Source organism: Jidongwangia harbinensis (assembly GCF_020216025.1).
Lineage (GTDB): Bacteria > Actinomycetota > Actinomycetes > Mycobacteriales > Micromonosporaceae > Actinoplanes > Actinoplanes harbinensis.
Map to the genome: position 1 here is coordinate 1 of NZ_JAIWNC010000015.1, position 57671 is coordinate 57671.

General features: G+C 72.4%; 53 protein-coding genes (1 of these 53 running past the window's edge). 35 read left to right on the forward strand and 18 right to left on the reverse strand.

From position 1 onward, the window contains the following. Positions 1–71: 71 nt before the first annotated feature. The gene (locus LDL48_RS20290; protein ID WP_225256755.1) at positions 72–653 is read right to left on the reverse strand and encodes a PadR family transcriptional regulator; all 582 of its coding nucleotides are present in this window, start codon (positions 651–653) and stop codon (positions 72–74) included. 123 nt (positions 654–776) lie between these two features. Here LDL48_RS20290 and LDL48_RS20295 point away from each other — a divergent pair, with 123 nt between their 5' ends. Next, entirely contained in the window at positions 777–1616 is an 840-nt protein-coding gene (locus LDL48_RS20295) for a GNAT family N-acetyltransferase (protein WP_225256756.1), read from the forward strand. Between the two features lie 139 nt (positions 1617–1755). Here LDL48_RS20295 and LDL48_RS20300 read toward each other — a convergent pair whose 3' ends face one another. The 8 genes from LDL48_RS20300 to LDL48_RS20335 all read right to left on the reverse strand — a co-directional run bounded on the left by LDL48_RS20300 (position 1756) and on the right by LDL48_RS20335 (position 8784). Beyond that, entirely contained in the window at positions 1756–2721 is a 966-nt protein-coding gene (locus tag LDL48_RS20300) for an LLM class F420-dependent oxidoreductase (protein WP_225256757.1), read from the reverse strand. Between the two features lie 45 nt (positions 2722–2766). Continuing rightward, complete coding sequence (locus LDL48_RS20305) at positions 2767–3282, reverse strand: helix-turn-helix domain-containing protein (protein ID WP_225256758.1); 516 nt, start codon at positions 3280–3282, stop codon at positions 2767–2769. After that, entirely contained in the window at positions 3228–4118 is an 891-nt protein-coding gene (locus LDL48_RS20310; RefSeq protein WP_225256759.1) for a DUF998 domain-containing protein, read from the reverse strand. The genes LDL48_RS20305 and LDL48_RS20310 overlap by 55 nt, the downstream gene beginning before the upstream one ends. A 172-nt stretch (positions 4119–4290) precedes the next feature. Further along, entirely contained in the window at positions 4291–5361 is a 1071-nt protein-coding gene (locus LDL48_RS20315) for an ABC transporter permease (protein WP_225256760.1), read from the reverse strand. Further along, entirely contained in the window at positions 5358–6251 is an 894-nt protein-coding gene (locus LDL48_RS20320) for an ABC transporter ATP-binding protein (protein WP_225256761.1), read from the reverse strand. The genes LDL48_RS20315 and LDL48_RS20320 overlap by 4 nt, the downstream gene beginning before the upstream one ends. A 59-nt stretch (positions 6252–6310) precedes the next feature. Continuing rightward, entirely contained in the window at positions 6311–6973 is a 663-nt protein-coding gene (locus LDL48_RS20325) for a response regulator (RefSeq protein WP_225256762.1), read from the reverse strand. Then, positions 6970–8256, reverse strand: coding sequence for a sensor histidine kinase (locus LDL48_RS20330; protein WP_225256763.1), 1287 nt, complete (start codon positions 8254–8256; stop codon positions 6970–6972). Before LDL48_RS20330 ends, LDL48_RS20325 begins: the two co-directional genes overlap by 4 nt. Positions 8257–8406: 150 nt before the next feature. After that, a complete protein-coding gene (locus LDL48_RS20335) occupies positions 8407–8784 on the reverse strand; it encodes a MerR family transcriptional regulator (RefSeq protein ID WP_225256764.1) in 378 nt (125 codons plus the stop codon). Between the two features lie 921 nt (positions 8785–9705). Between LDL48_RS20335 and LDL48_RS20340 the strand changes: the two genes are divergently transcribed. From LDL48_RS20340 to LDL48_RS20365, 6 genes are all read left to right on the forward strand, one after another. Beyond that, positions 9706–11241 (forward strand): amino acid permease, encoded by a 1536-nt coding sequence (locus LDL48_RS20340; protein WP_225256765.1) that lies wholly within the window; start codon positions 9706–9708, stop codon positions 11239–11241. Between the two features lie 9 nt (positions 11242–11250). After that, positions 11251–12597: a glutamine synthetase family protein gene (locus tag LDL48_RS20345; protein WP_225256766.1), complete on the forward strand. Its 1347-nt coding sequence runs from the start codon at positions 11251–11253 to the stop codon at positions 12595–12597. Between the two features lie 103 nt (positions 12598–12700). Then, positions 12701–14053 (forward strand): aldehyde dehydrogenase family protein, encoded by a 1353-nt coding sequence (locus tag LDL48_RS20350; RefSeq protein ID WP_225256767.1) that lies wholly within the window; start codon positions 12701–12703, stop codon positions 14051–14053. A gap of 7 nt (positions 14054–14060) precedes the next feature. After that, positions 14061–14825 (forward strand): 3-oxoacyl-ACP reductase, encoded by a 765-nt coding sequence (locus tag LDL48_RS20355; RefSeq protein WP_225256768.1) that lies wholly within the window; start codon positions 14061–14063, stop codon positions 14823–14825. A gap of 26 nt (positions 14826–14851) precedes the next feature. Further along, on the forward strand, positions 14852–15538 hold the full coding sequence (locus LDL48_RS20360) for a gamma-glutamyl-gamma-aminobutyrate hydrolase family protein (RefSeq protein ID WP_225256769.1): 687 nt from the start codon (positions 14852–14854) through the stop codon (positions 15536–15538). Between the two features lie 29 nt (positions 15539–15567). Continuing rightward, a complete protein-coding gene (locus tag LDL48_RS20365) occupies positions 15568–16317 on the forward strand; it encodes a gamma-glutamyl-gamma-aminobutyrate hydrolase family protein (RefSeq protein WP_225256770.1) in 750 nt (249 codons plus the stop codon). A gap of 14 nt (positions 16318–16331) precedes the next feature. On the opposite strand, the gene LDL48_RS20370 is transcribed toward LDL48_RS20365, so the two are convergent. Further along, positions 16332–16904 carry an HD domain-containing protein gene (locus LDL48_RS20370; RefSeq protein ID WP_225256771.1) on the reverse strand — a complete coding sequence of 191 codons (573 nt, stop codon included), beginning with the start codon at positions 16902–16904 and terminating at the stop codon, positions 16332–16334. A 112-nt stretch (positions 16905–17016) separates the two neighbouring features. Between LDL48_RS20370 and LDL48_RS20375 the strand changes: the two genes are divergently transcribed. Then, positions 17017–20664, forward strand: a complete 3648-nt coding sequence (locus tag LDL48_RS20375; protein WP_225256772.1) for a SpoIIE family protein phosphatase — start codon at positions 17017–17019, stop codon at positions 20662–20664. Positions 20665–20670: 6 nt separating this feature from the next. Here the strand turns inward: LDL48_RS20375 and LDL48_RS20380 are convergent, their stop codons facing one another. Next, positions 20671–20979: an STAS domain-containing protein gene (locus LDL48_RS20380; protein WP_225256773.1), complete on the reverse strand. Its 309-nt coding sequence runs from the start codon at positions 20977–20979 to the stop codon at positions 20671–20673. A 128-nt stretch (positions 20980–21107) separates the two neighbouring features. Here LDL48_RS20380 and map point away from each other — a divergent pair, with 128 nt between their 5' ends. Together map and LDL48_RS20390 are read left to right on the forward strand one after the other, a co-directional pair. Beyond that, entirely contained in the window at positions 21108–21965 is an 858-nt protein-coding gene (gene map / locus LDL48_RS20385; RefSeq protein ID WP_225256774.1) for a type I methionyl aminopeptidase, read from the forward strand. Continuing rightward, positions 21962–22672 carry a VIT1/CCC1 transporter family protein gene (locus tag LDL48_RS20390; protein WP_225256775.1) on the forward strand — a complete coding sequence of 237 codons (711 nt, stop codon included), beginning with the start codon at positions 21962–21964 and terminating at the stop codon, positions 22670–22672. The genes map and LDL48_RS20390 overlap by 4 nt, the downstream gene beginning before the upstream one ends. A gap of 27 nt (positions 22673–22699) precedes the next feature. Here LDL48_RS20390 and LDL48_RS20395 read toward each other — a convergent pair whose 3' ends face one another. The 3 genes from LDL48_RS20395 to LDL48_RS20405 all read right to left on the reverse strand — a co-directional run bounded on the left by LDL48_RS20395 (position 22700) and on the right by LDL48_RS20405 (position 24389). After that, on the reverse strand, positions 22700–23410 hold the full coding sequence (locus LDL48_RS20395) for a nucleotidyltransferase domain-containing protein (protein WP_225256776.1): 711 nt from the start codon (positions 23408–23410) through the stop codon (positions 22700–22702). A 131-nt stretch (positions 23411–23541) separates the two neighbouring features. Next, entirely contained in the window at positions 23542–23964 is a 423-nt protein-coding gene (locus LDL48_RS20400; protein ID WP_225256777.1) for a ferritin-like domain-containing protein, read from the reverse strand. Then, positions 23961–24389: a hypothetical protein gene (locus tag LDL48_RS20405; RefSeq protein ID WP_225256778.1), complete on the reverse strand. Its 429-nt coding sequence runs from the start codon at positions 24387–24389 to the stop codon at positions 23961–23963. Before LDL48_RS20405 ends, LDL48_RS20400 begins: the two co-directional genes overlap by 4 nt. A 284-nt stretch (positions 24390–24673) precedes the next feature. On the opposite strand from LDL48_RS20405, the gene rimP reads away from it, so the two are divergent. The 11 genes from rimP (at position 24674) to LDL48_RS20460 (ending at position 38592) form a co-directional block, all read left to right on the forward strand. Beyond that, positions 24674–25312 (forward strand): ribosome maturation factor RimP, encoded by a 639-nt coding sequence (gene rimP / locus LDL48_RS20410; RefSeq protein WP_225256779.1) that lies wholly within the window; start codon positions 24674–24676, stop codon positions 25310–25312. Further along, positions 25309–26328 (forward strand): transcription termination factor NusA, encoded by a 1020-nt coding sequence (gene nusA / locus LDL48_RS20415; RefSeq protein WP_225256780.1) that lies wholly within the window; start codon positions 25309–25311, stop codon positions 26326–26328. The genes rimP and nusA overlap by 4 nt, the downstream gene beginning before the upstream one ends. Before the next feature lie 40 nt (positions 26329–26368). After that, positions 26369–26716 carry a YlxR family protein gene (locus tag LDL48_RS20420; RefSeq protein ID WP_308016474.1) on the forward strand — a complete coding sequence of 116 codons (348 nt, stop codon included), beginning with the start codon at positions 26369–26371 and terminating at the stop codon, positions 26714–26716. 93 nt (positions 26717–26809) lie between these two features. Further along, complete coding sequence (gene infB, locus LDL48_RS20425; RefSeq protein ID WP_225256782.1) at positions 26810–29854, forward strand: translation initiation factor IF-2; 3045 nt, start codon at positions 26810–26812, stop codon at positions 29852–29854. Between the two features lie 62 nt (positions 29855–29916). Next, on the forward strand, positions 29917–30942 hold the full coding sequence (locus LDL48_RS20430) for a TRM11 family SAM-dependent methyltransferase (protein WP_225256783.1): 1026 nt from the start codon (positions 29917–29919) through the stop codon (positions 30940–30942). A 33-nt stretch (positions 30943–30975) separates the two neighbouring features. Then, a complete protein-coding gene (locus LDL48_RS20435) occupies positions 30976–31269 on the forward strand; it encodes a DUF503 domain-containing protein (protein ID WP_225256784.1) in 294 nt (97 codons plus the stop codon). Positions 31270–31433: 164 nt separating this feature from the next. Then, positions 31434–31919, forward strand: coding sequence for a 30S ribosome-binding factor RbfA (rbfA, locus tag LDL48_RS20440; RefSeq protein WP_225256785.1), 486 nt, complete (start codon positions 31434–31436; stop codon positions 31917–31919). 128 nt (positions 31920–32047) lie between these two features. Further along, positions 32048–33019, forward strand: coding sequence for a DHH family phosphoesterase (locus LDL48_RS20445; protein WP_225256816.1), 972 nt, complete (start codon positions 32048–32050; stop codon positions 33017–33019). 537 nt (positions 33020–33556) lie between these two features. After that, on the forward strand, positions 33557–34942 hold the full coding sequence (locus LDL48_RS20450; RefSeq protein WP_225256786.1) for an MATE family efflux transporter: 1386 nt from the start codon (positions 33557–33559) through the stop codon (positions 34940–34942). A 76-nt stretch (positions 34943–35018) separates the two neighbouring features. After that, complete coding sequence (gene truB / locus LDL48_RS20455) at positions 35019–35906, forward strand: tRNA pseudouridine(55) synthase TruB (RefSeq protein WP_225256787.1); 888 nt, start codon at positions 35019–35021, stop codon at positions 35904–35906. Between the two features lie 145 nt (positions 35907–36051). Next, on the forward strand, positions 36052–38592 hold the full coding sequence (locus LDL48_RS20460; RefSeq protein WP_225256788.1) for a S8 family serine peptidase: 2541 nt from the start codon (positions 36052–36054) through the stop codon (positions 38590–38592). A gap of 4 nt (positions 38593–38596) precedes the next feature. Here LDL48_RS20460 and LDL48_RS20465 read toward each other — a convergent pair whose 3' ends face one another. Next, positions 38597–38986, reverse strand: a complete 390-nt coding sequence (locus LDL48_RS20465; protein WP_225256789.1) for a response regulator — start codon at positions 38984–38986, stop codon at positions 38597–38599. Then, positions 38983–41655: a response regulator gene (locus tag LDL48_RS20470; RefSeq protein ID WP_225256790.1), complete on the reverse strand. Its 2673-nt coding sequence runs from the start codon at positions 41653–41655 to the stop codon at positions 38983–38985. Before LDL48_RS20470 ends, LDL48_RS20465 begins: the two co-directional genes overlap by 4 nt. Positions 41656–41737: 82 nt before the next feature. On the opposite strand from LDL48_RS20470, the gene LDL48_RS20475 reads away from it, so the two are divergent. From LDL48_RS20475 to dapB, 6 genes are all read left to right on the forward strand, one after another. Then, entirely contained in the window at positions 41738–42670 is a 933-nt protein-coding gene (locus LDL48_RS20475) for a bifunctional riboflavin kinase/FAD synthetase (protein ID WP_225256791.1), read from the forward strand. A gap of 157 nt (positions 42671–42827) precedes the next feature. Beyond that, the gene (rpsO, locus tag LDL48_RS20480; protein WP_023561775.1) at positions 42828–43097 is read left to right on the forward strand and encodes a 30S ribosomal protein S15; all 270 of its coding nucleotides are present in this window, start codon (positions 42828–42830) and stop codon (positions 43095–43097) included. 200 nt (positions 43098–43297) lie between these two features. After that, entirely contained in the window at positions 43298–45631 is a 2334-nt protein-coding gene (locus LDL48_RS20485; protein WP_225256792.1) for a polyribonucleotide nucleotidyltransferase, read from the forward strand. Between the two features lie 85 nt (positions 45632–45716). Continuing rightward, positions 45717–47006, forward strand: coding sequence for a M16 family metallopeptidase (locus LDL48_RS20490; RefSeq protein WP_225256793.1), 1290 nt, complete (start codon positions 45717–45719; stop codon positions 47004–47006). Further along, the gene (locus LDL48_RS20495; protein WP_225256794.1) at positions 47006–47980 is read left to right on the forward strand and encodes a phosphatase PAP2 family protein; all 975 of its coding nucleotides are present in this window, start codon (positions 47006–47008) and stop codon (positions 47978–47980) included. Before LDL48_RS20490 ends, LDL48_RS20495 begins: the two co-directional genes overlap by 1 nt. Before the next feature lie 4 nt (positions 47981–47984). Further along, on the forward strand, positions 47985–48743 hold the full coding sequence (gene dapB / locus LDL48_RS20500; RefSeq protein ID WP_225256795.1) for a 4-hydroxy-tetrahydrodipicolinate reductase: 759 nt from the start codon (positions 47985–47987) through the stop codon (positions 48741–48743). A 29-nt stretch (positions 48744–48772) separates the two neighbouring features. On the opposite strand, the gene LDL48_RS20505 is transcribed toward dapB, so the two are convergent. Together LDL48_RS20505 and LDL48_RS20510 are read right to left on the reverse strand one after the other, a co-directional pair. Then, positions 48773–49342, reverse strand: coding sequence for a GNAT family N-acetyltransferase (locus tag LDL48_RS20505; protein ID WP_225256796.1), 570 nt, complete (start codon positions 49340–49342; stop codon positions 48773–48775). Positions 49343–49352: 10 nt separating this feature from the next. Beyond that, positions 49353–49874, reverse strand: a complete 522-nt coding sequence (locus LDL48_RS20510; protein ID WP_225256797.1) for a GNAT family N-acetyltransferase — start codon at positions 49872–49874, stop codon at positions 49353–49355. Between the two features lie 41 nt (positions 49875–49915). Between LDL48_RS20510 and LDL48_RS20515 the strand changes: the two genes are divergently transcribed. The 8 genes from LDL48_RS20515 to LDL48_RS20550 form a co-directional block, all read left to right on the forward strand. Next, positions 49916–51148 carry a winged helix-turn-helix domain-containing protein gene (locus tag LDL48_RS20515; RefSeq protein ID WP_225256798.1) on the forward strand — a complete coding sequence of 411 codons (1233 nt, stop codon included), beginning with the start codon at positions 49916–49918 and terminating at the stop codon, positions 51146–51148. Between the two features lie 103 nt (positions 51149–51251). Further along, entirely contained in the window at positions 51252–51755 is a 504-nt protein-coding gene (locus tag LDL48_RS20520; RefSeq protein WP_225256799.1) for a DUF2752 domain-containing protein, read from the forward strand. A 62-nt stretch (positions 51756–51817) separates the two neighbouring features. Then, positions 51818–52618 carry a thymidylate synthase gene (locus tag LDL48_RS20525; RefSeq protein ID WP_225256800.1) on the forward strand — a complete coding sequence of 267 codons (801 nt, stop codon included), beginning with the start codon at positions 51818–51820 and terminating at the stop codon, positions 52616–52618. After that, complete coding sequence (locus LDL48_RS20530) at positions 52615–53109, forward strand: dihydrofolate reductase (protein ID WP_225256801.1); 495 nt, start codon at positions 52615–52617, stop codon at positions 53107–53109. Before LDL48_RS20525 ends, LDL48_RS20530 begins: the two co-directional genes overlap by 4 nt. Before the next feature lie 47 nt (positions 53110–53156). Further along, positions 53157–54062 (forward strand): 4-hydroxy-tetrahydrodipicolinate synthase, encoded by a 906-nt coding sequence (gene dapA / locus LDL48_RS20535; protein WP_225256802.1) that lies wholly within the window; start codon positions 53157–53159, stop codon positions 54060–54062. Between the two features lie 10 nt (positions 54063–54072). Further along, the gene (locus LDL48_RS20540) at positions 54073–55761 is read left to right on the forward strand and encodes a ribonuclease J (protein ID WP_225256803.1); all 1689 of its coding nucleotides are present in this window, start codon (positions 54073–54075) and stop codon (positions 55759–55761) included. A 114-nt stretch (positions 55762–55875) separates the two neighbouring features. Next, positions 55876–57417, forward strand: a complete 1542-nt coding sequence (locus LDL48_RS20545; RefSeq protein ID WP_225256804.1) for a S1 family peptidase — start codon at positions 55876–55878, stop codon at positions 57415–57417. Positions 57418–57491: 74 nt separating this feature from the next. Then, on the forward strand, positions 57492–57671 hold the beginning of the coding sequence (locus LDL48_RS20550) for a DUF2784 domain-containing protein (RefSeq protein ID WP_225256805.1). The gene runs 195 nt beyond the window's last position; 180 of the gene's 375 nt are visible here — the first part of the coding sequence; the start codon lies at positions 57492–57494; its stop codon lies off the right edge, out of view.

The following is a 57671-nucleotide window of genomic DNA, read 5'->3' on the forward strand; positions in this document are numbered from 1 at the left end:
TACTGTTGGGGGGCCCGCGGGGGGGTCCCCCGGGGCGCCCCCCGGCCCCCCCCCACGGTCGTTTCCCGGCCTCACTCGCTGTCGGCCAGGATGGCGTACAGCCGGCGCTTGGTGTCGTTGAGCACCTCGAGTGCCCGCTGCCGCTGCTCCGGCGTGCCGTTGAAGCCGACCTGCTTGAGCGCGCCCATGATGCCGACGGCCGCGTCGCGGAAGTCCTGGGCCTGCGACATGGTGTCGTCGGTGAACTGTGCCCACGGCGGATTCTGCGCCGCGGCCTCGGCCTCGGCCCGGCCGGCGTCGGTGAGCCGGTAGCTCTTGCGCCCGGTGCCGGCCTCCGGCTCGATCAGGCCCTCGTCCTCCAGGAGCTGGAGGGTCGGGTAGATCGAGCCCGGGCTGGGCCGCCACATGCCGCCGGTGCGGCTCTCCAGTTCCTGAATCAGCTCGTACCCGTGCATCGGCCGCTCCAGCAGAAGTGCCAGGACCGCGGTGCGCACGTTGGGCCGGCTGCCACGCCCGCCGCGGCGGTGGCCGCGTTCGCCGCGCCCGCCGAAGCCCTCCGGACCGGCGCCGAACGGGAACCCGGGCGGGAAGCCGAAGCCGCGCATCCAGGCGACATACGGATGGCCCTCGTGGTGGTGCTGGTGATTCCTCATGACTATCTCCGATCTATTGCCGATACGTTGACGATATATCGGCAACGTATCGGCAGCAAGGGTTTCTTTGCTGCATGGGGGACGGTCGGCCGGTCCGACCGGACATCTGGCAATCTGATAACCGTGCTGACGGTGCCCGTGCGCCAGCTCGGTGAGTCCGAGCGGGCAACGGTCGAGCGAATCCTCGACCACGACCCCTACGCCGGCGCCCAGATCGCCGAGCGTGTGGCGGCGCACGGCCTGAACTGGTGGCGGGCGGACGGCCGCGTGTACGGCTACGGCTCCGGCCGCAAAGTCGAGTCACTGTGCTGGTCCGGCGCGCACCTGGTGCCGGTCTGCGCCACCGCGCCGGCCGTCGCCGCGTACGCCGAGGTGCTCGGCGCCGAACCGCGCATCTGCTCGTCGATCATCGGCCGAGCCGACGCCGTGCTCGACCTGTGGAGCCGGCTCGGCGGGCACTGGGGGCCGGCCCGCGACGTGCGCCCCGATCAACCGCTGCTGGTCGCGGACTCCGAGCCGCCGATCGCCCCGGACCCGGGCGTCCGGCTGGTGCAGCCGCACGAGGTGGACCAGCTCTTCCCGGCGGCCGTCGCCATGTACTCCGAGGAGGTCGGCGTCTCGCCGCTCATCGACGACGGCGGCCGTGGCTACCGGCGGCGGATCGCGGAACTGGTACGCGCCAGGCGGGCGTACGCCCGGTTCTCCGGCGACCGCGTGATCTTCAAGGCCGAGCTGGCGGTCGTCACCCGCCGCACCACACAGGTCCAGGGCGTGTGGGTCGATCCGGAGTTCCGGGGCAGGGGCCTGGCGACGGCGGCCATGGCGGCGGTGACCGCCGACGCGCTGCGCCGGGTGGCGCCCACGGTCAGCCTGTACGTGAACGACTACAACACCCCGGCCCGCCGGGTGTATGCGCGGTGCGGGTTCGTCCAGTCGGGGACGTTCGCCACGGTGCTCTTCTAGCTGTCACCTCGCCGGCCTGCTGTGGTCTGGGCCGGCCTTTCGCCGGCTGCCCTAGTCGGTCAGGTCGTTGGCCGGGTCTGCGGTCAGGTCGTTTGCCGGGTCTGCGGTCGGGTCGTTTGCCGGGCCTGGTGGCTGCGGGTCAGCGCCCGAGCTGTCGCAGCAGGTCCAGGCTCGGGTCGCCCTCCGGCGTGCCGATCAGCGCCATCACCGGCACGGTGACCCCGGCGTCGGCGTATGCCTGCACCTTGGCCCGGCACTCGTCCGGCGTGCCGTGCACGACCAGCTCATCCACCACCGCGTCCGGGATCGCGGCGAGCGCACCCTTGCGGTCGCCCGCCGCCCACCGGTCCCACATCTGCCCGAGCGCGGGCTCGCGGCCGAGCCAGCGGTGGAACGCGGCATACGCCGGGACGGTCAGGTATGCCGCGATGAGGCGGCGAGCCGCGCGGCGCGCGTGCGCCACGTCGCTGGTGGGACAGACGAAGATCCGCGCGGCCACCTCGAACCCCGGACCGGCGTCCCTGGTCTCCGCCAGCACCGTCGGCACGTCCCGTGCGGCGAGCCAGTTCAGGATCACCCCGTCGGCCTCGGCCGCCGCCAGGCGGAGCATGCCGGGTCGCAACGCCGCCAGCATGATCGGCGGTGGCGTGGCGATCGGACGTTCGAGGCGGAAGCGGCGTACCGCGAAGGTCTCGAACTCGCCGTCCACCAGGTCGCCGGCGAGCGCCGCGCGGAGAAAGCGCAGGACGTCGCGGCTGCGGGCGAACGGTTCGTCGAAGTCGACCGCGTTCCAGTCGCCGACCACGACCGGTGAGGACGCCCCGATGCCCAGTTGGAAGCGACCGGGCGCCGCCTCCGCCAGGGCCGCGGCACTCATCGCCAGCAGCCCCGGCCCGCGCGTGAACACCGGCGCGATCGCGGTGCCGAGCCGGAGACGTGGCTCCCAGGCGGCGGCCAGGGTCAGCGGCGTGAACGCGTCCGAGCCGGCGACCTCCGACGACCAGACATCGGTGAAGCCGGCGTCGGCCAGCGTCGCGTAGACGGTGGCGTGCTCGGCCAGCGGAACCCCACTCAGCGGGACGGTCATGCCCCATCGCGTCGACATCCCCCGATCTTGCCGGGCGCGGCCGGTCCGGTCCACCGTGGGCGCTCACCGGCGCGCCCCCGACAGGATCACCAGGAGCGCCACCACCCGCTCGCCGGGCACCGCATAGCGCCCGCGGCCGGACGTGCGCAGCCAGCCGGCGGCGACCAGCTGACGCAGGTGGTGGTAGAGCTGCCCGGTGGTGCCGAAACCCTCCTCGGCGGCCAGCTCGGCGGCGGTGCGTACCCCGGCCAGCACGCGACGCAGCAGCAGCAGGCGCACCGGATGGCCCAAGGCGCCGAGGGTCTCTGCCGAGTCGGCCCAGTCGGCCTCGAGCAGGTCGTCGACCGCCGTGCCGTGCTGCCAGTCGTAGTGCTCGCCGGTGGGCAGATCGACCGTGCCGGTGAACAGCACCGCGCCGTGCGCGAAGTCGGCGGCGTGGGCACGCAGGCCCTCCAGCGCCCAGAAGGTGTCGGTGGACGGCGGAGCCGGCGGGGCCGGCGGGGCCGGGTGATCGGGGCGGGCGATCAGCTCGGCGAGTTGCTGTTCCAGTGCCGAGACCCGGGTTTCGAGCGATTCCATGGCTCCACTTTTACGGAATTACGTAGTACTGTCAAGAGGGAGGTGCCGATGAGCCAACTCACCGCGATCACCAGGAGCAGGCGTTCCAGTCCCGCGCTCAGCGGGCCCCGGCCGGCCAGGAGCATGGTCAGGCCGAGCGTGCCGCCGGTCGGGACGGTGCCGGCCACGGCGACGGTGGCCAGCCGACGCTGGGCGGTGCGCACGTCGGCGAGGGCGACCCCGGCCATCGCCGCTGCCAGCAGCACCATGCCGACGATGCTGGCCGCCGTGTGGACGACGTCGGCGGGCGTGGTGGGTTCGAAGGGCGGCAGCGGGCACTGGTTACTGCACGGGACGACGGCCGACGTGCCGGCCAGCACCGCGGCGGCGGCGAGCAAGGTGGCCGCCAGGCGGGCCGACCGCACGAACACCGGCTTGTCGGCCCAGGCGCGGATCCGTCGTACGCGCCGGACGAGGGCTGTGGTCCGGTTGGGCGTCTCGCGTGCGTCTTCGGCTGTCGGCCGCCCCGCTCTTTCCGGCAAGGCTGTCGTCCGGTCGGGCGTTTCCGGCGGGAACACAGGCTTCGGCACGCCGACCGCAGCACCCTTCGGGTGCGTGCCCGGCCCGGCGCGCAGGACCAGCGCCGGGCCCAGCAGGGCGACGCCGAGGGCGAGCAGGGACAGCCCCCATCGGTACGCGATCGCGAGCGGCTGGCCGGCGGTGCCCGCCTCGCTCACGTACCCCTGGGTCCACGGTCCGGGCGCGGCGACCACGGCGACCAGCATGATCGTCGCACCGGCCAGCACGAACGCGCCGGCGCCGAGACCGATGGCGGTCCGGGAGCGATCGCTGATCATGAGCGCCATGATGATCCACGCCCGGAGGTCGCGGTCCGGGGACCCGCCGCGCGACACCGGCCGGGAAGCCGGAGCGGACCGGACCCCGGATACGACCGGCGGCCGACCGGGCCGAGCTTCGCAGCCGCCTGCTCAGCCTGTGCGCGGCGTCCCGTCCGGGCGGGTGGCCCCGTCAGTCCACCAGGGCGCGACTGCGCCACGCGATGGACACCGGCGTCCTCCCGTTGGTGCGCAGCAGCGATCCCTCGTAGATGCGTGCACCCACCGCCAGGAAGATCACCGCGGCGACGGTCAGCAGCGCGAGCGACGCGATCGGCTCCCAGCCCGCCGCCTCGTCGTTGAACAGCCGGATCGGCATGGCCACCGGCGACGACAGCGGCAGGTAGGAGAGCACCTTCATGGCGGTGGCGTTGTCGGACAGGAAGACCACCGCGAAGAACGGGATCATCACGGCCATCTGCAGCGGGGTGGACACGCCGCCGACGTCCTCCTGGCGGGCGGCCAGCGCTCCCACCCCGGCCCACAGGGTGGCCAGCATGACGAAGCCCAGGACGAAGAACGGCAGGAACCAGGCGATGGCGGGCCCGATCTGGCCGACCACGCCGGCGTCCACCTCGGCGATCTGCATGCCGACGTAGGACACCACGGCGATCAGCGCGATCTGGCCGAACGCGAGCAGCGTCATGGCGGCGACCTTGCCGGTCAACAGCGCGCGGACCGGCACGCTCGACACCAGGATCTCCACGATCCGGCTCTGCTTCTCCTCGGTGACGCTCTGCGCGATCTGCAGCCCGAAGGCGAACGACGTCATGAAGAACACGAAGGCCAGCGCGAACGGCACGATGAACTCGACGAACGGGTCCAGCGAACTGGGTTCGAGCAACTGTACGGGCGGGGCGGTGCTGAGCGCCTGAACCACGTCCCCCGGCGCATCCTCCAAGGCGAGCACCCGGGGACCGGCGACCACCGCGGCCTCGACGTCACCGTCGCGGACCAGCCGCTCCGCCTCGGCGTCGGACGCCACGGCACGGACCTCCAGGCCGGCGTCGCGGAGCGCTTCCGCGGAGGGCGACGACGACGCGGCCGCGACGGTGGTGGGCCCGCCGTCCAGCAGGGCCGGGAGCACCGTGCTGGCCACCGCGATCAACAGAAAGAACGCGGTGCTGAACAGGAACGTCTTGTCGCGCAGCTTGACCTTGATCTCGCGTTCGGCGACCAACCGCGCCGCGGCGAAGGTGCTCATCGGGTGACCTCCCGGAAGATCTCAGCGAGCGAGGGGGTGACGGCGCCGAACGAGTGCACCGGACCGCGTTCCAGCGCGGCGTGCAGCACCGACTGGTTGTCGGCTTCCGGCGCCAGATCGAAGACGGCGCGGGGGCCGTCCAGTTCCACCAGGGTCACCCCGGCCTGGTCCCGGAGCCATCCGGCATCCGCCGCGACCTGGATCGCGAAGCGAGGCTGCGCGTACGACGCACGCAGCGCCGACCGGCTCCCCGACGCGCGGATTGAGCCGTCCGCGATGATCACCAGGTCGTCGCAGAGTCGCTCCACGAGTTCGAGCTGGTGGCTGGAGAACAGCACCGGCGCCCCGGCCGCGGCCCGCTCCCGCAGCACGCCCAGCACCGTGTCGACCGCGAGCGGATCCAGTCCGGAGAACGGCTCGTCCAGCACCAGCACCTCCGGCTCGTGTACCAGCGCCGCGGCCACCTGGACCCGCTGCTGGTTGCCGAGCGACAGCTTCTCCACCTGGTCGCCGGCGCGCTCGCCCAGCCCCAGCCGGTCCAGCAACGCCGCGGTGTTCCGGCGCGCGTCGGCACGGGTCATGCCATGCAGCTGACCGAGGTAGACGACCTGGTCGGAAACCGTCATCTTCGGGTACAGGCCCCGTTCCTCCGGCATGTACCCGAACCGCTGACGGGTCGGCCGGTCCAGCGGCGTCCCGCGCCAGGTCACCTGGCCGGAGTCGGCGGACAGCACGCCCAGCATGATCCGCATGGTGGTGGTCTTGCCGGCTCCGTTGGCTCCCACGAAACCGGTCATCCGGCCCGCGGTCACCAGGAAGGAGACATCCTTGAGTACCTGTCGATCACCGAAGCTGCGGCTCACGGCGTCGACGTCCAACACGTCGGTCATACCTTGACGCTAGGCAAGCGGCGGCCTCCGCGCGTCCGGCCCGGGAACGATCACCAGGGTCATCCGCGCGGAGGACCCGGCCGCACCACACCCAGCTCGTACGCGAGCACCACCGCCTGGGTCCGGTCCCGCGCGCCCAGCTTCATCAGCACCCTGCTGACGTGGGTCTTCACCGTGGTCTCGCCCAGCTGCAGGTCAGCGGCGATCTCCGCGTTCGTGGCGCCGCCGGCCAGCAGCACCAGCACTTCGTGCTCGCGCGGGGTCAACTCCGCGAGGCGGCGCGGGTCGGAACCGGCGGTGACGCCCGGCCGGGCGAACGCGGCGATGACCCGGCGGGTGATCTGCGGGGCGAGCAGCGCGTCGCCGCGGGCCACGACCCGGACCGCGTCGGTCAGCGCCTCGGGCGTGCCGTTCTTGAGCAGGAAGCCGCTCGCGCCGGCCTGCAGGGCGGAGAACAGGTACTCGTCGTGGTCGAACGTGGTGAGGATCAGCACGGAGGGGCCGTTCGCCGTGGTGATCCGCCGGGTGGCTTCGAGGCCGTCCATCCCCGGCATCTCCACGTCCATCAGGATCACGTCGGGCCGGAGACGCTCCGCGAGATACACCGCCTGCTTGCCGTCGGACGCCTCGCCCACCACCTCGATGTCGTCCTCAATCTCCAGGATGACCCGGAACCCGGTGCGGACCAGTTGGTGGTCGTCCGCGAGCAGCACCCGGATCATGCCTGTGCCGCCAGTTCGCGCTGCACCGGGAGCCGGGCGCGTACCCGGAAGCCGCCCGTGGCGCGGGGGCCGGCCTCCACCGTGCCGTCGTGCACCGACACCCGCTCCCGCATGCCGATCAGGCCCATCCCGTCGCCCGTCCCGTCGCCCGGCGCGGTGCCCCCTCGGCCGTCGTCGGCCACGTCGATCTCCAGTTCCCGTTCGAGGTAGCGGATTCGCACGTCCACAGAGGAGGCACGCGCGTGCTTCAACGTGTTGGTCACGGCTTCCTGCACGATCCGGTACGCCGCCTGCGACACCGACTGGGGCACCGGCAGCGGGTCGCCGTACACGGTCAGGGTTCCGGTGAGGCCGGACTCCCGTACCCGCGTGATGATCTCATCGATCCGCTCCAGGCCGGCGGGCGCGGACGGCTCCGGTCCCGACGACGACGCCCGCAGGGCGCCGAGCATGCGGCGCAGTTCGTCCACCGCGGTGCGGGCGCTCTCCTCCACCGCGCCCAGCGCGGTCCGGGCCTTGCCCACGTCCTTGTCCAGCGCCCGCCGGGCCGCCGAGGCCTGAATGCCCATCACCGACACGTGATGCGCGACGACGTCGTGCAGTTCGCGGGCGATGCGCACCCGTTCGCCGAACACCGCACGCTCCTTCGCCTGGTCCTGCGCGGCGCGCAACTCCTCGGCCTGCTGCTCCAGCTGGTACTGACGGCGCGCCGCCAGCCATGCCGTCTCGCCGAACAGATAGGCGAAGCCGAAGATCAGGATATTGATCAGGACGCCGTTGGCCAGCGCGGCCAGCAACGGCGTGATCGGACCGGCGGCGTCCGTTCGGGTCTGCTCGCGGATCTCGTCGAAGGAGAGCAACCAGGAGATGCCCAGCCACACGAACATCGCGGAGATGGCGACGAGCCGCACCCAGCGCGCCCGATCCCGGTTGCGGCCCCAGGCGCCGAGCGCATAGATGGCGGCGAAGATCGCCCCCGAGGCGATCTGGGTCTCCTGCGAACCGCGCACCTGGCCGGCGATGAACACCGCCGCCACGACGAGCAGCGCGATCTCCGGATGCGTGCGCCGCCAGATCAGCGGCGCCGCCACCGCGAAGGCCAAGGCGTACTGCTCCGCGGCCCCCGGGGTGGTGCCGAAGGGGAACAGGCCCAGGCTCCGGGCCATCGCCACGTTCGCCAGCGCGGCCGCGACGGTGGCGAGTCCGATGTAGAGGTCGATGCGGCGCTGCCGGGCGGTGGGCCCGGGACGGTGCCAGTCGTCGAGGGTCGGCGGCGTGGGCATGCGGCGACCATCGCACATCGCCGGCGGCGACGGCGAGGGGGTATGGGGGGACCGGGCCGGAGACGGGCGGGTGATCAGGGGGGCGGGGGTGCGGGCCGGAGGCGGGCGGGTGGTCAGGGGCGGGGGTGCGGGCCGGGGACGGGCGGGTGGTCAGGGGGCGGGGGTGCGGTAATAGCTTGGCGTGGCGATGTCCGGGTGGGTCTGGGTGGGGACGTTGGCGTCGTCGTCCGGGGTGAGCGTGCCGCCGAGGTCGAGGATGTGGCGGTGCGCGGCGGCGAGCCGGTCCTCCAGGGTGACGATGCGGCACGCCGCGGTGAGGGGCATGCCCTCGTCGAGGAGTTGGCGCACGCGGCCGGCGAGCTGGAGCTGGTGCCTCGAGTAGCGGCGGTGGCCGCCCAGCGAGCGCTGCGGTTCGATCAGACCGGCCGTGCCGAGGCTGCGCAGGAAGGCAGGCGTCACGCCGATCATCTCGGCGGCGCGGCCCATCGTGTATGCCGGGTAGTCGGCGTCGTCAAACGCGGTGTTCATCATGCCTTCCACACAATCCAGGGCCCCGGCGGGTAACCGGGGCCCTGGCTGTTCAATTCTGGTGCCGACTGAGGTCGGCGCATGCGGTCGTTCGCCTGCGTGCCGCTAGCGATCGACCGTAGTGATGGGCATCGGCTGCGATCACCTCTTGTCGGGTCGGGGACGTTGCGATTTCGCTGAGATGCGGTATCTCGTCCTCCTTACGCCAACTCAAAGTTGTGCCAGTTGCTTGCCGGCTGTGCGTGGCCGACTCCTTGGATGTTATGCCCACCACGAGCGGATTTCTAGTGTCGCCGCTGTAGATTTTTGCTCGGGTGCTCGCTCGCGGGGGCGGCTGTCCGTTGCCGGTGGCGCGGTCGGCCTTCGTGGGCCGTCGGCCCGGCTCAGGGTCGGCGGGTTGTGGCGTGCGGTTGAGCCGGGTGCCGCGTGCCTCCGATGGATATGGCCACCCGGGCGGCGCCGCTGGTCGGCGGGTCGTCGCGGAGGAGGGGAGAGCGGTGGTGTGGCGGCGCGGGGACGGGCGCATGGCGCGGCGATGCCGCGTGAGAGAGAGGTGACCGCGTCCCCGCGCCGCCGCGGGAGGGCGGGCCCGTGCCTGCCCGCCCGAGGGGAGCCGGCGTCGGCCCGCCACGTGCGGGGCCGGTGTCGACCCGCCCTGGGTGAGCCGGTGTCGGCCCGCCGCATGGGAGCCGGTGTCGGCCCGCCACGTGCGGAGCCGGGGTAGGCCCGCTGTGTGCGGGGCCGGTGTCGGCTCCACGGTGTCGCGAGGCTTGCCGAGGGCCGCGCTTGCCTAGAAGTGTGCGGCCGTGGGTGATCGGCCGGCAACGCAATTAACCCAGCTCATTGACGCGCGTAACAACTGGGGGAGATCATTCCGACAGGCGTGGCCTGGATCACACCGCCCCTGGCTGAGGGAGAGACATGAGCACTCCACCCGTCCCCAGCACCGACGAGGAACGACTCGCCCAGCTCGGCTACCAACAGGAACTCCACCGTCGGCTGTCCGGCTTCTCGAACTTCGCGGTTTCCTTCTCGATCATCTCCATCCTGGCCGGCGCCATCACGTCGTACGGCATCGCCATGACCGCGGGCGGGCCGATGGCCATCACGCTCGGCTGGGTCTTCGTCGGCGTCATGGTCACGTTCGTGGCGCTGGCCATGGCCGAGGTGTGCTCGGCGTATCCGACCGCGGGCGCGCTCTACTGGTGGGCGGCCGCGCTGGCGAAACGCAACAAGGCCGCCTGGGCGTGGTTCGTGGGGTGGTTCAACTTCCTCGGCGAGGTGGCGGTGACCGCGGCCATTGACTTCGGAGCCGCGATCACCACGTCCGCGTTCCTCAGCCTGACCTTCGACATGGAGGTCACCGCCGGGCGTACCTTCCTGATCTTCCTGGTCATCATCGCCGTGCACGGCCTGCTGAACACGTTCGGCGTGAACCTGGTCCGGCTGCTGTCCGACGTCAGCGCGTGGTGGCACCTGGTCGGCGTGGCGGTCATCGTGGGCGTGCTGGCCATCGTGCCGGACCAGCACAAGCCGATCTCCGAGGTGTTCTTCGAGGTCCGCAACGAGACCGGCTTCACGTTCGCCGGGGCGTCGTTGTACGCGGTGCTGATCGGCCTGTTGATGGCGCAGTACACGTACACCGGCTATGACGCCTCCGCGCACGTCGCGGAGGAGACCCACGACGCGGCCCGCGCGGCGCCCAAGGGCATCGTGATGTCCGTGGTGGTCTCGCTGATCGCCGGATTCTTCCTGTTGTTCGCGATCACCTGGTCGATCCAGGACTACGACGCCCAGCGGACCACAGAACTGGGTCTGCCGCCGGCGCAGATCTTCATCGACGCGGCCGGCGACAACCTGGGCGCGTTCCTGCTGTTCATCTGCATGGTGGCGCAGTGGTTCTGCGGGATGGCGTCGGTGACCGCGAACTCGCGGATGGCGTACGCGTTCGCCCGGGACGGTGCGCTGCCCGGTTCGCGGCTGTGGAAGCAGGTCAACCCCCGCACGGGTACGCCGACGAACTCGATCTGGCTGTGCGTCACGCTGTCCACCCTGCTGGTGCTGCCGTCGTTGTGGAACACCACCGCGTATCTCGCCGCCACGTCGGTCGCGGTGATCGGGCTCTACATCGCGTACGTCGGGCCGGTGCTGTTGCGCCGGCTCAACCCGGACTTCCAGCCGGGGCCGTGGAACCTGGGCCGGTGGAGTGCGCCGGTGGGGTGGATCGCGATCGGCTGGGTAGTGGTGATCTGCGTGCTGTTCGTGCTGCCGCCGGCCAGTCCGATCACGCCGAGCACCTTCAACTACACGATCGTGGCGGTGGTGGTGGTGCTCGGTCTCGCGACGATCTGGTGGTTCGCCAGCGCCCGCAAGTGGTTCACCGGTCCGAAGCAGAATCTGATCGAGAAGGCGGCGCAGGGAGAACAGACCATGCCCACCATGCCGACCGACGGATAAGGAAACTGGATGCAACTCGAGGACCTTGATGTCGCCGTCGACAACGGCAGCATCGACACGGTGCTGCTGGCCCTGACCGACATGCAGGGCCGGCTGCAGGGCAAGCGCCTGCACGGCCGGTACTTCATGGACGAGGTGGCCGGTGGCGGCAGCGAGGGCTGCAACTACCTGCTCGCGGTGGACGTGGACATGAACACCGTCGACGGGTACGCGATGTCGTCGTGGAACTCCGGGTACGGCGACTTCGTGATGCGGCCCGACTTCGCCACGCTGCGCCGGGTGCCGTGGCAGCCGGGCACCGCGATGGTCCTCGCGGACCTGGAGACGACGGCCGGTGAGCCGGTGTACGCGTCGCCGCGCCAGATCCTGCGCCGCCAGCTGGACCGGCTGGCGGCGCACGGACTGACCGCGTACGCGGGCACCGAGCTGGAGTTCGTGCTCTACCGGGACACGTACGAGCAGGCGTTCCGGAAGAACTACCGGGACCTGGAGCCGGCGAACCAGTACAACGTCGACTACTCGATGCTCGGCACCGCGCGGGTGGAGCCCCTGCTGCGCCGGATCCGGAACGACATGTACGGCGCCGGCCTGGTCCCGGAGAGCGCCAAGGGCGAGTGCAACTTCGGCCAGCACGAGATCGCGTTCCGCTACGCCGAGGCGCTGACCTGCGCGGACAACCACGTCATCTACAAGAACGGCGCCAAGGAGATCGCCGCGCAGGAGGGCATGGCGCTGACCTTCATGGCCAAGCCGAACGACCGGGAGGGCAACTCCTGCCACATCCACTTCTCGTTGCGCGGCGACGACGACCGGTCCGCGATGCTCGGCGACGGCCCGGCCCACCTCAGCGTCACCGGGCAGCGGGCGGTGGCCGGGCTGCTCGCCACCATGCGGGAGTTCAGCCTGCTGTTCGCGCCGAACATCAACTCGTACAAGCGGTACCAGCCGGGTTCGTTCGCGCCGACCGCGCTGCGCTGGGGCGTGGACAACCGGACCTGCGCGCTGCGGATGGCGGGGCACGGGCAGGGGATGCGGGTGGAGAACCGGGTGCCGGGCGGGGACGTGAACCCGTACCTGGCGATCGCCGCGCTGGTCGCCGGCGCGGTGCACGGCATCGAGAACGAGTTGGCGCTGGAGGACGAGTTCGTCGGCAACGCCTACGACGACGCGCACGCCCCGCGGGTGCCGTCGACGTTGCGTGACGCCCACGAGTTGTGGGAGCTGAGTCCCACGGCGCGGGAGGCGTTCGGCGCGGAGGTGGTCGCGCACTACGCGAACATGGCGAAGGTGGAGCTGGCCGCGTACGACGCCGCGGTGACGGACTGGGAGCTGCGGCGCGGCTTCGAGCGCCTGTGATCCACTCGGGTGGTACACCACGGTTGTTATGGACGCCGGATAACGACGCTGGTGTTCCACTGGAGCACTCCAGTGGAACACCAGCGTCAGCGGAGGTGCGCGGGTGACTGAGGTGATCAACCCGGCGACGGGGGCGGTGCTGACGGACGTACCCGCGTCGGATCTGGCCCGGACCGACGCGGCGATCGAGCGTGCGCACCGGGCCTTCGCCGACTGGCGCGGGGTCGCCCCGGCGGACCGCGCCCGCCTGCTGCGCCGGTTCGCGGCGGTGGTCGACGCGCACGTCGACGAACTGGCCGACCTGGAGGTGCGCAACTCCGGGCACACCATCGGCAACGCCCGCTGGGAGGCGGGCAACGTGCGCGACGTGCTGGACTACTACGCGGGCGCGCCCGAACGCCTGGCCGGGCGGCAGATCCCGGTGGCCGGCGGGGTGGACGTGACGTTCCACGAGCCGCTCGGCGTGGTCGGGATCATCGTGCCGTGGAACTTCCCGATGCCGATCGCGGGCTGGGGGTTCGGGCCGGCGCTGGCGGCCGGCAACACGGTGGTGCTGAAACCGGCCGAGCTGACCCCGCTGACCGCGATCCGCCTGGGTGAGCTGGCGCTGGAGGCGGGCCTGCCGGAGGACGTGTTCACCGTGCTGCCGGGCAAGGGCGGCGTGGTGGGCCAGCGGTTCGTGACGCATCCGGCGGTCCGCAAGGTGTGTTTCACCGGCTCCACCGGCGTCGGCAAGTCGATCATGGCGGGCTGTGCCGAGCAGGTGAAGCGGGTGACGCTGGAGCTGGGCGGCAAGAGTGCCAACATCGTCTTCGCGGACGCCGACCTGGACCGGGCCGCCGCGTCCGCGCCGGCGAGCGTGTTCGACAACGCCGGGCAGGACTGCTGCGCCCGGTCCCGGCTGCTGGTCCAGGATTCGGTGTACGACCGCTTCCTGGCCCTGCTGGAGCCGGCCGTGAAGGCGTTCCGGGTGGAGGATCCGTCCCGGCCCACCGCGGAGATGGGACCGCTCATCTCGGCGGGGCAGCGGTCCAGCGTGGCGTCCTACGTGACCGGCGCCGACGTGGCGTTCACCGGCGACGCCCCGGACGGCGACGGCTGGTGGTACCCGCCGACGGTGCTGCTCGCGCACTCGACCGGCGACCGGCACTGGCGCGAGGAGGTCTTCGGGCCGGTGCTCTCGGTGCTGCCGTTCCGCGACGAGGAGGAGGCGCTCCGGCTGGCCAACGACACCGAGTACGGCCTGTCCGGCTCGATCTGGACCCGCGACGTGGGCCGGGCGCTGCGGGTGGCCCGCGGTGTCGAGTCCGGCAACCTGAGCGTCAACTCGCACTCGTCGGTGCGGTACTCGACTCCGTTCGGCGGGATGAAGCAGTCCGGTCTGGGTCGGGAGCTGGGTCCGGACGCCCTGCAGTCGTTCACCGACGTCAAGAACGTCTTCATCTCCACGGATTGAGGGTTGCATGGAACGACTGCAGGACCGGGTCGCGGTGATCACCGGGGCGGGGAGCGGGATCGGTCGGGCGACGGCCCACCGCTTCGCCGCCGAGGGCGCCCGGGTGGTTTGCGCTGATGTTTCGGAAAAATCGGGCAAGGCAGTGGCGGCGGAGGTCGGGGGCACGTTCGTGGCCTGCGACGTCGCCGACGAGAACTCGGTCCGCGACCTGTTCGACGGGGTGGCCGCCGACCACGGACGGGTGGACATCGCGTTCAACAACGCCGGCATCTCGCCGCCCGACGACGACTCCATCCTGGTCACCGGGCTGGACGCGTGGGAGCGGGTGCTCAAGGTCAACACCACCAGCGTGTTCCTGTGCTGCAAGTACGCCATCCCGCACATGCAGCGGCAGGGCAAGGGCTCGATCATCAACACCGCGTCGTTCGTGGCGCTGATGGGCGCGGCGACCTCGCAGATCGCGTACACGGCAAGCAAGGGCGGAGTGCTGGCGATGACCCGGGAACTGGGCGTGCAGTTCGCCCGGGAGGGCATCCGGGTGAACGCGCTGTGCCCCGGCCCGGTCGCCACGCCGCTGCTGATGGACCTGTTCGCCAAGGACCCGGAACGCGCCGCGCGGCGGCTGGTGCACGTGCCGATGGGCCGGTTCGCCGAACCCGAGGAGATCGCCGCCGCGGTGGCGTTCCTGGCCAGCGACGACGCCAGCTTCATGACGGGGGCCCAGTTCGTGGTGGACGGGGGCATCACCGGGGCGTACGTCACCCCGCTGTGACGCGACGGTCTGGTTACGGTGGAGAGATGCGCCCGATCATCGGCATCACCACCTACGTGGAACCGGCGTCCTGGGGGGTCTGGCAGGACCTCGACACGACGCTGGTCCCGCACGCGTACACCGAGGCGGTGACCCGGGCCGGTGGCCGGGCGGTGCTGCTGCCGCCGGACGACGCCGACGCCGACGTGCTGCGGCTGCTCGACGGCCTGGTGCTCAGCGGCGGCGCCGATCTGGACCCGGCGCTGTACGGCGCGGCCGCGGAGCCGCTGACCGTCACCCGGCCGGACCGGGACTCCGCGGAGATGCTGCTCACCCGGGCCGCGCTCGCCGCCGACCTGCCGGTGCTCGGCGTCTGCCGGGGCATCCAGATGCTGGCGGTGGCCGCCGGCGGCGCCCTGCACCAGCACCTGCCGGACGTGCTCGGGCACGAGAAGCACCGCCCGGCGCCCGGGGTGTACGGCTCGCACGAGGCCCGGTTCACCCCGGGCAGCCGGATCGCGGCGCTGATGGGCGACGACCGGGAGGTGCACTGCTACCACCACCAGGGGGTGGCCGACCCCGGCACGCTCATCGTCACCGGACGGGCCGAGGACGGCACGGTCGAGGCGGTGGAAGATCCGGCGCACAGGTTTGTCCTGGGCGTGCAGTGGCATCCAGAGTTGTACTCCGACCAGCGCCTGTTCGGTGCCCTGGTGACGGCGGCGACCGCCTGACCTACGACGAGACGAGGAGACCGCACCACATGCGCAGGCCCCTGATCGGACTAACCGCATACGCACAGCACGTCCAGTACAGCGGCAACGAACTGATGGCCGGGATGCTCCCGATGACGTACGTCCGGGCCGTGCACGCCACCGGCGGCCGCGCGGTCCTGATCACCCCGGACGACCCGGGCACCGACGTGCTCGAGTCCCTGGACGGCATCATGTTCTCCGGCGGCGGTGACATCGACCCGGCGTACTGGGGCGCGGAGCCGCACCCGGCCACCGACATCGACCCGGCCCGGGACACCGCCGAGCTGATGCTGATGAAGGCGGCTCTGGAGATGGACCTGCCGGTGCTCGGCGTCTGCCGGGGCCAGCAGGTGATGGCGGTGGCCGGCGGCGGTTCGCTGCACCAGCACCTGCCGGACGTGATCGGCCACGACCGGCACCGGGCCGCGCCGGGCACCGACCCGCTGGCCGCGGACGCCGCCGCGTACGGCCGGCACGACGTGGTCACCAAGACCGGATCCCGGGCGCACGCACTGCTCGGCGGGCACCTCACCGTCAACTCGTTCCACCACCAGGCGGTGGACGACCCGGGCACGTTCACGCCGACCGGCTGGTGCCCGGACGACCAGGTCATCGAGATCATCGAGGACCCGCGCCGGACGTTCGCGCTGGGCGTGCAGTGGCACCCGGAACGCACCGGCGACCTGCGGGTGTTCGCCGCGCTGGCGGAGGCCGCGGCCCGCCGCGCCGGGCTGGCCCGCCCCGCCCTCGCCGCCTGACGCCGGGCCGGCGGTCAGGCCGCGACCGGGAACGCGAACTGGAACGCGAGCCGTTCGTCCGCTCCGGCCGCCAGGTTCTCCAGCACGTCGTCCAGTTCGATCAGCGCCTCCCACGGCGTGCGGCCGCTGTGCTCCACCACCCGCTGCTCCAGCTCCGGCAGCCGGTTGCCCTTCCAGATCTTGTCGGCGAGGGTCACCAGCAGATCGTCCGTCGTGACGTCCGGCGCGGTCCAGGAGCCGTGGGTGCCGGCGAAACGGGCCAGGTGCTGGGGTACGCCGTAGCGCAGCAGCAGCCGCTCGCCGGCCGCCTCGTGCGCGGAGCCCGGGCCGGACAACTCCTCCGGGTGAAGCACCTTGCCGATGTCGTGGCTGGCGGCACCGAACAGCACCGCGGTGGTGTCGAACGGCACCGTGGGCCAGCACCGTCCCAGCGCGTCGGTCAGGGTCCACGCCACGTCGTGCACCAGGCGCAGGTGGGCGCCGAGCCGGGGCGGTGCCTGCAGGTCCAGCAGCAGTTCGGCGGCCGGGGCGGGCAGCGGCCGCAACGCCGAGGCGGTCAACGCGCGTTCCAGCGGGGAGGCGGTCACCCCGGCAAGGGTAGCCACGCGCCCACCGGTCCTCCGGCGCACTCCCGCTGAAGGACCGACCGCGCGGTGTTACGGTGCAGAACTTGCCGGTGGAACAGGGACGGGAGGGTGGATGGGCGCGGGCTCGGACGGCGTCCTGCCGCGGCAACTGCGGACTGCCTTCGAGCGCGGCGGCGAGATGGGCCGCCGGATGCTGGCGATGGACTGGTCCTCCTCACCGCTCGGCCCGCCCGCGCAGTGGCCGGCGGAACTGCGCCAGGCCGTCGCCACCATGCTCGCGTCGCGCGCCCAGATCGTGCTGTTCTACGGGCCGGACTACTGCGCGCTCTACAACGACGCGTACATCGTCACGATGGGCAGCAAGCACCCCGGCTACCTCGGTGCGCCCGGCCGCCAGATGTGGTCCGAGACCTGGTCGGTGCTGCAGGAACTGTTCGATGGCGTGGTGCGGGCCGACGAGTCGTACTGGGCCACCGACCACCCGTTCACGCTGGAACGGTACGGCTTCCTCGAGGAGACGTACTTCGACATCTCGTACGACCCGATCCGGGCCGACGACGGCTCGGTGCGCGGCGTCTTCTGCATCGTCAGCGACACCACCGGACGGGTGCTGGGCGCGCGCCGGGTGCGTGCCCTGAGCGCCCTCGGGTCCCGGCTGGCCGACGCGCCCGACCAGGCCACGCTGGGCGCCCGGGTGGCCGAGTGGTTCGGCGAGAACGGCGCCGACGTGCCGTTCGCCGCGCTCTACCTGAACGACCCCGCCGAGGGCGGCGAGCCGACCCTGGCGAGCGCGGCGGGCGCGCCGGCGGAGGCCTTCGGCAGGCGGTACGACCAGGTCCGCGAGTCCATCGCCGAGGTGCTGCGGTCCAGCCGCCCGGACCGGTTGCCCGCCGCGACGACCTGCGATCCGCCGCCACCGTCGGCCGCCGCCGAGGCCCTGGTGCTGCCGGTCGGCGTGGGCACCGGCAACGTCGGGGTGCTGGTCCTCGGGCTGAGCCGGTACCTGGCACTGGACCGGGGCTACTCCGACTTCCTGGAACTGACCAACGGGCAGATCTCCCGGGCCGTCGCCAACCTCCGCGCGTACGAGCAGGAACGCCGCCGCGCCGCCGACCTGGCCGCGCTGGACGCCGCCAAGACGAACTTCTTCTCCAATGTCAGTCACGAGTTCCGTACCCCGCTGACGTTGATCCTGGGCCCGCTGGAGGACCTGCTCGACATGCCGGCGCTGCCCGCGGCGATGCGCGAGCGGCTGGAACCGATGCAGCGCAACGGCCTGCGCCTGCTGAAGCTGGTCAACACGGTGCTGGACTTCTCCCGGCTGGAGTCCGGGCGGCTGCGCGCCGCGTACCGGCCCACCGACCTGTCCGACTACACCGCGCGGCTGGCCAGCACGTTCCGGTCCGCGATCGAACGGGCCGGGCTGCGGCTCGAGGTGGACACCCCGCCGCTGCCCGCGCCGGTGCTGGTGGACCGCGAGATGTGGGAGAAGATCGTCTTCAACCTGCTCTCCAACGCGGTGAAATTCACCCGGGTGGGGCAGATCACCGTGCGGGTCTCCGTGCAGGACGACGACGCGGTGCTCGAGGTCGCCGACACCGGCGTGGGCGTGCCGCCGGCCGAGCAGAAGCTGCTCTTCGACCGGTTCCACCGGGTCAGCAGCACCTGGTCGCGCAGCCACGAGGGCACCGGTATCGGGCTGGCGCTGGTGCACGAGCTGGCCGAACTGCACGGCGGCACCGCCACCGCGCAGAGCGAACTGGGCCGGGGCAGCACGTTCACGGTGCGGATCCCGTTCGGCACCGCCCACCTGCCGGCCGACCGGATCCTGGCGGACGACGGCGCGGAGACCGAGATGGAGCCGCGCCTCTACGTCGAGGAGGCGCGCTGGTGGGCCGGCGGTCCGGTGCCCGAGACCCCGGAACAGTCGGCCGGTGAGGTCCAGCCCGGGCGGCGGGGCCGGGTCCTGCTCGCCGACGACAACGCCGACCTGCGTGACCACGTCGCCCGGCTGCTGCGCCCGCACTGGGAGGTGACCGCGGTCGCGGACGGCCAGGAGGCGCTGGACCGGGCCGTGGCCCAGCCCTTCGACCTGGTCCTCACGGACGTGATGATGCCGCGGCTGGACGGCTTCGGGCTGATCAAGGCGTTGCGGGCGGACGAACGTACCCGGGATGTGCCGATCGTGGTCCTGTCCGCCCGGGCCGGCGAGGAGTCCTCCGTGGAGGGGCTCACCGCGGGTGCCGACGACTATCTGGTCAAGCCGTTCTCCGCGCGGGACCTCACCGCCCGGGTCCGCGCCAACCTGGAGCTGGGGCAGGTCCGCCGGCAGATCATCAGCCGGCTGCGCGGGCTGGTCGACGCGGCCGCCGCGGTCAACACCGTGCGGACCACGGCCGAGGTGCTGGACATGGCGGCGCGTCACGTCCGGGCGATGACCGCGGCCGGCCGGGTGGTGGTGACCGCGCCCGGCGCCCGGTCCGAGGTGGACGGCGGCGCCGACGCGGGCGCCGGGCCGGACGCCGTGCTGCCGCTGCCGGACACGTCCGGCGCCGCGCTCGGCGAGCTGCGGGTCTGGGCCGGCGAGGACGGCCGGCCCGAGCCGGTGCTGCTCACCCAGCTGGCCCGGCTGATCGGCCTGCGGCTGGAGAACGCCCGCCTCTACGAGGCGGAACACCGGATCGCCAGCACGCTGCAGCACAGCCTGCTGCCGCAGTCGCTGCCGCGGGTGCCCGGGGCCATCGTGGCCAGCCGGTACGTGCCGGGCAGCAGCGAGGCGGAGGTGGGCGGCGACTGGTACGACGTGATCCTGGCCCCCGACGACCAGCTGTTCCTGGTGATCGGCGACGTGGTCGGCAAGGGCGTGCAGGCCGCCGCCGGGATGGGTCAGCTCCGCAACGCGCTCCGGGCGTACATCCTGGAGGGTTTCGACTGCGGCGAGGCCCTGACCCGCCTCAACCGCCTGGTGGACAACCTGGGCCGGCGGCAGTTCGCCACCGTGGTGTGCGTGCGGTTCGACCCGCGCAGCCGGCAGCTGCACTACTCGTCCGCGGGACATCCCTCGCCGGTGCTGGTGACCCCGGGGCGGCTTGGCTCGTTCCTCTACTCGTCGGCGCTGGGTCCACCGGTCGGCGCGCTCAGCGACGTGACGTATCCGACGCGGGAGACCGAACTGGGTGCCGGAGACCGGCTCCTGCTCTACACCGACGGCCTGGTCGAGGACCGCAAGGCCGGCATCGACAGCGGACTGACGGAGCTCACCTCGAACGCCGCCACGCCCGCCGAACACGTGGAGGATCTGCTGGACTCGCTGCTCGAGAAGGTGGTCCGGCAGACCCGGCGCGACGACATCGCCCTGCTCGCCCTGCAGGTGACCGAGCCGCGCGAGTTCGTCCTGCGGCTGCCCGCCGACCCCAACCGGCTCAGCGTGCTGCGCCGGCGCCTGGACGACTTCCTCACCGCGCACGAGGTGCCGGAGAACGACGTCTTCGACCTCACCGTGGCCGTGTCGGAGGCGGTGGCGAACGCCATCGAACACCCGATAGAGCCCCGCGAGCCGGTGGTCACGGTGGAGGCGAGCCTGGCCGACGACGCGGTGGTGATCACGGTACGGGACACCGGGCGCTGGCGGCCGTCGACGTCGGCGGGTTTCCGCGGTCGCGGCCTGGCGCTGATCGGGGCGCTGTCCGAGCTGTCCGTGGTGCGGTCCGACTCGGGCACGTCGGTGACGCTGCGCCGGCCGCTCGGCGCGGCCGGCTGAGTTCGCTCAGCTCTTCAGCCAGGGCTGGCCGCTCAGCCCGGAGATGTCCAGGACGCGGCGCACCTGCGGGGACGGCAGGACCTCCAGCGTCTCCGGGTAGCGCTCGGCGAGCCGGACCAGCGCGTGGATGGCCGCCGAGTCGAAGAACGTGACACCGCGCAGGTCCAGCGTCGCCGCGCGGGCCGAGTCGCGGGTGGCCGCGGAGATCATGTCGCCGGCCGTGGACATGTCGACCTCGCCGGTCACGACCACGGTGACGCGGTCACCGTCGACCGCACCGGTCGCCGAGAAGATGTCGGGGTCGTCTTGATCCACGCTGACACGATTACACAGGGGGTCAGGGGCGGCAAGAACCGGTTCATTATGGGCAACGGACCCGTTACCCGACCGTGGCCGTACCGGACGCCGGCGGCCGTGCCGACGTACGGCGATAGGCTGTGGCTATGACGGTTCGTGCCCCATTGGTCCCGGGTCAGCAGTCGCCGTGGCGGGCGGTGCCGCCGCAGATCCCCCGTCCGGAGTACGTCGGCAAGAAGCGCCCGAAAGAGTGGCGCGGCTCGCACGTCCAGACCCCCGAGACGATCGAGAAGATGCGGATCGCGGGCCGGCTCGCCGCCCAGGCCACCCAGCTGGCCGGCGAGCACTGCAAGCCGGGCGTGACCACCGACGAGATCGACCGGGTGGTGCACGAGTTCCTCTGCGACCACGGCGCGTACCCGTCCACGCTCGGCTACAAGGGTTTTCCCAAGTCGTGCTGCACGTCGCTGAACGAGGTGATCTGCCACGGCATCCCGGACTCGACGGTGCTGGCCGACGGCGACATCATCAACGTCGACGTCACCGCGTTCCTGAACGGCGTGCACGGCGACACCGACGCCACGTTCTGCGTCGGCGAGGTCAGCGACGAGGTCCGGCTGCTGGTCGAACGCACCCACGAGGCGATGATGCGGGGCATCCGCACGGTCGCCCCGGGTCGGCCGATCAACGCCATCGGCCGGGTGATCGAGGCCTACGCACGGCGTTTCGGGTACGGCGTGGTCCGCGACTTCACCGGGCACGGCATCGGCGAGACGTTCCACTCCGGGCTGTACATCCCGCACTACGACAACCCGCGCCTGGACGCCGTCATGGAACCCGGCATGACGTTCACCATCGAACCGATGATCACGCTCGGCACCCACGAGTACCACATGTGGGACGACGGCTGGACCGTCGTCACCAAGGACCTGAAGTGGACCGCCCAGTTCGAGCACACCCTGGTGGTCACGGACGACGGGTACGAGATCCTGACGCTCCCGTGACCACCGGCACGCACCCGCCGCCGGAGCACCACCACGCCGACGTCTCCGGCGGCTGGCTCCGGGCCGCCACGTTCGGCGCGATGGACGGCCTGGTCACCAACATCGCGCTGATCGCCGGCGTGGGCGGTGGCGGGGCGGACCGCCGCACGCTGATCCTCACCGGCGTGGCCGGCCTGATCGCCGGCGCCATCTCGATGGGGATCGGCGAGTACACCAGCGTGCGCACCCAGAACGAGCAGGTCGCCGCGGAACTCGCCAAGGAACTCCGGGAGCTGCGGCTGAACCCGGAGGGCGAGGCCGACGAACTGGTCGACGCGTGGACCGCCCGCGGCCTGCCGGCGGACCTGGCCCGGCAGGTCGCCGACGTGCTGAAGGCGCACCCGGAGCAGGCGCTGCGGGTGCACGCCCAGGAGGAGCTGGGTGTGGTGCCGGACGAACTGCCCGGCCCGTGGACCGCGGCGGCGTCGTCGTTCGTGTGCTTCTCGATCGGTGCGCTGGTGCCGCTGCTGACGTACCTGCTGGGCTTCGACAGCCTGTGGCTGGCGCTCGCGGTGGGCGGGGTCGGGCTGTTCGCGGCCGGGGCGCTGATCGCCCGGTTCACCGGCCGGTCCTGGGTGCTCAGCGGCGGGCGACAGTTCCTGCTGGGCGCGCTGGCGACCGCCGTCACCTACGGCGTGGGCACGCTGATCGGCGTGGGCGTCGCCTGACCGTCTGGCCGAACAGGGCGGCCCGTTCTAGTCGAACAGGGCGGCCAGGGTGCCGTCCACCGGGCGGCCGCGGGCGGTCAGATCGGCCGCCTGGGTCTTCAGCACCGCGGCGAGTTCCTGCATGTCGGCGCCGGCCAGCCCGGTGCGCTTGACCGCGTCCGCCCGGTTCCGGAAGTAGGTCCGGGACAACAGCCCGGTCACCATGGCCGCGTGCAGCCGGGCCTCGGCGATCAGCACCAGGGCCGCGTCGGTGTCGTACCACTCGGCCAGCCGCACCGCCCGGGCGTGCGCCGACGAGGCGATGCACCAGTTGCGCCGGGCCAGGGTGCTGAACTCGGCCGGCCGGGCCTCGGCCAGCCGGCCCAGGTGCGCGTCCCGCTGGGCGGCGAACCAGCCGTGCGGGTCGAACAGCGCCCTGGTGGTGAGGAAGCGGTCCGCGACGAGTGGCCACCGGGGCGTGAGTTCCCGGGCCCGGCGCAGCCCCTCGTCCGCGGTCACCACGGACAGGTCGACCAGGATGCCGTCGACCCGGCGCAGCGACGGGCGCGGACCGGTGCCCGGCCGGTACGTGACCACGACCAGGTTCACGTCACTGCCGTCGGTGTCGTCGCCGTGGGCCAGCGAACCGTGCACGCCGATCGCCTGGACGTCCGCGGACCAGCGTCGCTGCACCACGTCCCGGAGCCGCACGGCCAGGTATCCACGGGGGTTGGCGACGTCCATCTCGTCCTGCGTCACTCCGCCATTCTCGACCCCGAACGGCCATCGTGGCGGACCCGCGTCACCCGATCTCGGAGGCGTCATGCCGGGGTTGTCGCGGTTATCAGCTTTGTCCCGGTGCCGGCCGCCGGCCCGGCGGCGCGGAACGGTCAGGGCCGGCCGGGAAAGGGGACCGTGACCGGGCTGACCCCGGCGAGGCGTCGCCAGCGGGTGGCGCGCACCGCCGCCCCGGCAAGCGCGTCCACGGCGGTGGCCCGGTCGTCGTCGGCGGTGGCCGGCAGGGCGGCACGCCAGGCCGCCGCCACCCCCTGCTCGACCTCGATGGCGAGCTTGAGCGCGCTGCCGTGGTCGGTGACCTCGAACGGCAGCTGGTACCCGGCCGGCGCCGGCGCCGCGCTCGCGCGCAACTCGTCCAGGCGGGCCACCAGCACGTCCCGCCGGTTGCGGTGGCCGGCCTCGGCGGTACGCGCCTCCGCCCGCGCACCGGCACCGTCGAGGTGCACGCCGATCAGGCCGTAGGCATAGATCGCCGCTTCCTCGGCGGCCAGGGCCGCCGCCAGTTCCGCGCTCATCGCAGCGCCTCGGCGTGGCTGCCCCGGCAGGCGGCGATCGACCCGACCAGGGCGGCCCGCTCGGCCGGCACCTGCCGGGCCAGCGCGGCCGCGGTGCGCTGCGCCCGCCGTTCCGCGCTCCGCAGCCCGGACAGCGTCTCCCCGGGATCCGAGCCGGCCGGCGCCGACGACGCCGCGGCGGACGGCACGTTCCGCCCGATCACCCGGACGAGTTCCTCGAGGTGGGCGCGGTGGTCCGCGGCCAGCGGGTCGAGCCGCTTCGCCAGCGACGGCTGGGTGGCCACCGCCCGCTCGTACGCGGCGGACAGCGCCCGGGCCTCGTCCAGCACCGGCTGCAGCGGATCCGGCGCGGGCGGTTCCGGGTCGTCGCCGAACAGCCCGCATCCGGCCGGCGCGGCGACGCCGATGGCCGTGCCGACGGTCACTCCGAGCAGCCGGCGACGGGTATGTCCACCGCCCGTCCGGACGACCCCATTCGCCCCGTTCCCCACGCGGGTAGTCAACACCATCGGGGCACGGCCGTGGCGTCGCCCCCGCTGACCTGGGCATGCTGAGGATTCGGTGCGGCGCCGGACGGCCGAAGCGACCGGCGCGTTACGCTCTGCGCAGCCGCCGGGCGTTTCCTGCCCGGGGGCGTGCCGGTGTTTCCGGCGACCGGGCCGCGCCGCACCGGCGACGGGGTACCGGACAGGACTGAGGGGTGGCACCGATGACGCAGCGTGGTCGCGCCGGCGCCCGTCCGGGATCGGGCGGACGCCGCTCCGACTCCCGTGGCCGGGGGGCCGCGGAGCCCCGTACCCCGGTAGCTCCGCGCATCGATCTGGCGGCCGCCAGATCGGCCGTGCAGGCGGTGGTCGAGCCGGTGGTGTCCGCGGCCGGGTACGACCTGGAGGATCTCCGCCTGTCCCGGGCCGGGCGCCGCTTCCTGGTGCGGGTGCTGGTCGACGCGGACGGCGGCATCAGCCTGGACGACGTGGCGGCCGTCTCCCGCGACATCTCGCAGGCGCTGGACGCGGCCGAGGAGACCGGCGGGGAGCTGCTGGCCGGGGAGTACCAGCTGGAGGTGGGTTCGCCCGGCGTGGACCGGCCGCTGACGCTGCCCCGCCACTGGCGGCGGAACGTGGGCCGGCTGGTGGCCGTGAACGGCCGTACCGGACGGGTGACCGCCGCGGACGACGAGGGCATCGTGCTGGATGTCGACGGGGTGGCGCACGAGCTGGGCCACGCCGAACTCGGGCCGGGCAAGGTGCAGATCGAGTTCAAGCGCCTCGACGAGGCCGAGTTCGACGAAGAAGACGACGACGTAGACGACGAAGACGACGAGGATGGGGAGGGCGAGGAGAAGTGAACATCGACCTCGCGGCGCTGCGCGCCCTGGAGCGCGAGCGGGAGATCCCGTTCGAGACGATCCTCGCGGCGATCGAGACCGCGCTGCTGACCGCGTACCGGCACACCGACGGCTCGGAGAGCCACGCCCGGGTGGAGATCGACCGCAAGACCGGCACGGCGTCCGTCTTCGCGCAGGAACTGGACGCCGACGGCAGCGTGGTGCGGGAGTGGGACGACACCCCGCACGACTTCGGCCGCATCGCGGCGATGACCGCGAAGCAGGTGATTCTGCAGCGGTTGCGGGAGGCGACCGACGAGGTGCACTTCGGGGAGTACGCCGGACGCGACGGTGACCTGGTCACCGGCGTCGTGCAGGCGGACGCGGCGCGCGCCGAGAAGGGCATCGTGATCGTCGACCTCGGCAAGATCGAGGCGGTGCTGCCGCAGTCGGAGCAGGTGCCCGGCGAGGCGCCGTACCCGCACGGGTCCCGGATCCGGGCCATCGTGGTGCACGTCGCCAAGGGCTTCCGCGGACCCCAGATCACCCTGTCCCGATCCCATCCGGCGCTGGTGAAGAAGCTGTTCGCGCTGGAGGTGCCGGAGATCGCCGACGGCACGGTGGAGATCGCCGCGATCGCACGTGAGGCAGGTCACCGTACGAAGATCGCGGTACGTTCGGCGGTCCCCGGGGTGAACGCCAAGGGTGCCTGCATCGGGCCGATGGGCCAGCGGGTCCGTGCCGTGATGAGTGAGCTGCAGGGCGAGAAGATCGACATCATCGACTGGTCGGACGACCCGGCCCGGTTCGTGGGCAACGCGTTGTCCCCGGCCAAGTCGCTGCGGGTCGAGGTGGTCGACGCGGCCGCGCGGGCGGCCCGGGTCACGGTGCCGGACTTCCAGCTCTCCCTGGCGATCGGCCGGGAGGGGCAGAACGCTCGTCTGGCCGCCCGGCTGACCGGATGGCGGATCGACATTCAACCGGACAACCAGCCGGCCGAGGCCACGAACCGGGATGCCGCGGAAGCGGGAAGCTGACCGGATACGCGCCGCGGGCGTACGGGGGGTAGACTTTCAGGTGGCCGGTCCGACACGGACTCCTACCCGGACTTGTGTCGGTTGTCGTAAGCGCGCACCGGCCTTCGAATTGCTGCGGTTCGTCGCGGTGCGAGCGGGAGATCATCTTCAGCTCCGCCCCGACCCGAATCGCCGACTGCCGGGTCGGGGCGCTCATGTGCATCCTGATCCGGCCTGCTTCGCGCAGGCGGAGCGGCGCCGTGCCTTCGGGCGGGCGTTGCGATTCACCGGTGTTGCTGACACCGGTCCGCTGGCCGAGCACCTCCGTGCGGTCTCCGTGCCGCCCGGAACCAACGAAGACGGGGCGTCGGCGCCCCGTCCGACCAGCAAGGTAGGACGACCGACATGAGCACACGATGAAGTCCCTGAAATGAACAGGCTTCTAGTGCACGAGTGAGGTCGCTGCGGGTACTGCTCGCACGACCTCGAAGTGAGGAGTGCAGTGCCAGGTAAGGCCCGCGTACACGAGCTCGCAAAGGAGCTCGGGGTCGACAGCAAGACCGTTCTCGCCAAGCTCAAAGAGATGGGCGAGTTCGTCAAGTCCGCATCCAGCACCGTCGAGGCCCCGGTGGCCCGGCGGCTCCGTGGTGCGCTCGACGCCCAGGACAGTGGCGCTCCGGCGGCGCCCACCGCCGCCCCGAGTGAACCCAAGCCACCGACGACCGCCCGGCCCGCGCCGCCGCGTCGTCCCGCCGCTCCGGCTGCCGGCGCGCCCAGCGCGCCCAGCACGCCGGCGGCTCCGACCCCGGGCCCGATGGTCCGTCCCAAGCCACCGGTCCGTCCCGGTCCCACGCCCGGCCCGGTCGCCAAGCCGGCCAGCGCGCACGACATCGAGGTGGCGGCCGCCGAGGCGCGCGCCTCGGCGCTGAAGGCCGAGCAGGAGGCCGCGGTCAAGGCCGCTCAGGCGGCCCGGACCCGTGATGCCGAACGCCGGGCGCAGCAGCCTCCGGCCGACGGCACCACCCGTCCCCGTCCGCCGGGTCCCGGTTCGGTACCGCCGCGTCCGGGTTCCCCGGCCGCCGGCAGCCGTCCGGCCGCTCCGGGCACGCCCACGCCGGGCCGTCCGGGTCCGGCCGGTGGGGCCCGTCCGCCGGCGCGTAGTCCCGGCAACAACCCGTTCGGGGTCTCCGGTGGCGGCTCCCGGCCGTCGCCCGCGGCGATGCCCCGACCCAACCAGCCCGGCATGCCGCCGCGGCCGAGCCCGGCGTCCATGCCGCCGCGGCCCAGCCCGGCGTCCATGCCCTCGCAGCGCCCGGCCGGCCCCGGTGGCGGTCGCGGCGGTCCCGGCGGTGGCGCCGGTCGTCCCGGTGGTCCCGGCGGCGGCCGTGGCGGTCCCGGCGGTGGCGGTGGCGGTTTCCGTCCCGGTGGCGGCGGCGGTGCCGGTGGCGGTTTCCGTCCCGGTGGCGGCGGCGGTGCCGGTGGTGGCGGCGGTTACCGCGGCGGCCCCGGCGGCGGTGCCGGTGGTGGCGGCGGCTACCGCGGCGGCCCCGGCGGCGGTGCTCCGGCCGGCGGCGCGCCCGGTCGTCCGGGTGGCGGCGGTCGCGGTCGCGGCGGCGGTGCGGCGGGGGCCTTCGGGCGTCCCGGCGGCCGGCCGACCCGCGGTCGCAAGTCGAAGAAGCAGCGGCGTCAGGAGTTCGACAACCTGTCGGCTCCGCAGATGTCGTCGGGTGCTCCCCGCGGTTCGGGCCAGGAGGTCCGGCTGTCGCGTGGCGCGTCCCTCTCCGACTTCGCCGACAAGATCAACGCCAACCCGGGTTCGCTGGTCCAGGAGATGTTCAACCTGGGCGAGATGGTGACCGCGACGCAGTCGTGTTCCGACGACACGTTGCTGTTGCTCGGCGAGCACCTGGGCTTCGACGTGCAGATCGTCAGCCCGGAGGACGAGGACCGCGAGCTGTTGTCGCGGTTCAACATCGACCTCGACGCCGAGATCGCCGAGGACCGGCTGGTCACCCGGCCGCCGGTGGTGACCGTCATGGGTCACGTCGACCACGGTAAGACGAAGCTGCTGGACGCGATCCGCAAGACCAACGTGGTCGCCGGCGAGGCGGGTGGCATCACCCAGCACATCGGCGCCTACCAGGTCGTCGTCCCCCACCAGGGGGAGGAGCGGGCGATCACCTTCATCGACACCCCGGGTCACGAGGCGTTCACCGCCATGCGTGCTCGCGGTGCCCAGGTGACCGACATCGTGATCCTGGTGGTCGCGGCCGACGACGGCGTCATGCCGCAGACGGTCGAGGCGCTCAACCACGCCAAGGCCGCGGATGTGCCGATCGTGGTCGCGGTCAACAAGGTGGACAAGCCGGACGCCAACCCGGACAAGGTCCGCCAGCAGCTGACCGACTACGGCCTGCTCGCCGAGGAGTACGGCGGCGACACGATGTTCGTCAACGTGGCCGCCAAGCCCGGCATCGGCATCGACGAGCTGCTCGAGGCCGTCCTGCTGACCGCCGACGCGTCGCTGGAGCTGACCGCTCCGATCGACGGGCCGGCGCAGGGTGTCGCGGTCGAGGCACACCTCGACAAGGGCCGCGGCGCGGTCGCCACCGTCCTGGTGCAGAAGGGCACGCTGCGGGCCGGCGACTCGATCGTGGCGGGTGGCGCGCACGGCCGCGTCCGCGCCATGCTCGACGAGAACGGCAAGCAGGTGGCCGAGGCGGCACCGGCGCGGCCGGTCCTGGTGCTGGGTCTGACGTCCGTGCCGAGCGCGGGCGACACGTTCCTGGCGGCCGAGGACGACCGCACGGTGCGGCAGATCGCCGAGCAGCGGCAGGCCCGCCGCCGTGCGGCGAGCTTCGCCAACTCGCGTGGCCGGGCGACGCTCGAGACGCTCATGGAGCAGCTCAAGGAGGGCGAGAAGACCTCGCTCACCCTGGTGCTCAAGGGTGACGGCTCGGGTTCGGTCGAGGCGCTCGAGGACGCGCTGTTCAAGATCGAGATTCCGGACGAGGTCCAGCTCAAGGTCATCCACCGCGGCGTCGGTGCGATCACCGAGAGCGACGTGAACCTGGCGTCTGCGTCCTCGGACCAGACCGCCACGATCATCGGCTTCAACGTCCGGGCCTCGAACAAGGTCAAGGAGATGGCCGACCGGGCCGGTGTCGAAATCCGGTACTACTCGGTCATCTACCAGGCCATCGAGGAGATCGAGGCGGCGCTCAAGGGCCTGCTCAAGCCCGAGTACGAGGAGGTCGAGCTCGGCACGGCGGAGATCCGCGAGGTGTTCCGCTCGTCCAAGATCGGTCTCATCGCGGGTTGTATGGTCCGGTCCGGTCTCATCCGCCGCAACGCCAAGGCGCGCATCCTGCGCGACGGCACCGTGGTGGCGGACGCGGTCACGATCAGCTCGCTGAAGCGGTTCAAGGACGACGCCACCGAGGTCCGCGAGGGCTTCGAGTGTGGTCTGACCCTGACCGGCTTCGGCACCCCGCAGGTCGGCGACATCATCGAGACCTTCGAGATGCGGGAGAAGCCCCGCGCGTAGGTAGTTCGCGACAACGGCCCCCGGCGCTTCGGCGTCGGGGGCCGTTGTCTTTACTTACCACCATGTCCCGGTACGCCCTGCTGCTCGCGCCGTCCGCCAACCGTGTCTACGCCGACCAGGCCGGTCGCCTGTCCCAGGTCGAACTGGCCGCCTTCGGGCCGGCGCTGTCCGCCCCGCTCGACGACATCGGCACGTCCCTGCTCGGCGGCGTCGAGTACCTCACCTTCGCCGCCGACCTCACCGCCCGCGACGTGGCGCTGCTGTCCAACCTCTCCGCCGCGTACGCGCTGTTCGGGCTCCCCGGCGACGGCTCGCTCCGGCCGGTCACGATGGAGCCCCTGGCCCGCTACGACAGCGACCTGATCACCATCCCGAAGTACGCCGGGAAGACCAATGAGCAGTTCACCAAGCTGCTGCTCAACCTCACCCTGCTGGCCGGTGCCACGGCCGGGCGGATGCTGGACGGCACCGTCACGGTCTGCGACCCGCTGTGCGGCCGGGGCACCACGCTGAACCAGGCCCTGATGTACGGCTACGACGCGGTCGGCGTGGAGATCGACGCGAAGGACGTGGAGGCGTACGCGGCGTTCCTGAAGGCGTACCTCAAACGCAAGCGTCTCAAGCACACCGCCGAGCTGGTCCCGGTGCGCCGGGCCGGCAAGCGGGCCGCCCGGCGCCTGGACGTGACGCTGGCGCCGTCGAAGGAGGACCACAAGGCGGGCGCCGTGCAGAAGGTCACCGTGCTGCAGGCGGACACCACCCGGCTGGACGGGCTGCTCAAGGCGCCCTGCGCGGACGTGCTGGTCGCCGACCTGCCGTACGGCGTGGCGCACGGCAGCTACGACGACGAGGGCAACCTGAACCGGCGTCCGCTGGACCTGCTGGAGCGCGCGGTGCCGCAGTGGGTCGGGTTGCTGCGGCCGGGCGGCGCGATCGGCCTGTCCTGGAACCTGAAGGTCGCGCGGCGGGACCTGGCCGAGGACATCCTGCTCGCCAACGGCCTGGAGGTCGTCCGGCACGGCGATCTCAGTCACCGGGTCGACCAGGGCATCGAGCGCGACGTGGTGGTGGCCCGGAAACCGGGCTGACCGGGGCCGCCGGCGGGCGTAGCCTCCTCGGTCGTGTATACCGAGACCGCGCTCTTCGACCTGCTGCTGCCCGACGACTCGCGCTCGCTGAAGCAGAAGCGCTCCTACGTCCGCCCGATCCTCGCCGCGCTGCGCAAGTACGAGGTGGCCGTGGCCGAGGTGGGCGCGCTCGACCTGCACGGCCGCGCCGAGGTCGGGGTGGCCGTGGTAGCCGCCGACCCGGGCCAGGCGCGCCGGGTGATCGACACGTGCGAGCACCACATGGCCGGGCGTCCCGAGATCGAACTGCTGTCGGTGAGGCGCCGGCTACACGGCGACGACGACTGAGCCCATCCGCGGCGGAAAACCCGTGCCAGTCCCCTTCCACGAGGCCGGGATTCTCCATCCCTGTCCACAGACGGACGGTGCGACGTTCGCCCGTAGGACGTCGTGGGTAGGCTCCATCCGTTGGGCGGGACTCCCGCGGACAACGGTTGTCGGAGGTGGGCGATATGTCGGACCCGGCCAAGACCCGTCGGCACGCCGAGCGCGTGCGTGAACTGGTGGCTTCGCTGGTGCGTGAGATCAAGGACCCCCGTCTCGGCATGGTGACGGTCACCGACGCCAGGATCACGGGCGACCTGCGCGACGCCACGGTCTACTACACGGTGCTGGGCGACCAGGCCGAGCAGTCGGCCACCGCGGCCGCGCTGGAGAGCGCCAAGGGCATGCTCCGCAGCCGGGTCGGTCACGCACTCGGCCTGCGGCACTCGCCCAGCCTGACGTTCATCCTGGACAACGTGCTGGACCACGCCAAGGAGATCGACGACCTGCTCGCGGCCGCCCGTAACCGGGACGCCGAGGTGCAGCGCCTGGCCGCCGGCAAGCAGTACGCCGGCGATCCGGACCCGTACAAGAGCGAGCCCGAGGACGACGAGGACGCGGGCGCCGGCACGGACACCGATGATCGGGTCGGAGCCCGCGAGGAACGCGGGTGACCGAGCTGGCGGCTCCCGTCCGGGCCTCCGTGGCGGCGCCGGTACCGGGCGCGGGCGGCGTCGCCCCGGCCGCCCGGGGCCGGGGTGCCGCCACCTCGGGACCGGCCGAGGCGGACTGGTCCGCCGCGGTGGCCGCGATCCGGGAACACGCGCCCGCCGGACGGGTGCTGCTGATCTGCCACGTGAATCCGGACGGCGACGCGCTCGGCAGCATGCTCGGCTTCGGGCTGGGCCTGCGGCGGATGGGGGTGTCGCAGGTGCAGGCGACGTTCCCCGGCGAGTTCGAGGTGCCGGAGCCGTTCGTGGCGCTGCCCGGCATGGACCTGCTGGTGCCCGAGCCGCAGGCGTACCCCGATCCCGATCTGGTGATCGTGTTCGACGTGGCCGCGGAGTCCCGGCTCGGCGGCCTGGTCGACCGCCTGGCACCGGCGAAGGCCGCTGTGGTGCTCGACCACCACGCCTCGAACACCGGCTTCGGCGGGATCAACCTGGTCGACGCCGAGGCCGCGGCCACCTCCGTGGTCGCCGAGGAGTTGCTGTCCCGGCTCGGCGTGCCGCTGGACGCCGGCATCGCCGAGTGCCTCTACGTGGCGCTGGCCACCGACACCGGGTCGTTCAAGTTCGACATGACCACGCCGCGGGTGCACGAGATGGCGGCCCGGCTGATCGCCACCGGCATCCGTCCGGGTGACATCTCCCGGCGCATCTTCGACACCCGGCCGTTCGGCGCCATGAAGCTGTTCGCCGAGGTGCTGGCGCGGGCCGCGCTGGACCCCACGGCGGCGGGCGGGCACGGCATGGTGTGGACCCACGTGACGCAGGCCGACCTGGAGCGGCATGGGCAGCGCCCGTACGTCATGGACGCGCTCATCGACCCGGTCCGCACGGTGGCCGAGGCGGACGTGGCGGTGCTGGTGAAGCAGCTCGGCGAGGCCGAGTGGGCGGTGTCGCTGCGCAGCAAGGGCGCGGTCGACGTGAGCGCGGTGGCGGTCGCGATGGGCGGCGGCGGACACCGGCTGGCGGCCGGGTTCACCGGGTACGGCACGCCCGGCGACGTCGTGGTGGCGGTCCGGGAGAAGCTCGACCAGTTCCTGATCTAGAAAGGTTCCGCCGGCGCGGTGAATTTCCCGCGCCCGGCTGTCAAGCGCCGGCTCATCGAGCCGGCGCTTTGTCATGTCCTCGCACATCCGGTCCGCCGCGGGTCGGCCGGAGCGGGGCACTCTCGTCGGTCGGGTGTCCCGGAGTGCGGGATGTCCGCAGCACAGAGCGAGACTGAACGATAGTTTGAGTTAACGGTGATTTGGTTTTGCGCAGGCCGTGACCAGCGCCCGCCGCGGAACCTCGAGCCACCCGGGTCCACCGACCCGGGACGCGTCGCCCCGCACGAGTCCGGCGATCCCGGACCGGCCCTGTGACGCCATCGCTCGACCCGATCTTCGGGTGCCTGGGCACCCGTCCCGCCGTGGAAGGACCACGATCATGGCCGCCAAGCCGAAGCCTCCGCCCTCCGACGACGCCCGCGAGCAGGCCCGTCGCGCCCTGCAGACGTCCATGGACACCCGTCAGTGACGGACCCCGCTCGGTAAGCACCGCTCCGCATTGCATTCCTTACGTCCCGGCGGGCATCATGGTCCACCATGAGCCCGTCCGCCGAGCCCAACCCGCAGCCCACCGCGCCCGCGGAGCCGGGTTCCGCCGCGCGGGTCCCCGAGGCTGACCGCGCGCCCGATCCGGCCACCGCCCGGCGGATCGCCGCGCTCGCCCTGCCCGCGCTGGTGGTGCTCGCCGCCGAGCCGCTCTACGTGCTCGTCGACACGGCGGTGGTCGGGCACCTCGGTTCCGTGCCGCTCGCCGCCGTCGCGGTGGGCGGCACCGTCATGTCGGTGGCGGTGTGGTTCGGGACGCTGATGGCGTACGGCACCACCGGGCGGGCGGCCCGGCGGTTCGGGGCGGGGGACCGCGCGGCGGCCGTCGCGGAAGGCGTGCAGGCGTCCTGGCTGGCGCTGGCCCTCGGGATGCTGCTGGCGCTGGCCGGGCAACTCGCCGCCGGACCGGTGACCCGGGCGCTGGCCGCCGACCCGGCCGCCGCCGACGCCGCGGCGGGATGGCTGCGGATCGCCGTCCTCGGTGCGCCCGGGCTGCTGCTCGCGGCGGCCGGCAACGGCTGGATGCGGGGCGTTCAGGACACCCGGCGCCCGCTGCTCTACGTGCTCGGGGCGAACGTGCTCTCCGCCGTACTCTGTCCGCTTCTGGTCTATCCCGCCGGGCTGGGCCTGACCGGGTCGGCGATCGCGAACGTGCTCGCCCAGACGTTGTCCGGGGTGCTGTTCCTGCTGGCGGTGGTGCGCGAGGGCGCCTCGCTGCGGCCCGATCCGGCGGTCATCCTGCGGCAGGTCGTGCTGGGCCGCGACCTGCTCATCCGGGGCGGGGCCTTCCAGGTCTGCTGGCTCTCCGCCACCGCCGTGGCCGCGCGGTTCGGGGTCGCGGCGGTCGGTGCCCACCAGATCGCGCTGCAACTCTGGTTCTTCCTGGCGCTCGTGCTGGACGCGGTGGCGATCGCGGCGCAGTCGCTGGTCGGCGCCGCACTGGGCGCCTCGGACGCGGCCGCCGCCCGGAGCGTGGCGCGCCGGGTGACGCTGGCCGGCGCGGTCGCCGGGGCCGGGTTCGCGGTGCTGGCCGCCGCGGGTGCGGGCGTGGTGCCGGCGCTGTTCACGAGTGACCCGGCGGTGCTGCACCAGGCGGCGGTCGTGTGGCCCTGGTTCGTCGGGCTGCTGCCGTTCGCGGGCGTGGTCTACGCGCTGGACGGCGTGCTGATCGGCGCGGGTGACGTGGCGTTCCTGCGCAACGTGACGATCGTGGCGGCCCTGGCCGGGTTCCTGCCGGCGATCTGGCTGGCCTACGCGCTGGACCTGGGACTCGGCGGGGTGTGGGCCGGCCTGGGGCTGTTCACGCTGGTCCGGTTCACCATGCTGGTGGTGCGCTGGCGGTCCGGTCGCTGGGCGGTGCTCGGAGTCACCCGCTGACCGGGCGCCTAGGGCGTGTGTCGAAGTGAGGGCCGCAGCCCGTCTCCCACTTCGACACACGCCCTAAGGTGGGCGGGTGAACCTGGACGGACTCATCGTGGTGGACAAGCCCGGCGGCATGACGTCGCACGACGTGGTGGCCCGGGTGCGGCGGCTGGCGAAGACCCGGCGGGTCGGGCACGGCGGCACGCTGGACCCGATGGCCACCGGCGTGCTGATCATCGGGGTGAACCGGGCCACCCGGCTGCTCACCTACGTCATCGGTGCGGAGAAGAGCTACACCGCGACGGTACGGCTGGGCCAGGCCACGGTCACCGACGACGCCGAGGGCGAGGTGACCGCCACGGTTCCCGCCGCCGGGGTGGCCGAGGCGGCGGTCCGGGCCGGGCTCGCCGCGCAGACCGGCGAGATCGACCAGGTGCCGAGCGCGGTCAGCGCCATCAAGATCAACGGAGAGCGGGCCTACAAGCGGGTACGCGACGGCGAGGACGTGGAGATCCCGTCCCGCCGGGTGACCGTGCACCGGCTGGACGTCCGGGAGATCCGCCGCCCGGACGGCGCGGACGTGCTGGACGTGGACATCGACGTGACCTGCTCGTCCGGCACCTACATCCGGGCCATCGCCCGCGACCTGGGCCGGACGCTCGGTGTGGGCGGGCACCTCACCGCGCTCCGCCGGACCGCGGTCGGCGGGTTCACCCTGGCCGAGGCGGCCACCCTCGCCGAGCTGGAGTCGCGCGCGCCGGACGTGATCGGGCTGTCCCTGGCGGACGCGGCCCGGCGGGCGTTCCCGGAGCGCATCGCGACCGCCGAGGAGGAGCGGGTGCTGCGGCACGGCGGACCGCTGGACCCGGCCGGCATCACCGGGCCGTACGCGGTCTTCGACGCCGCGGGCGACGTCCTGGCGGTGGTGACCGAACGCGACGGCCGCGCCCGGCCGGACATCGTGCTCGCCCCGGCCTAGGTTCTGTCCGGTGGCCCGGGCGCCCCGCCCGGTGCCCGGGGTGTGACAGGGCCGACCGGCCTGCGCGATCTCCCTCCGGCATGGCCGCCCGTGGACGCCCTCGTCTAGAAATGGTCCGGACGAACCACGGACGAGGGGCGCCATCGTGACAATTCGACCCGGACGGCTCCCGCTGCTGGTCGCGCTCACCGTGCTGGTGGTGCCGCTGACCGGCCCGCCCCCGGCCGCCGCCGCGCCCGACGACGTGGTCCGGGCCAAGGTGGACGCCCGGGTCCGGGAGCAGGTGGCCGGCGGCGCCCGTACCGCGTTCTGGCTGACCCTCCCCGGGCGCGCCGACCTCTCCGGTGTCCGGTCCCGGACCACCAAGCCGGCGAAGGGCGCGTACGTCCGGGCCATTCTGCGGTCCCACGCCGAGAATTCCCAGGCCGGACTGCGGCGCTTCCTGCGGCAGCGCGGTGCCGACTTCACCCCGTTCTGGATCACCAACGCGATCCGGGTGACCGGCGGCCGGGACCTGGTGACCGCGCTGGCGCAGCGGCCGGACGTGGCCCGGATCACCCCCGAGCCCCCGCCCACGGCACCCGGGCCGGGCCCGGCGCCGCAGCCGGGCCGGGCCCGGGCGGACGACGGCGTCGAGTGGAACATCGAGCGGGTCCGGGCCGACCGGGTGTGGCGCGACTTCGGGGTACGCGGCGAGGGCGTGGTGGTCGCGACCATCGACAGCGGCGTCATGTTCGACCACCCGGCGCTGCTCGCCGGCTACCGCGGCCGGTACGGCAACGGCCGGCTCAACCACAACTACAACTGGTACGACGCGGGCGGCCGGTGCCCCACCGAGGCGCCGTGCGACGACGACTACGGCCTCCCGCACGGCACCCACGTGATGGGCATCCAGGTCGGCGGTTCCCCGGACGGCGCGAACCGGATCGGGGTGGCTCCCGGGGCCCGCTGGATCGCGGCCCGGGCGCGCGGGATGGCGGACCAGCTCAGTGCCGGGCAGTGGATGCTGGCGCCCACCGACCTGTCCGGCGCGAACCCCCGCCCCGAGCTGGCCCCGGACGTGGTGAACAACTCCTGGCACCTGCCCGGTGCCGAGCCGGGCTACTACGCCGACGTGGTGGCGGCCTGGGTGGCCGCCGGCATCTTTCCGGTCTTCGCCGCGGGCAACGCCGGGCGGGAGGGCACCTGCCAGCACGTCGGCTGGCCGCCCTCACTGGCCGACGCGTACACCGTCGGCAACACCGACGCGCAGGACCGGCTGAATCCGTCGTCGAGCCGGGGACCGACCGTGGACGGCCTGGTCAAGCCGGACGTGTCCGCACCCGGGACGGGCATCCGGTCCGCCGTGCCGACCGGCGAGTACGACCTGATGACCGGCACCTCCCAGGCGGCGCCGCACGTCGCCGGGGCGGTCGCCCTGCTCTGGTCGGCGGCCCCCGCGCTGGACGGGGACGTCGCCGCCACCCGCCGGATCCTGGACGGCAGCGCCACGCCGGTCCCGGACCTGGCCTGCGGTGGGACGGCCGAGCACAACAACGCCGCCGGGCACGGACTCGTCGACCTGTACGCGGCGGTCCGGGCGGCGCCGCGTACCGGCCTGGGCGGGTTGCGGGGCGTGCTGCGGGACGCGGTCACCGGGCAACCGCTGCCGGACGCCACCGTGCTGCTGACCGGGCCCCGGCGGAAGGTGCTGAGCACCGGCGCCGACGGCTCGTTCCGGCTGGACCGGGCGGTGCCGGGCAGCTACCCGTACCGGATCACCAGCTTCGGCCACGCCGACCGCACCGGCTCGGTGACCGTCCGAGCCGGAGCGGTGGGCCGGCTGGACGTGACCGCCGCCCCGCTGCCGTCGGCCACGGTCACCGGCACCGTCCGCGCGCCCGGCGGCGCGGCGGTGGCCGGGGCGACCGTCGGGGTGGACGACACACCGGTGCGCACGGTGACCGGGGCGGACGGCCGGTACCGCCTGACCCTGCCCAAGGGCGGGCACGACCTGGTGGTCGACTCGGCGGACCGGTGCCTGCGGCCGGGCGGGCGGTCGGTCACGGTGGCGCACGGGGCGACCGCCGACGTCGACCTGCCGGCGCGGACCGACGCGTTCGGGCACACCTGCACGTCGACCGGTGCGTACCGGGCGGGGGAGGAGGCGCTGGCGATCGCCGGGCGCACCGGTGACGCGACCGAGGTGCCGCTGCCGTTCCCGGTGACCGTGTACGGCCGGCGGTTCGACACCGCCTGGATCGCCACCGACGGCGTGCTCGCGTTCGGCGCCGCGCCGACCTTCGACTGGTCGTCGCAGCTCCCGGACCTGTCCTGGGTGGAGCCGCTGCCACGCTTCACGCCGGACCTGGCGCTGTACCCGTTCCACGCGCGGATGGACGTGGATGCGGCGGCGGGCGTGTACACCGCGGCGACGGCGGACACGTTCGTGGTGGAGTGGCGCAACGTGCTGGCGTTGAAGCTGGCCGGGGCGCCGGGCAACCGGATCTCGGTGAGTGCGACGCTGCACCGGGACGGCAGCTACACGTACGCCTACCGCGGGGTGGCGCCGGGAGTCTGGGCGGCCGGCCGCAACGCCGTGGTGGGCCTGGCCGACCCGCAGTTCGACGCGTTCGTCTACGGCAACCGGGAACCGGTGGTGACCGACGGGCTGGCCGTGACGATCCGGCCGCCGGCCGGGGGCTGACCGGTCACGTCAGGTGGGTGGCGACCACGGAGACCAGGTCGGCGGCGGCGTACGGCTTGTCCAGGAAGCCGTCGCACCCGGCCTCCAGCGCGGCCGCCCGGTCCTGCGGCAGCACGCTCGCGGTCACCGCGACCACCGTGGGCCGGCGCCGTCCCTCCGGGCCCGCCTCGGCCGCCAGCTCGCGGGCCAGGGTGAGGCCGTGCCCGTCGGGCAGGTTCATGTCCAGCAGGATCAGGTCGACGTCCCGGCTGCGCAGGTGTTCCCGGGCGGCCGCCAGGCTGGCCGCGTCGACGATCTCCGCCTGGCGCACCGTGGTGTCCGACGCCCGGGACAGCACCGCCTTGACCAGGGTGCGATTCAGTTCTTCGTCCTCGACCAGCAGGATGGTGCTCACGGCGTGTCCTTTCGGGCGGTCCGGCGGCGGAGCAGCGGTGCCAGTGACGCCCAGCCCGCGCCGCCGGCCATCGCCTCGGCGACCACGCCGCCGGCCATCGCGGTGGCCACCAGCGGTGCGGTGTCCCGGGGGTCGGCGCCGGGGGTGGTGGTCAGGCCGAGTACCGGCGTGTGCCGGGTGGCCGGGTCCTGTTCGATCGCGGCGAGCAGGTGGAACCCGTCCGCGTCGGGGTGCTGCATGTCGCAGACGATCAGGTCGAACCGGCTCTCCCGGCTGAGGGCCAGCCCGTCCCGGCCGGTCGCGCACGCCACCACGTCCGCCCCGCCGGCCCGCAGGCCCTCCTCGATGCTCTGCCGGACCGCGTCGTCCGGGTCCACCACCAGGACGCGGGGCGTGGGCCGGGTGGCGATGCCGCGGGCCAGCGCGCCCAGCAGGGTGGTCCGGTCGACCGGCTTGACGAAGTAGTCGTGTGCGCCCAGCGCCAGGCCGGCCGACCGCTCGTCGAGGATGCTGGCGAAGTAGACCGGGATGTCGGCCAGCCGGTCGTCGGCCTTGAGCCGCCGGATCACCTCCCAGCCGTCGATGCCGGGCAGCGTCACGTCCAGCACGATCGCGTCCGGCGGGTCACTGCCGGCACTGGCCAGCCCGGATTCGCCGCTGCTCGCCACCTCCACCCGGTAGCCGGCCCCGGCCAGGTGGGTGCAGTGCAGCTCGGCGGACTGCGGGTCGTCCTCGATGAGCAGGACCCGCGGTCCCTCGGCCGGCGCGGCCGGCGACCCGGCGGTGGTCGCGGCCGGAACCGCGGACGAGGTGACCGGCTCCGCGGCGCCGGCGGGCAGCCGTACGGTGAAGGCACTGCCCTCGCCCGGCACCGAGGCCACCGAGATCTCGCCGCCGTGCGCCTCCACCAGGCGTTTGGTCAGCGCCAGCCCCAGTCCGGTGCCGGCGCGCTGCCGGTCCGCGTCGCCGACCTGCTGGAACTCCTCGAACACGCGGCCCAGGTCGGACTCGGCGATGCCCACCCCGGTGTCCGTCACGGTCACCGTCACCCAGTCCGGCCCGTCGTCCGCGGTGATGGTGATCCGGCCACCCCGCGGGGTGAACTTGATCGCGTTGGAGAGCAGGTTCTCCACGATCTGGCGGAACCGGACGCGGTCGGCCAGCGCGGTCACCTCGGGCAGGTCGGTGGTGGCGGTGAGGTCGTTCGCGATCAGCAGCGGCGACAGGCCGGTGAGCAGCTCGGTCACCGAGGTGTCCACGCGCAGCGGCACGAGGCGCAGGTCCAGCCGGCCGGCCTCGACCTTGGCCAGGTCCAGGATGTCGTTGATCAGGCCGAGCAGGTGCCGGCCGCTGGTGTGGATGTGGTCCACCCACTCGGCGGGCACCTTGCGCCGGTCGCCGTCCGCCTCCTCGGCCCGCATCAGGTCGCTGAACCCGATGATCGCGTTGAGCGGCGTCCGCAGCTCGTGGCTCATGTTCGCCAGGAACGCGCTCTTCGCCTGGTTGGCCCGGGTCAGCGCGGTGACCGAGGCGCTGAGTTCGGCGGCCAGGCGGCGTTCCGCGGCGGCGACGGCCTGCCGTTCGGCGAGGATCCCGGCCTGCCCGCCGAGCGCCGCGAGCAGCCGCAGGTCGTCGTCGCTGAACAGGCTGCGGTGACGGTTGAACAGCAGCACCGCGCCCTCGGCGTCGGGCGGCACCGGCATGCTCAGCACCGTGACGAAGTCGTCGCCGAGGTCGGCGCCGTAGTGCCGGACCAGGGTCTGGCTGCCCTCCCGCAGCCGGGCCGGCTGCCCGGCGCGGATCAGCGCGGTCAGGTCGGCGATGCTGATCTCTTCGAGCGTCGGTACCGGCGGCCCGGCGTAACCGGTCGGCGTGAGCTGGCCGTCCGCGCGGGGCTTCAGCACGGCCACCGCGTCGGCGCCGGTCTGCACCCGCATGATCTCGGCGTAGATCTGCCAGACCTGTTCGGGGGAGTCGACCGGTGCGCGCAGCAGGCGTTCGGTCACCGACTGGGCGGCGGAGGCCGAGAACATCCGGCGCAGCCAGCGGGGCGGTGCGAACGCCACCAGGTAGCCGAGCGCGCACCCCAGCGCCAGCACCCGGTTCGCGGCGCCGAAGGCGGGGTGCACCCCGGGGATGGTGGTGATCCCGATCAGCACGACCACGGCCCCGAACGCCATGGTGGCGCCGGCCGCGGTCATCAGCCGGGCCCGGTTGGCGCCGCTCCGGGTGCGGGCCTTGCCGAACAGCAGCACCGCCGCGACCAGCTCGCTGATCAGGAAGGCGGTCACGGCCAGCAGGACCACGGCCGGGGGCAGCGGCCGGTCCAGGAAGAAGACCGGCACCGCCACGGCGAGGAAGAGCACCAGCACGGCCCGGTCCAGCCAGGTCGGCACGGCGCGCAGGCGCCCGGCGAGCCGGACCGTCAGGTACGGCTGGGCGAGCAGCGCGGTGAGCGCCACCGCACCGACCACCGGGGGCAGCGAGCCGCCGTTGATCCGGCGCACGATGTCCACCACGAACAGCACCGTGCACGGGGCGAAGACCAGCGTGACGTCGCGTTGCAGCGGGTCCCGGCGACGCAGGTAGCCGACCAGGGCGCGGAGGAAGACCACGGCGAAGGTGAACTCCGCAGTGAGGAGGACAAAAGCACTCCAATAGACACTCATTTCATCATTCATCATACTGTTTCAGACACCTGAACGACGCCCGATACGCTGTCTCCGGTGCATCGCAGGGGGAGGCAGTCAGATGCAGCGTTGGCGGGGGTATGAGGCCGTGCCCGGTGGTTGGGGCCGGTCCGTGGTGACCATCGGGGTGTTCGACGGCGTCCACCGCGGCCACCAGGCGATCATCGGGCACGCGGTGAAGCGGGCCCGCGATCTCGGTCTGCAGTCGGTGGTCGTGACGTTCGATCCGCACCCGGCCGAGGTGGTCCGGCCCGGGTCGCACCCGGCCGTCCTGACCGAGCCGGTGCGCAAGGCCGAGCTGCTCGAGCAACTCGGCGTGGACGCGGTCTGCGTGGTGCCGTTCACGCCGGCGTTCTCCCAGCTCAGCCCGGAGGCGTTCGGGCACGACGTGCTGGTCGAGGCGCTGCACGCGGCGGTCGTGGTGGTCGGCGACAACTTCCGCTTCGGGCACCGGGCGGCCGGCGACCTGCGGTTGCTGGCGGGGCTGGGCCGGTCGTTCGGCTTCACCGTGGAGGAGGCCCCGCTGGTCACCGCGGACGGGGTGGTGTTCTCCTCGACGTACATCCGCAGCTGTGTGGACGCCGGGGACGTGCGGGCCGCGGCGGCCGCGCTGGGCCGGCCGCACCGGCTGGCCGGCGTGGTGGTCCGCGGCGACCAGCGCGGCCGGGAGATCGGGTTCCCCACCGCCAACCTGATGTGCCACCGGTACGCGGCGATCCCGGCCGACGGCGTCTACGCCGCGTGGCTCATCCGGGGCGGAACGCACGCCGGGCGGCAGATGGCGTCCGTGTCGATCGGGACCAATCCGACATTCTCCGGGCGTGAGCGGCGCGTCGAGGCGTACGTACTGGACTTCGCCGGCGACCTGTACGGCGAGCGGGTCAGCCTCGACTTCGTCGCCCACCTGCGGGAACAACGCCGGTACGACGCGATCGAACCGCTCGTGGCGCAGATCCGCGAGGACGTCGAACAGACCCGCGCGCTGCTCCAGTAAGGGGCTTAAGTCCGGTTAAGGGCGGTGGCCGGGGCGGTCGGATCAGGGCTGGTAGAGTTGACGCGACGTCGGATAACCGACGACCGGTCTCGCCTGCCTGCCCGACGCCGCGGACCGCGAGAACCGCTTTCACCGGCAACACAGAATCACGGAGAACATGGCGCTCGACCAAGAGACCAAGACCAAGATCATGACCGAGTACGCGACCCTCGAGGGCGACACCGGCTCGCCCGAGGTGCAGGTCGCGATGCTCACCAAGCGGATCGCCGACCTGACCGAGCACCTCAAGGTGCACAAGCACGACCACCACAGCCGTCGTGGTCTGCTGCTGCTGGTCGGCCGCCGGCGCCGCCTGCTCAACTACGTACAGAAGAAGGACATCGCCCGCTACCGGACGCTGATCGAGCGTCTCGGCCTGCGTCGATGACCTGACGGGGGAGTGGCCGCCTGGCCGCTCCCCCGCGTTCTACCCCACGGACCCGCGCGGCCGACAGGCACGACGGCACCGGTCTCCGGTAGTGGTTCCCAGGCGCTATTCCTGGGCACTTCGATCGAAGACCGGCCAGCCTGACGACATACCGCGCTGTGCAGACCGCCGGGTCCTTCGACGAAGGAGTACCGCACCACATGACAGAGCAGAACACCGCTCTCGGCACCGAATCCAGGACCGCGACGATCGACAACGGTTCGTTCGGCACCCGGGAAATCACGTTCTCGACCGGACGGCTGGCCAAGCAGGCCGCCGGCTCGGTGATCGTCCAGCTCGGCGAGACCACCGTCCTCTCCGCGACCACGGCCAGCAAGCAGCCGAAGGAGCACTTCGACTTCTTCCCGCTGACCGTCGACGTGGAGGAGCGGATGTACGCCGTGGGCCGCATCCCCGGCTCGTTCTTCCGCCGCGAGGGCCGCCCCAGCGAGGACGCCATCCTCACCTGCCGCCTGATCGACCGGCCGCTGCGCCCGTCGTTCACCAAGGGCCTGCGCAACGAGGTCCAGGTCGTCGAGACCATCCTCGCGCTCGACCCGCAGCACCCGTACGACGTGGTCGCCATGAACGGCGCGTCGATGTCCACCAAGCTGTCCGGTCTGCCGTTCAGCGGCCCGGTCGGCTCGACCCGGGTGGCCCACATCGAGGGTCAGTGGGTCAACTTCCCCACGCTGGAGGAGCTGGCCCGGGCCACCTTTGACATGATCGTCGCCGGCCGCACCCTGCCGGACGGCGAGGTCGCGATCATGATGGTCGAGGCCGAGGCCACCCCGCACGCGCTGGGCCTGATCGCCGCCGGTGCGCCGAAGCCGACCGAGGAGGTCGTGGCCAGCGGGCTGGAGGCCGCCAAGTCGGCCATCCGTGAGCTGTGCCGCGCGCAGAGTGAACTCGCCGAGATCGCCGCCAAGCCGGTCGCCGACTTCCCGGTGTTCCTGGACTACCAGGACGACGTGTTCTCGGCGGTGTCCGAGGCGGTCCGCGAGGAGACCGCGGAGGCGCTGAAGATCGCCGGCAAGGCCGACCGCGAGGAGGCCCTGGACCGGATCAAGGCCAAGGCGCATGAGACCGTCGCCCCGCAGTTCGAGGGCCGCGAGAAGGAGATCAGCGCCGCGTTCCGGTCGCTGACCAAGTCCGAGGTCCGCGCCCGCGTGCTGCGCGAGCAGGTCCGCATCGACGGCCGCGGCCCGCGCGACATCCGGCCGCTGAGCGCTCAGGTCGGCGTGCTGCCGCGGGTGCACGGCTCGGCGCTGTTCGAGCGTGGCGAGACGCAGATCCTCGGCGTCACCACGCTGAACATGCTGCGTCTGGAGCAGGCGCTGGACACGCTCGCGCCGGAGAAGTCCAAGCGCTACATGCACAACTACAACTTCCCGCCGTACTCGACCGGTGAGACCGGCCGGGTCGGCTCGCCGAAGCGCCGCGAGATCGGTCACGGCGCGCTGGCCGAGCGGGCCCTGGTGCCGGTGCTGCCGTCGCGCGAGGAGTTCCCGTACGCGATCCGCCAGGTCTCCGAGGCGCTGAGCTCGAACGGCTCGACGTCGATGGGCTCGGTCTGCGCCTCGACCCTGTCGCTGCTGTCCGCCGGTGTGCCGCTGAAGGCCCCGGTCGCCGGCATCGCGATGGGCCTGATCTCGGACGAGGTCGACGGCAAGACCCAGTACGTCGCGCTCACCGACATCCTCGGTGCCGAGGACGCGTTCGGCGACATGGACTTCAAGGTCGCCGGCACGTCCGAGTTCGTCACCGCGCTGCAGCTCGACACCAAGCTGGACGGCATCCCGTCGGACGTGCTGGCGTCCGCGCTGCAGCAGGCGCACGACGCCCGGGCGACCATCCTCGGCGTGATGCAGGAGGCGATCAACGCCCCGGCCGAGATGTCCGAGTACGCGCCGCGGGTCACCAGCGTCAAGATCCCGGTCGACAAGATCGGCATGGTGATCGGGCCGAAGGGCCAGACCATCAACGCGATCCAGGACGAGACCGGCGCCGACATCTCCATCGAGGACGACGGCACGATCTACGTGGGCGCGACCAACGGCCCGGCGGCCGAGGCGGCGGTCGAGCGGATCAACGCGATCGCCAACCCGACCATGCCGAAGTCCGGCGACAAGTTCCTCGGCACGGTGGTGAAGACGGCCGCGTTCGGCGCGTTCATTTCGCTGCTGCCCGGCCGCGACGGCCTGCTGCACATCTCCAAGGTGGGCGACGGCAAGCGGGTCGACAAGGTCGAGGACTTCCTCAACGTCGGCGACAAGGTCGAGGTGCAGATCGCGGACATCGACGCCCGCGGCAAGATCTACCTCGACAAGGTCCGTCCGGAGGGTGCCGAGGCGCCCGAGGCGCCGGCCGGCGCGGCAGCCGAGGGCGGCCGTCCGCCGCGCGAGGACCGCGGACCGCGCGGTGAGGGCGGCGGCGAACCCCGCCGGCGCCGTCAGCGCTCCGGCGGCGGCGACCGCGGACCGCGCGAAAGCTGAGATGACAGTTGGGCAACGCGGGCCGGCCGGGAGGCCGGCCCGCACCTCCACCCCGTCCGACCGCCCCACCGCCGCCCTGAACCGGATGAAAACGACTAACCTGCAGGACGGCGTACGCCGTACCGTGCTCCCCAGCGGCCTGCGGATCGTCACCGAGAGCATCCAGACCACCCGCAGCGCCTCGATCGGCGTCTGGGTGAACGTAGGCTCCCGGGACGAGACCCCGGCTCTCTCCGGCGCCTCGCACTTCCTCGAGCACCTGCTGTTCAAGGGCACCCGGAAGCGCACCGCGCTGGACATCTCCGCCGAGATCGAGGCGGTCGGCGGCGAGACGAACGCCTTCACCACGAAGGAATACACCTGCTACTACGCGCGGGTGCTGGACGCCGACCTGCCGCTCGCCGTGGATGTGCTCTGCGACGCGGTGGCCGACTCGGTGCTCGCACCGCCCGACGTGGAGACCGAACGTGGCGTGATCCTGGAGGAGATCGCCATGCACGACGACGAGCCCGGTGACGAGGTCCATGACCTGTTCACCGAGGTCATCTTCGGCGACCACCCGCTCGGCCGGCTGATCTCGGGCACCGAGGCGACCATCGCCCCGATGACCCGGACCCAGATCAACCGGTTCTACCGGCGCCGCTACGTGCCGCCGCGCATCGTCATCGCCGCGGCCGGCAACCTGGACCACGGCACGGTCGTCCGGCTCATCCGCAAGGCGATCGCCGGCACCGCGCTGGACACCGAACCCGCCGCGCCCGAGGCGCACCGCCCCGCGGACCGCCGGGTCCGCACGCTGCCCGCGCAGACCGTGGTGCGCAGCCGCGACACCGAACAGGCGCACATCGTGCTCGGCGCCACCGGCATCGGCCGGCTGGACGACCGCCGGTTCGCGCTGGGCGTGCTGAACAACGTGCTCGGTGGCGGCATGTCCAGCCGGTTGTTCCAGGAGATCCGGGAGAAGCGCGGGCTGGCGTACTCGGTCTACTCCTACGGCAGCCAGTACGCCGACGCCGGCCTGTTCGGCGTCTACGCCGGCTGCGCGCCCGGCAAGGTGGACGAGGTGCTGGATCTGGCCCGGGCGGAACTCGGCAAGATCGCGAAGTCCGGGGTCACCGCCGAGGAGGTGGCGCGCGGCAAGGGCATGGTGAAGGGCTCGTACGTGCTGGGCCTGGAGGACACCGGCTCGCGGATGAGCCGGCTGGCCAAGAGCGAGATGCTGTACGGCGACCTGATGACCGTGGACGGCCTGCTCGCCGAGGTCGACGCGGTGACGCTGGACGACGTCAACGCGCTCGCCCACGACCTGCTGTCCCAGCCGATGTCCCTGGCCGTGGTCGGCCCGTTCGACTCCTCGGCGTTTACTGGTCGATGATGACCCGCACGCTGAGCCCCGAACAGACCCCGCCGGCGCCGCCCGACCACGGGCGGCGCCGCCGGATCGTCGGCATGTCGATCTGGGCGGTGCTGTTCGCCGTCGGTACGTACTTCATCGGCGTGCCGACCAGCGACCCGCTGATCGCGTTCGGCTGGCTCTGGCTGGCCACCATCGCCTGGCGCAGCGAGTTGCCGTGGCGCGAGCACCTGCGGTTCCTGCGCGACTGGCTGCCGATCAGCCTGCTGCTGGTCGTCTACAACATCTCCCGCGGGTACGCCGACAACCTGTTCGCCCCGCACGTCACCGAGCTGATCGCCGCGGACAAGCTGATGTTCGGCTGGTTCACCGGGGACCAGGTGCCGACCAGCTGGCTGCAGCAGCACCTGTGGCAGCCCGGCGTGGTGCAGTGGTGGGAGGTGGTGGTCTCGATCGTGTACTTCTCGCACTTCCTGACCGTGCCGACCATCGCGGTGGTGCTGTGGATGCGCACCCGCCCGCAGTGGGCCCGGTTCATGCGCCGCTGGTTCACGCTGTGCGTACTCGGCCTGATCACGTACTTCCTCTACCCGGCGGCGCCGCCGTGGTGGGCCGCCGAGGCGAAGCACGGCGCGCTGATCGAGGCCACCCGCATCTCCACCAAGGGCTGGGACGCGATCGGCCTGCACGGCGCCGGCAACACGCTGAACGCGTTGCAGGTGGAGGCGTCCAACCCGGTCGCGGCGATGCCGTCACTGCACACCGCGTTCGCGTTCATGGCGGTGGTGTTCTTCCTGCCGATGGTGCGCCGCCGCTGGTGGCCGGTGCTGCTGTCGTACCCGCTGGCGATGACGTTCACCCTGGTCTACACGGCCGAGCACTGGGTGATCGACGTGCTTGTCGGCTGGGCGTACGTCGGTCTGGTGTTCGTGGTCGTGGGTCTCGGCGAACGGTGGTGGCGGTCCCGGCGTGCGGTGTCCGATGGGTTAAGTTGAGGTCGTGACTGACGAGCAGGAACCGCTCCGCGTCGGCGTTCTCGGTGCCCGCGGGCGCATGGGCATCGAAGTGTGCAAGGCCATCGACGCCGCCGACGACCTGGAACTGGTCGCGATGATCGACCAGGGCGACTGGCTGTTCAACGCCTCCGACGCGGCCGCGCAGGTGCTGGTCGACTTCACCACCCCCGACGTGGTGATGGACAACCTGCACTGGGCCGTGGACCAGGGCATCAGCGTGGTCGTCGGCACCAGCGGCTTCACCGACCAGCGCCTCGACCGGGTCCGCAACTGGCTGTCCCACAAGCCCGGCGTCGGCGTGATAATCGCCCCCAACTTCGGCATCGGCGCCGTGCTGATGATGCAGTTCGCGGCGAAGGCGGCCCGCTACTTCGAGTCCGTCGAGATCATCGAGCAGCACCACCCGCGCAAGCTGGACGCGCCGAGCGGCACCGCCACGCACACCGCGCGGCTGATCGCCGACGCGCGGGCCGAGGCGGGTCTCGGTCCGGTGCCGGACGCCACCAAGGAGGAGCAGGCGGGGGCGCGCGGCACCGACATCAACGGGGTACGCGTGCACTCGGTGCGTGCGGCCGGCCTGGTCGCGCACCAGGAGGTGCTGTTCGGCACGGAGGGCGAGATCCTCACCGTCCGGCACGACTCCCTGGACCGGTCCTCGTTCATGCCCGGGGTGCTGCTCGCGGTGCGCAACGTGCGGAACCGCCCCGGCCTCACCATCGGCCTCGACACGCTTCTGGACTGACCGCCCCGTTCGAGTCCCGGCCGGCCCGTTCAGTCGGTCGGGGGGCTCAGGTCGACGTGCAGGCGGAACTGGGGGACCAGCATGTCGTCCACGTCGAGCGCGCGCCCGGCCCCGTCCGGCTCCCACCCGGTCGAGGTGAGGAACTTCTTCATCGCCTCGTCCGCGTCGTACGCCCAGGCCACCGCGCGCTGGAAGCCGTCCTCCCGCCACAGGTCCACGGTGGCCGCCAGCAGCCGGCTGCCGTGCCCGCGCCGGCTCCAGCGCGGCTCCACCAGCAGATCGGTCACCGCCGCGACCTCGTCGCCCAGCGCCGGTTCCTCCGGGGCGAGAGCCTGCTCGTCGGCCGGGCCGCCGGCCGCGAACCCGACCGTGGTGGTGGCGGACTCGCCCTGTTCCACGGCGATCAGCACGCGGTGCCGCGGGGACGGCGGCGCGGTGATCGCCTCGGTCCAGCCCCGGGCCAGGTACGCCTCGTCCAGGTTGGCGAGCACGTGCGCGGGGAACATCCGCCGGTACGCCGTACGCCAGGTGAGAAGTTGGATGCGGGCGATCTCGCCGGCGTCCTCGGGACGGGCGGGACGGACGTAGCCGAGTGCCATGGTGGGCAGCCTACAGACGTACCGCGTAGCGGATCTCGGGCAGTTCCACGGTGGTGCCGCGCGGGGTGTACGTGTCCCGCACCCCGTCCGGACGGAGCCCGGCGCGTTCGTAGAACCGGCGCGCCCGCGAGTTGCCCTCGAGCACCCAGAGCCGCATCTCCCGGAACCCGGCCGCGCCGAGGTCGGTCCGGGCCCGGCCGAGCAGGTCCCGTCCGGTCCCGGCACCCCACCGTCCGGGGTCGACGTACACGGCGTAGAGCTCGCCCGCCGCCGGCTCGTCCGGTTCGCCGTGCTCCGCCCGGTACGGGCCGTACGCGGCGAACCCGATGATCACGCCCTCGTCGTCGGCCACCACAGTGCGCACGCCGGGGACCGGGGACCGTCGCCGGCGGCGCTCGGCGAACACGGCCGGATCCAGCCGGTCGAGGTGCTCGGCGGGCACGAGTCCGGCGTACGCCACCTGCCAGGTCCGCACGTGCACCGCGGCCACCGCGTCGATGTCCGCGTCCCGGAGCGGGCGGATCGCCACCATGGCGCCGATTCTGTCGTACCCCTGGTTTAGCGTGCTCGGCGATGGCACTCCCAGACTCGCTCTCCGTGTCGCAGGCCCGCCGCATCACGCTGGCCGCGCAGGGCTTCACCGACCCCGCGCCCGGCGGTGCGACCGACCTGCGGCACCTGCGCCGGGTGCTGCGCCGCCTGCACCTGATCCAGATGGACTCGGTGAATGTGCTGCAGCGCGCGCACTTCATGCCGCTGTACAGCCGCCTCGGCCCCTATCCGGCCGCGCTGCTGGAGCGGGCGGCCTATCGGCGGCCCCGGGAACTGTTCGAGTTCTGGGGCCACGAGGCGTCGCTGATCACCGTCGACCTGCAGCCGCTGTTCCGCTGGCGGATGTCGAACGCGAAGGATTTCGCCTGGGGCAACATGCGGCGGATCGCCACCGAGCAGCCCGACCTGGTGGCCTGGGTGCTCGACGAGGTGCGCCGGCGGGGCCCGATCACCGCGGCGGACATCGAGCACGACGCGCCCCGCAGCAAGGACCACTGGGGATGGAACTGGTCGGTGGTCAAGCAGGCCCTGGAGTGGCTGTTCTACAGCGGTCAGGTCACCGCGGCGGACCGCACCACGTCCTTCGCCCGACGGTACGACCTGCCCGAGCGGGTGCTGCCGCCGGCCGTGCTGGACGCGCCCACTCCGGCGTTCCCGGATGCGGTCCGGGCCCTGGTCGAGCTGTCCGCGCGGGCGCTGGGGGTGGCCGCCGAGGGTGAGCTGCGCGACTACTTCCGGCTGCCGGTGGCCGGGTTCAAGCAGGCCGTGGCGGAACTGGTGGAGGACGGGGTGCTGCGGCCGGTGGCGGTGCAGGGCTGGAAGCAGCCGGCCTATCTGCATCATCAGGCCCGGCTGCCGCGGTGGGTGCGGGCGGCCACCCTGGTCAGCCCGTTCGATCCGCTGATCTGGGAGCGGGCGCGCACCGAGCGGCTGTTCGACATGACCTATCGGATCGAGATCTACGTGCCCGCGCCGCAGCGGCTCTACGGCTACTACGTGCTGCCGTTCCTGCTGGGAGAGCGGTTCGCCGCCCGGGTGGACCTCAAGGCGGACCGCAAGGCGGGGGTGCTGCAGATCCCGGCGGCCTGGATCGAGCCGGGCGCGGACGAGTCGGAGACCGCCGGTGCGCTCGCCGCCGAGTTGCGCCGGTTGTCCGGTTGGCTCGGCCTGGACCGGATCGCCGCACCCGAGCGGGGCGACCTGGCCCGCCCGCTCGCGGCCGCCCTGGCCGCCGGATCGGCGGCCATCCCGTGAGTGCCGCGCACCGGATCGGCGGGCGTCTGGTGAGTGGCGCGCACCGGATCGGCGGCCGTCCCGTGAGGCCGCGCACCGGATCGGCCGGTGTACCGTGACGGCCATGACCGAGACCGCCCAGCAGGAGTGGCCCGGACACCCGCCGTACCCGCCGCCCACGCCGGACCGGTTCACCAGGTTTGTCCACCGGGTCTGGTACGGCTCGCCGGTCTGGGCCGCGCCCACCGCACTGCTGGTCTGCATGGGCGGCGCGATCGGCTACACGATGGCCAGCCACCCCACCGAGGCCGGCGCCGGCGACCCACCGACCTGCCTGCTCAAATACACCACCGGGTTCGTCTGCCCGGGGTGCGGCGGCACCCGCGCCGCGTGGTACCTGCTGCACGGCGACCTGCCCGCCGCCGCGCGCCACCACGCGCTGTTCGTGTTCGCGGTGCCGTTCCTCCTCTACCTCTACGTGGCCTGGGCCGGCGAGCGCATGTTCGGCCGCCGGTTGCCGCAGCTGAACCTCTCCCCGAAGGTGATCGGCGCGTTCATCGCCGCCTGGGGTGTGTGGAGCGTGCTGCGCAACCTGCCCTGGGCGCCGTTCACCTCGTTCTACGTGTGAGGCCGTGTGCGGCCGTGTGAAGTCGTGGAAAGCCGCGGGAAGTCTGTGAAGTGGGGAAGCGCATGACCGTCGACACCCAGTACGAACAGTTGCTGCGCCGGGTGCTGGAGACCGGCACACCGAAGGAGGACCGCACCGGCACCGGTACGGCCAGCCTCTTCGGCGAGCGGCTGCGCTACGACCTGTCGGAGTCGTTTCCGCTGGTCACCACGAAGCGGGTGCACTTCAAGTCGGTCGCGGTCGAGCTGCTGTGGTTCCTGCGCGGCGACAGCAACACCGCCTGGCTGCGGGAGCAGGGCGTGACGATCTGGGACGAGTGGGCGGACCCGGACGGAAACCTGGGCCCGGTGTACGGCCACCAGTGGCGCGCCTGGCCCACGCCGGACGGCGGCACCGTCGACCAGATCGCCAAGGTGCTCGACACGTTGCGCACCAACCCGGACTCGCGGCGCATGGTGGTCTCCGCCTGGAACGTGGCCGACCTGCCCAAGATGGCGCTGGAGCCGTGCCACGCGCTGTTCCAGTTCTACGTGGCCGACGGGCGCCTGTCCTGCCAGCTGTACCAGCGCAGCGCCGACCTGTTCCTCGGCGTGCCGTTCAACATCGCGAGTTACGCGCTGCTGACCCGGATGGTGGCCGCCCAGGTCGGGCTGCTTCCGGGCGATCTCATCTGGGTGGGCGGGGACTGCCACATCTATGCCAACCACGTCGAGCAGGTCCGCGAGCAGCTGTCCCGCCCGGCGTACCCGTTCCCGCGCCTGGAGCTGGCCCCGGCGCCCTCGCTGTTCGACTACACGTTCGACCACTTCACGGTCGTGGACTACCAGCACCACCCGGCGCTGCGCGCCCCCGTGGCGGTATGACGGTCCGGCTGATCTGGGCCGAGGCCCACGACCGGGTCATCGGGGCGGCCGGCACCATCCCCTGGCACCTGCCGGAGGACATGCGGCACTTCAAGGACCGCACCATGGGCGCGACCGTGGTGATGGGCCGGGGCACCTGGGACTCGCTGCCGGCCGGCGTGCGGCCGCTGCCGGGACGGCGCAACGTGGTGCTCACCCGCCGGAGGGAATGGTCGGCGCCGGGCGCGGAACCGGCCGGCTCGGTGTCCGAGGTGCTGGCCGGTCACGACGACGTCTGGGTGATCGGCGGCGCGGAGGTCTACGCGGCCTTCCTGCCGCACGCCGGTCACGTGGTCCGCACGCTGGTCGAACTCGATGTACCGGGCGACGCCCGGGCGCCCGAGCTGGGTGCCGGGTGGCGGGAGCTGACCGGGGCACCGCCGGGTTGGCAGACCTCCCGGACCGGCCTGCGGTACCGCATCGGTGAGTACGTCCGTACCCCGGGTGGCTGACCGGCGCGCGGTGCTGCCGGTCCCGGCCGTCCGATAAGTTGTTGGGTATGACGCAGGACCCGCGGCCCTTCGGACGGCTGCTGACGGCCATGGTGACCCCGTTCGCTCCGGACGGCTCGCTCGATGTCGACGGCGCCCAGAAGCTGGCCGCACACCTGGTCGACCACCAGCGCAACGACGCACTCGTGATCAGTGGCACCGGCGGCGAGTCGCCGACCACCACGGACGCGGAGAAGGAGACGCTGATCCGCGCGGTGGTCGAGGCGGTCGGCGACCGGGCCCGGATCGTCGCCGGCGTGGGCACGAACAACACCGCGCACACCGTCGAGCTGGCCCGGAGCGCGGAGAAGGCGGGCGCGCACGGCCTGCTGGTCGTGACCCCTTACTACAACAAGCCGCCGCAGTCGGGCCTGATCCGGCATTTCACGACCGTTGCGGACGCCACCGGCCTGCCGGTCATGCTGTATGACATTCCGCACCGGTCCGGGGTGCCGATCGCCACCGAGACGCTGCTGCGGCTCGCCGAGCACCCGGCGATCGTCGCGGTCAAGGACGCCAAGGGCGATCTGGCCGGCTCCGCGCGGGTGATGGCGCAGAGCAACCTCGCGTACTACTCCGGCGAGGACGCCGCCACGCTGCCCTGGCTGTCCATCGGGGCGGTCGGCGTGGTGGGCACGTCCACGCACCTGATCGGGGCACCGACCCAGGACATGATCTCCGCGTACGAGCGCGGCGAGACCGCCACCGCTCTGGCGCTGCACCGGCAGCTGCTTCCGCTGTTCACCGGAATCTTCCGGACCCAGGGGACCATCCTGGTCAAGGCGGGGCTGACGCTGCTGGGACTCCCCGCCGGGCCGGTGCGGTCGCCGCTGGTGGACGCGACCGAGGCCGAGACGAACCAACTGATCGAGGACGCCGCTGCGGCGGGTCTGTCCCTCGGCGCACACGATTAGAAAGACAGGAATGAGTCAAGCTCACGCGGAGCTGGATCCGCCTCCGCCGTTGCCCGAGGGCGCCCTGCGCGTCATCCCGCTCGGCGGCCTCGGTGCCATCGGCCGCAACATGACGGTCTTCGAGTTCGACGGCAAGCTGCTGGTGGTGGACTGCGGGGTGTTGTTCCCCGACGTCGAGCAGCCGGGCGTCGACCTGATTCTGCCGGACTTCTCGCCGATTCTGGACCGGCTCGACGACGTGCAGGCGATCGTGCTGACCCACGGTCACGAGGACCACATCGGCGCGGTGCCCTATCTACTCGCCCACAAACCGGACATCCCGCTGGTGGGTTCGGAGTTCACCCTGGCGCTGGTCGAGGCGAAACTCGCCGAGCGGCGGCTGGACCCGTACACGCTGACCGTGCGGGAGGGGCAGCGTGAGCGGCTCGGGCCGTTCGAGTGCGAGTTCTTCGCGGTGAACCACTCGATCCCGGACGCGCTCGCGGTGGCGGTCCGGACGCCGGCCGGTCTGATCCTGCACACCGGCGACTTCAAGATGGACCAGGTCCCGCTGGACGGCCGGATCACCGACCTGGCCGGCTTCGCCCGGCTCGGCGCCGAGGGCGTGGACCTGCTGCTGTCCGACTCCACGAACGCGGAGATCCCCGGCTTCGTCACGCCGGAACGCGACATCGGCCCGGTGCTGAACGCCATCTTCGGCAAGGCCAAGGGCCGGGTCATCGTGGCCAGTTTCGCCTCGCACGTGCACCGCGTGCAGCAGGTGATGGACGCCGCGTACGAGTACGAGCGCAAGGTCGCGCTGATCGGCCGGTCCATGGTCCGCAACATGGGCATCGCCCGCGACCTGGGCCTGCTGCGCATCCCGGAGGGGCTGCTGGTCAGCCTGGACGAGGCGACGAACCTGCCGCCGGACGAGATCGTCTTCATGTCCACCGGGTCGCAGGGCGAGCCGATGAGCGCGCTGGGCCGGATGTCCACCGGCGACCACCGGCACATCACGATCGAGCCCGGCGACACCGTGGTGCTGGCCAGCTCGCTGGTGCCGGGCAACGAGACCTCGGTGTACCGGGTGATCAACCAGCTGGCCCGGGCCGGCGCCACCGTGGTGCACAAGGACACCGCCAAGGTGCACGTGTCCGGTCACGCCCCGGCCGGCGAACTGCTCTACCTGCTCAACGTGGTCCGGCCGAGCAACCTGATGCCGGTGCACGGCGAGTGGCGGCACCTGCGCGCGCACGCCCAGCTCGGCATCGAGTCCGGGGTCGCGCCGGACCGGGTGGTGCTGTGCGAGGACGGCGACGTGGTCGACCTGATCGAGGGTCACGCCCGGCACGTGGGCCGGGTCAAGAGCCGTTACGTGTACGTCGACGGCCTGGCCGTGGGCGACGTCAGCGAGTCGTTGCTGACCGAGCGTCGCATCCTGGGCGACGGCGGCTTCATCTCGGCCACCGTGGTGATCGACTCGGTGACCGGCAAGGTGGTCGGCGAGCCGAACATCTCGGCGAAGGGCTTCTCCGAGGACCCGGAGGCGTTCAACCCGGTGATCCCGCTGCTCACCGCCGCGTTGCACCGTTCGGCCGAGGACGGCATCACCGATCCGCACCAGCTGCAGCAGGTGGTCCGCCGGACCGTCGGGCGCTGGGTCAACGACGCGTACCGGCGGCGGCCGATGATCGTGCCGACCGTGGTCGAGGTGTGACGCCGGAGATTGTTTCTTAGGAATGTCTGAATAGTTCAACCGTTCCGGTCCCCCCTCCGTACTCCCGGGCACGGCGCCGCCCCCACGGCGCCCGTGTCGAGGGGAGTGCGGAGTATGCAGCGCAAGCGGATCGCCATTGCGGCGGTGGCGGTGGTGGCGACCGGGGCAGCGGTGGCTTTCACGTTGCCCTCGATGGCCGGCACGACCTCGCCCCGTGGTGGCAGCGCCCCGAGGGCCGCCGCCGGTGACGTCGCTCCGCAACTGCTCGAGGCGATGCGGCGCGACCTGGGCGTGGACGACGCCGAGGCACGTGCCCGGGTGGACCGGGCGGAATGGGCCGGCCGGACCTCGGCGCGGCTGGCCGCGCAGACCGGCAGCGAGTTCGGTGGCGCCTGGCTGGCCGACGACGGCACCACGCTGAAGATCGCGGTGACCGACCGGGACGCGATGGCCCGGGTCAGGGCCGCCGGTGCCGAACCGGTCCTGGTCAAGCGCAGCGAGCAGGATCTGGACGTGGCGAAGGAGAAGCTGGACGCGGCCCGGTCCGCGGCCGGCGACCTGACCGGCTGGTACGTGGACCCGGCGACGAACAAGCTGGTGGTGGTCGCGCAGCCCGGCAACACCGACGACGCCTGGGCGTTCGCCGAGGAGGCCGGCCTGGACACCGACGCGGTGGCGGTGAAGACGCAGGAGCGTCCGAAGCCGCTGGTCGACGTGCGGGGCGCCGACGCGTACCTGATCAACGGCAACGCCAAGTGCTCGGTCGGCTTCTCGGTGGAGGGCGGCTTCGTCACCGCCGGTCACTGCGGGCGGGCCGGTTCCCCGACCAGTACCGAGGACGGTCAGCAGCAGGGCACCGTGCGCGCCTCGGTCTTCCCGGGCACCGCCGACATGGGCTTCGTCGAGGTGAACGGAAACTTCACCCCGGAGCCGGTGGTCAACGACTTCGCCGGCAACCTGCTGCCGGTGGCCGGCAACACCGAGGCCCCGGTGGGCGCGGCGATCTGCCGGTCCGGTTCCACCACCGGCACCTTCTGCGGCGAGATCCTGGCGAAGAACCAGACCGTGGTCTACCCGGAGGGCGCGGTCACCGGCCTCACCCAGACCAACGTCTGCGCGGAGCCCGGCGACTCCGGCGGCCCGTGGCTCTCCGGCGACCAGGCCCAGGGCGTCACGTCCGGCGGCTCCGGCAACTGCGACGACGGCGGCGTCACGTTCTTCCAGCCGGTCAACGAGATCCTCGCGGTGAACGACCTGACCCTGGTCACCACGGGCGGCGGCGGCGAGACCGCGCCTCCGGCCGAGGAGGGTGAGCAGGGCGACGAGGGCGGCGAGGACGAGACGTCCGCCTGCGCCGGCCTGCCGAACCAGCGCGAGGGCTCGCTGTCCCGCGCCGGCAACGCCCAGGCCCAGCCGAACGGCGGCGCGTACCGGGCCGGTTCCGGCCGGCAGACCGCCTGCCTGGACGCCCCCGAGGGCGCCGACTTCGACCTGGTGCTGCAGCGGCTGACCCTGGGCGGCTTCCGTACCGTCGCGCAGGCCAACGGCACCGGCGACAAGGAACTCACCTTCAGCGGCCGGTCCGGCACCTACCGGTACGTGGTGGTGGCGCGCAGCGGCACCGGCGCCTACACGCTCGGCTTCAGCACCCCGTAACCCGCCCCGATCCGCTGCCCCGTGCCGGTCTTCCTCCGTCCGGCACGGGGCAGCACTGCGCGTACCGTAGGGCCGTGGGATACCGCCTGGTCGCCTATGCCGCCGCCGTCGCGCACTTCGCGTTCCTCGCCTTCGGTGTGTTCGGCGGTTTCCTCGCCTGGCGGTGGCCGCGCCTGATCTGGGCGCAGGTGGCCGGCGCGGCCTGGCTGGTGCTGGTGGTGGCGGCCAGCCTGTTGTGCCCGCTGACCTGGCTG

Excerpts from the sequence above, each read along its gene's own strand:
- LDL48_RS20290 (WP_225256755.1), bottom strand. The coding sequence starts at position 653 with ATGAGGAATCACCAGCACCACCACGAGGGCCATCCGTATGTCGCCTGG.
- LDL48_RS20300 (WP_225256757.1), bottom strand. The coding sequence starts at position 2,721 with ATGTCGACGCGATGGGGCATGACCGTCCCGCTGAGTGGGGTTCCGCTG.
- LDL48_RS20305 (WP_225256758.1), bottom strand. The coding sequence starts at position 3,282 with ATGGAATCGCTCGAAACCCGGGTCTCGGCACTGGAACAGCAACTCGCC.
- LDL48_RS20310 (WP_225256759.1), bottom strand. The coding sequence starts at position 4,118 with ATGATCAGCGATCGCTCCCGGACCGCCATCGGTCTCGGCGCCGGCGCG.
- LDL48_RS20315 (WP_225256760.1), bottom strand. The coding sequence starts at position 5,361 with ATGAGCACCTTCGCCGCGGCGCGGTTGGTCGCCGAACGCGAGATCAAG.
- LDL48_RS20320 (WP_225256761.1), bottom strand. The coding sequence starts at position 6,251 with ATGACCGACGTGTTGGACGTCGACGCCGTGAGCCGCAGCTTCGGTGAT.
- LDL48_RS20325 (WP_225256762.1), bottom strand. The coding sequence starts at position 6,973 with ATGATCCGGGTGCTGCTCGCGGACGACCACCAACTGGTCCGCACCGGG.
- LDL48_RS20330 (WP_225256763.1), bottom strand. The coding sequence starts at position 8,256 with ATGCCCACGCCGCCGACCCTCGACGACTGGCACCGTCCCGGGCCCACC.
- LDL48_RS20335 (WP_225256764.1), bottom strand. The coding sequence starts at position 8,784 with ATGAACACCGCGTTTGACGACGCCGACTACCCGGCATACACGATGGGC.
- LDL48_RS20340 (WP_225256765.1), top strand. The coding sequence starts at position 9,706 with ATGAGCACTCCACCCGTCCCCAGCACCGACGAGGAACGACTCGCCCAG.
- LDL48_RS20345 (WP_225256766.1), top strand. The coding sequence starts at position 11,251 with ATGCAACTCGAGGACCTTGATGTCGCCGTCGACAACGGCAGCATCGAC.
- LDL48_RS20355 (WP_225256768.1), top strand. The coding sequence starts at position 14,061 with ATGGAACGACTGCAGGACCGGGTCGCGGTGATCACCGGGGCGGGGAGC.
- LDL48_RS20360 (WP_225256769.1), top strand. The coding sequence starts at position 14,852 with ATGCGCCCGATCATCGGCATCACCACCTACGTGGAACCGGCGTCCTGG.
- LDL48_RS20365 (WP_225256770.1), top strand. The coding sequence starts at position 15,568 with ATGCGCAGGCCCCTGATCGGACTAACCGCATACGCACAGCACGTCCAG.
- LDL48_RS20375 (WP_225256772.1), top strand. The coding sequence starts at position 17,017 with ATGGGCGCGGGCTCGGACGGCGTCCTGCCGCGGCAACTGCGGACTGCC.
- map (WP_225256774.1), top strand. The coding sequence starts at position 21,108 with ATGACGGTTCGTGCCCCATTGGTCCCGGGTCAGCAGTCGCCGTGGCGG.
- LDL48_RS20400 (WP_225256777.1), bottom strand. The coding sequence starts at position 23,964 with ATGAGCGCGGAACTGGCGGCGGCCCTGGCCGCCGAGGAAGCGGCGATC.
- rimP (WP_225256779.1), top strand. The coding sequence starts at position 24,674 with ATGACGCAGCGTGGTCGCGCCGGCGCCCGTCCGGGATCGGGCGGACGC.
- LDL48_RS20430 (WP_225256783.1), top strand. The coding sequence starts at position 29,917 with ATGTCCCGGTACGCCCTGCTGCTCGCGCCGTCCGCCAACCGTGTCTAC.
- rbfA (WP_225256785.1), top strand. The coding sequence starts at position 31,434 with ATGTCGGACCCGGCCAAGACCCGTCGGCACGCCGAGCGCGTGCGTGAA.
- LDL48_RS20450 (WP_225256786.1), top strand. The coding sequence starts at position 33,557 with ATGAGCCCGTCCGCCGAGCCCAACCCGCAGCCCACCGCGCCCGCGGAG.
- LDL48_RS20470 (WP_225256790.1), bottom strand. The coding sequence starts at position 41,655 with ATGAGTGTCTATTGGAGTGCTTTTGTCCTCCTCACTGCGGAGTTCACC.
- LDL48_RS20475 (WP_225256791.1), top strand. The coding sequence starts at position 41,738 with ATGCAGCGTTGGCGGGGGTATGAGGCCGTGCCCGGTGGTTGGGGCCGG.
- rpsO (WP_023561775.1), top strand. The coding sequence starts at position 42,828 with ATGGCGCTCGACCAAGAGACCAAGACCAAGATCATGACCGAGTACGCG.
- LDL48_RS20485 (WP_225256792.1), top strand. The coding sequence starts at position 43,298 with ATGACAGAGCAGAACACCGCTCTCGGCACCGAATCCAGGACCGCGACG.
- LDL48_RS20490 (WP_225256793.1), top strand. The coding sequence starts at position 45,717 with ATGAAAACGACTAACCTGCAGGACGGCGTACGCCGTACCGTGCTCCCC.
- LDL48_RS20495 (WP_225256794.1), top strand. The coding sequence starts at position 47,006 with ATGACCCGCACGCTGAGCCCCGAACAGACCCCGCCGGCGCCGCCCGAC.
- LDL48_RS20505 (WP_225256796.1), bottom strand. The coding sequence starts at position 49,342 with ATGGCACTCGGCTACGTCCGTCCCGCCCGTCCCGAGGACGCCGGCGAG.
- LDL48_RS20510 (WP_225256797.1), bottom strand. The coding sequence starts at position 49,874 with ATGGTGGCGATCCGCCCGCTCCGGGACGCGGACATCGACGCGGTGGCC.
- LDL48_RS20515 (WP_225256798.1), top strand. The coding sequence starts at position 49,916 with ATGGCACTCCCAGACTCGCTCTCCGTGTCGCAGGCCCGCCGCATCACG.
- LDL48_RS20520 (WP_225256799.1), top strand. The coding sequence starts at position 51,252 with ATGACCGAGACCGCCCAGCAGGAGTGGCCCGGACACCCGCCGTACCCG.
- LDL48_RS20525 (WP_225256800.1), top strand. The coding sequence starts at position 51,818 with ATGACCGTCGACACCCAGTACGAACAGTTGCTGCGCCGGGTGCTGGAG.
- LDL48_RS20530 (WP_225256801.1), top strand. The coding sequence starts at position 52,615 with ATGACGGTCCGGCTGATCTGGGCCGAGGCCCACGACCGGGTCATCGGG.
- dapA (WP_225256802.1), top strand. The coding sequence starts at position 53,157 with ATGACGCAGGACCCGCGGCCCTTCGGACGGCTGCTGACGGCCATGGTG.
- LDL48_RS20540 (WP_225256803.1), top strand. The coding sequence starts at position 54,073 with ATGAGTCAAGCTCACGCGGAGCTGGATCCGCCTCCGCCGTTGCCCGAG.
- LDL48_RS20545 (WP_225256804.1), top strand. The coding sequence starts at position 55,876 with ATGCAGCGCAAGCGGATCGCCATTGCGGCGGTGGCGGTGGTGGCGACC.